The organism is Mycobacterium sp. NGS64 (assembly GCF_059812245.1).
Map to the genome: position 1 here is coordinate 1 of NZ_JCALCI010000016.1, position 54,242 is coordinate 54,242.

At 69.5% G+C, this 54,242-nt stretch carries 46 protein-coding genes and 2 riboswitches; of the genes, 21 read left to right on the forward strand and 25 right to left on the reverse strand.

Annotated elements, in window-relative coordinates; translation table 11 throughout:
* Positions 1-104: 104 nt before the first annotated feature.
* Genes AC5Y4S_RS28225 through AC5Y4S_RS28235 form a run of 3 tightly spaced genes read left to right on the forward strand, consistent with a single transcriptional unit; the run spans position 105 to position 1,849 of the window.
* A complete protein-coding gene (locus AC5Y4S_RS28225; RefSeq protein ID WP_500035842.1) occupies positions 105-437 on the forward strand; it encodes a TfoX/Sxy family protein in 333 nt (110 codons plus the stop codon).
* A 43-nt stretch (positions 438-480) separates the two neighbouring features.
* Positions 481-1,116 carry an endonuclease gene (locus AC5Y4S_RS28230; protein WP_500035843.1) on the forward strand — a complete coding sequence of 212 codons (636 nt, stop codon included), beginning with the start codon at positions 481-483 and terminating at the stop codon, positions 1,114-1,116.
* A 7-nt stretch (positions 1,117-1,123) separates the two neighbouring features.
* Positions 1,124-1,849, forward strand: coding sequence for a DUF72 domain-containing protein (locus AC5Y4S_RS28235; RefSeq protein WP_068177054.1), 726 nt, complete (start codon positions 1,124-1,126; stop codon positions 1,847-1,849).
* Positions 1,850-1,855: 6 nt separating this feature from the next.
* Here AC5Y4S_RS28235 and AC5Y4S_RS28240 read toward each other — a convergent pair whose 3' ends face one another.
* From AC5Y4S_RS28240 to AC5Y4S_RS28250, 3 genes are all read right to left on the reverse strand, one after another.
* On the reverse strand, positions 1,856-3,988 hold the full coding sequence (locus tag AC5Y4S_RS28240) for an NAD-dependent epimerase/dehydratase family protein (protein WP_500035844.1): 2,133 nt from the start codon (positions 3,986-3,988) through the stop codon (positions 1,856-1,858).
* Between the two features lie 110 nt (positions 3,989-4,098).
* On the reverse strand, positions 4,099-5,583 hold the full coding sequence (locus AC5Y4S_RS28245) for an acetyl-CoA acetyltransferase (RefSeq protein ID WP_500035845.1): 1,485 nt from the start codon (positions 5,581-5,583) through the stop codon (positions 4,099-4,101).
* 114 nt (positions 5,584-5,697) lie between these two features.
* Entirely contained in the window at positions 5,698-8,100 is a 2,403-nt protein-coding gene (locus AC5Y4S_RS28250; RefSeq protein ID WP_500035846.1) for a CoA transferase, read from the reverse strand.
* A 153-nt stretch (positions 8,101-8,253) separates the two neighbouring features.
* Between AC5Y4S_RS28250 and AC5Y4S_RS28255 the strand changes: the two genes are divergently transcribed.
* Complete coding sequence (locus AC5Y4S_RS28255) at positions 8,254-9,156, forward strand: undecaprenyl-diphosphate phosphatase (RefSeq protein ID WP_500035847.1); 903 nt, start codon at positions 8,254-8,256, stop codon at positions 9,154-9,156.
* Here the strand turns inward: AC5Y4S_RS28255 and AC5Y4S_RS28260 are convergent.
* Positions 9,153-9,680, reverse strand: coding sequence for a GNAT family N-acetyltransferase (locus tag AC5Y4S_RS28260; RefSeq protein WP_500035848.1), 528 nt, complete (start codon positions 9,678-9,680; stop codon positions 9,153-9,155). The genes AC5Y4S_RS28255 and AC5Y4S_RS28260 overlap by 4 nt on opposite strands.
* Positions 9,681-9,726: 46 nt before the next feature.
* On the opposite strand from AC5Y4S_RS28260, the gene AC5Y4S_RS28265 reads away from it, so the two are divergent.
* A complete protein-coding gene (locus AC5Y4S_RS28265) occupies positions 9,727-10,575 on the forward strand; it encodes an SDR family oxidoreductase (protein WP_500035849.1) in 849 nt (282 codons plus the stop codon).
* A 46-nt stretch (positions 10,576-10,621) separates the two neighbouring features.
* A complete protein-coding gene (locus AC5Y4S_RS28270; protein WP_500035850.1) occupies positions 10,622-13,021 on the forward strand; it encodes a phosphoketolase family protein in 2,400 nt (799 codons plus the stop codon).
* Between the two features lie 299 nt (positions 13,022-13,320).
* Here the strand turns inward: AC5Y4S_RS28270 and AC5Y4S_RS28275 are convergent, their stop codons facing one another.
* Positions 13,321-13,488, reverse strand: a complete 168-nt coding sequence (locus AC5Y4S_RS28275; protein ID WP_500035851.1) for a hypothetical protein — start codon at positions 13,486-13,488, stop codon at positions 13,321-13,323.
* An 83-nt stretch (positions 13,489-13,571) separates the two neighbouring features.
* Here AC5Y4S_RS28275 and AC5Y4S_RS28280 point away from each other — a divergent pair, with 83 nt between their 5' ends.
* A complete protein-coding gene (locus AC5Y4S_RS28280; RefSeq protein ID WP_500035852.1) occupies positions 13,572-14,132 on the forward strand; it encodes a CGNR zinc finger domain-containing protein in 561 nt (186 codons plus the stop codon).
* Positions 14,133-14,175: 43 nt separating this feature from the next.
* Complete coding sequence (locus AC5Y4S_RS28285) at positions 14,176-14,919, forward strand: CPBP family intramembrane glutamic endopeptidase (protein WP_500035853.1); 744 nt, start codon at positions 14,176-14,178, stop codon at positions 14,917-14,919.
* Positions 14,920-14,923: 4 nt separating this feature from the next.
* Here AC5Y4S_RS28285 and AC5Y4S_RS28290 read toward each other — a convergent pair whose 3' ends face one another.
* From AC5Y4S_RS28290 to modA, 6 genes are all read right to left on the reverse strand, one after another.
* Positions 14,924-15,952 carry a zinc-binding alcohol dehydrogenase family protein gene (locus AC5Y4S_RS28290; RefSeq protein WP_500035854.1) on the reverse strand — a complete coding sequence of 343 codons (1,029 nt, stop codon included), beginning with the start codon at positions 15,950-15,952 and terminating at the stop codon, positions 14,924-14,926.
* A gap of 48 nt (positions 15,953-16,000) precedes the next feature.
* On the reverse strand, positions 16,001-16,300 hold the full coding sequence (locus AC5Y4S_RS28295; protein WP_068188741.1) for a GlsB/YeaQ/YmgE family stress response membrane protein: 300 nt from the start codon (positions 16,298-16,300) through the stop codon (positions 16,001-16,003).
* Between the two features lie 184 nt (positions 16,301-16,484).
* Positions 16,485-17,510 (reverse strand): alanine and proline-rich secreted protein Apa, encoded by a 1,026-nt coding sequence (locus tag AC5Y4S_RS28300; RefSeq protein ID WP_500035855.1) that lies wholly within the window; start codon positions 17,508-17,510, stop codon positions 16,485-16,487.
* 97 nt (positions 17,511-17,607) lie between these two features.
* Positions 17,608-18,705, reverse strand: a complete 1,098-nt coding sequence (locus AC5Y4S_RS28305) for a sulfate/molybdate ABC transporter ATP-binding protein (protein ID WP_500035856.1) — start codon at positions 18,703-18,705, stop codon at positions 17,608-17,610.
* Entirely contained in the window at positions 18,702-19,493 is a 792-nt protein-coding gene (locus tag AC5Y4S_RS28310) for an ABC transporter permease (protein WP_500035857.1), read from the reverse strand. The genes AC5Y4S_RS28305 and AC5Y4S_RS28310 overlap by 4 nt, the downstream gene beginning before the upstream one ends.
* 3 nt (positions 19,494-19,496) lie before the next feature.
* Complete coding sequence (gene modA / locus AC5Y4S_RS28315) at positions 19,497-20,282, reverse strand: molybdate ABC transporter substrate-binding protein (protein ID WP_500035858.1); 786 nt, start codon at positions 20,280-20,282, stop codon at positions 19,497-19,499.
* Between the two features lie 212 nt (positions 20,283-20,494).
* Between modA and AC5Y4S_RS28320 the strand changes: the two genes are divergently transcribed.
* From AC5Y4S_RS28320 to AC5Y4S_RS28330, 3 genes are all read left to right on the forward strand, one after another.
* Positions 20,495-21,172, forward strand: coding sequence for an SDR family oxidoreductase (locus AC5Y4S_RS28320; protein ID WP_500035859.1), 678 nt, complete (start codon positions 20,495-20,497; stop codon positions 21,170-21,172).
* A gap of 54 nt (positions 21,173-21,226) precedes the next feature.
* On the forward strand, positions 21,227-22,144 hold the full coding sequence (locus AC5Y4S_RS28325) for an LLM class F420-dependent oxidoreductase (protein WP_500035860.1): 918 nt from the start codon (positions 21,227-21,229) through the stop codon (positions 22,142-22,144).
* A 175-nt stretch (positions 22,145-22,319) separates the two neighbouring features.
* Positions 22,320-23,705, forward strand: a complete 1,386-nt coding sequence (locus tag AC5Y4S_RS28330) for an NAD(P)/FAD-dependent oxidoreductase (RefSeq protein WP_500035861.1) — start codon at positions 22,320-22,322, stop codon at positions 23,703-23,705.
* A 171-nt stretch (positions 23,706-23,876) separates the two neighbouring features.
* Here the strand turns inward: AC5Y4S_RS28330 and AC5Y4S_RS28335 are convergent, their stop codons facing one another.
* A complete protein-coding gene (locus AC5Y4S_RS28335) occupies positions 23,877-24,293 on the reverse strand; it encodes a PaaI family thioesterase (protein WP_500035881.1) in 417 nt (138 codons plus the stop codon).
* Positions 24,294-24,582: 289 nt separating this feature from the next.
* On the opposite strand from AC5Y4S_RS28335, the gene AC5Y4S_RS28340 reads away from it, so the two are divergent.
* The 9 genes from AC5Y4S_RS28340 to AC5Y4S_RS28380 all read left to right on the forward strand — a co-directional run bounded on the left by AC5Y4S_RS28340 (position 24,583) and on the right by AC5Y4S_RS28380 (position 37,180).
* Complete coding sequence (locus tag AC5Y4S_RS28340; RefSeq protein ID WP_500035862.1) at positions 24,583-25,002, forward strand: BlaI/MecI/CopY family transcriptional regulator; 420 nt, start codon at positions 24,583-24,585, stop codon at positions 25,000-25,002.
* A gap of 14 nt (positions 25,003-25,016) precedes the next feature.
* Positions 25,017-25,967, forward strand: coding sequence for a M56 family metallopeptidase (locus AC5Y4S_RS28345; protein ID WP_500035863.1), 951 nt, complete (start codon positions 25,017-25,019; stop codon positions 25,965-25,967).
* 103 nt (positions 25,968-26,070) lie between these two features.
* On the forward strand, positions 26,071-27,528 hold the full coding sequence (gene gnd / locus AC5Y4S_RS28350) for an NADP-dependent phosphogluconate dehydrogenase (protein WP_500035864.1): 1,458 nt from the start codon (positions 26,071-26,073) through the stop codon (positions 27,526-27,528).
* Between the two features lie 43 nt (positions 27,529-27,571).
* Positions 27,572-29,008, forward strand: a complete 1,437-nt coding sequence (locus AC5Y4S_RS28355; RefSeq protein ID WP_500035865.1) for a GuaB1 family IMP dehydrogenase-related protein — start codon at positions 27,572-27,574, stop codon at positions 29,006-29,008.
* A 167-nt stretch (positions 29,009-29,175) separates the two neighbouring features.
* Positions 29,176-30,546, forward strand: a complete 1,371-nt coding sequence (locus tag AC5Y4S_RS28360; RefSeq protein WP_500035866.1) for a hemolysin family protein — start codon at positions 29,176-29,178, stop codon at positions 30,544-30,546.
* Positions 30,543-31,583 (forward strand): hemolysin family protein, encoded by a 1,041-nt coding sequence (locus AC5Y4S_RS28365; RefSeq protein WP_500035867.1) that lies wholly within the window; start codon positions 30,543-30,545, stop codon positions 31,581-31,583. The genes AC5Y4S_RS28360 and AC5Y4S_RS28365 overlap by 4 nt, the downstream gene beginning before the upstream one ends.
* 228 nt (positions 31,584-31,811) lie before the next feature.
* Positions 31,812-34,007 carry a malate synthase G gene (locus AC5Y4S_RS28370; protein WP_500035868.1) on the forward strand — a complete coding sequence of 732 codons (2,196 nt, stop codon included), beginning with the start codon at positions 31,812-31,814 and terminating at the stop codon, positions 34,005-34,007.
* A gap of 101 nt (positions 34,008-34,108) precedes the next feature.
* Positions 34,109-36,157, forward strand: coding sequence for a substrate-binding domain-containing protein (locus AC5Y4S_RS28375; RefSeq protein WP_500035869.1), 2,049 nt, complete (start codon positions 34,109-34,111; stop codon positions 36,155-36,157).
* A 132-nt stretch (positions 36,158-36,289) separates the two neighbouring features.
* Positions 36,290-37,180: a haloalkane dehalogenase gene (locus tag AC5Y4S_RS28380; protein WP_500035870.1), complete on the forward strand. Its 891-nt coding sequence runs from the start codon at positions 36,290-36,292 to the stop codon at positions 37,178-37,180.
* A gap of 78 nt (positions 37,181-37,258) precedes the next feature.
* On the opposite strand, the gene gcvP is transcribed toward AC5Y4S_RS28380, so the two are convergent.
* From gcvP to AC5Y4S_RS28440, 12 genes are all read right to left on the reverse strand, one after another.
* Complete coding sequence (gene gcvP, locus AC5Y4S_RS28385) at positions 37,259-40,084, reverse strand: aminomethyl-transferring glycine dehydrogenase (RefSeq protein WP_500035871.1); 2,826 nt, start codon at positions 40,082-40,084, stop codon at positions 37,259-37,261.
* A 37-nt stretch (positions 40,085-40,121) separates the two neighbouring features.
* A riboswitch (glycine riboswitch) is annotated at positions 40,122-40,235 on the reverse strand.
* A gap of 5 nt (positions 40,236-40,240) precedes the next feature.
* A riboswitch (glycine riboswitch) is annotated at positions 40,241-40,338 on the reverse strand.
* 24 nt (positions 40,339-40,362) lie between these two features.
* Complete coding sequence (locus tag AC5Y4S_RS28390; protein WP_500035872.1) at positions 40,363-40,992, reverse strand: MerR family transcriptional regulator; 630 nt, start codon at positions 40,990-40,992, stop codon at positions 40,363-40,365.
* Positions 40,993-41,252: 260 nt separating this feature from the next.
* A complete protein-coding gene (locus AC5Y4S_RS28395; RefSeq protein WP_066933175.1) occupies positions 41,253-41,747 on the reverse strand; it encodes a bifunctional nuclease family protein in 495 nt (164 codons plus the stop codon).
* A gap of 64 nt (positions 41,748-41,811) precedes the next feature.
* Complete coding sequence (gene ftsR, locus AC5Y4S_RS28400) at positions 41,812-42,579, reverse strand: transcriptional regulator FtsR (protein WP_500035873.1); 768 nt, start codon at positions 42,577-42,579, stop codon at positions 41,812-41,814.
* A 12-nt stretch (positions 42,580-42,591) separates the two neighbouring features.
* A complete protein-coding gene (garA, locus tag AC5Y4S_RS28405; protein ID WP_369830353.1) occupies positions 42,592-43,053 on the reverse strand; it encodes a glycogen accumulation regulator GarA in 462 nt (153 codons plus the stop codon).
* A gap of 275 nt (positions 43,054-43,328) precedes the next feature.
* Complete coding sequence (gene gcvH / locus AC5Y4S_RS28410; RefSeq protein WP_067149344.1) at positions 43,329-43,727, reverse strand: glycine cleavage system protein GcvH; 399 nt, start codon at positions 43,725-43,727, stop codon at positions 43,329-43,331.
* 37 nt (positions 43,728-43,764) lie between these two features.
* Positions 43,765-44,634 (reverse strand): DUF881 domain-containing protein, encoded by an 870-nt coding sequence (locus tag AC5Y4S_RS28415; RefSeq protein ID WP_500035874.1) that lies wholly within the window; start codon positions 44,632-44,634, stop codon positions 43,765-43,767.
* Positions 44,635-44,639: 5 nt separating this feature from the next.
* Positions 44,640-44,972 (reverse strand): small basic family protein, encoded by a 333-nt coding sequence (locus tag AC5Y4S_RS28420; protein ID WP_066933079.1) that lies wholly within the window; start codon positions 44,970-44,972, stop codon positions 44,640-44,642.
* A 25-nt stretch (positions 44,973-44,997) separates the two neighbouring features.
* Positions 44,998-45,924, reverse strand: a complete 927-nt coding sequence (locus tag AC5Y4S_RS28425) for a DUF881 domain-containing protein (RefSeq protein ID WP_500035875.1) — start codon at positions 45,922-45,924, stop codon at positions 44,998-45,000.
* Positions 45,917-46,546, reverse strand: coding sequence for a CDP-alcohol phosphatidyltransferase family protein (locus AC5Y4S_RS28430; RefSeq protein ID WP_500035876.1), 630 nt, complete (start codon positions 46,544-46,546; stop codon positions 45,917-45,919). The genes AC5Y4S_RS28425 and AC5Y4S_RS28430 overlap by 8 nt, the downstream gene beginning before the upstream one ends.
* An 89-nt stretch (positions 46,547-46,635) precedes the next feature.
* Complete coding sequence (gene secA2 / locus AC5Y4S_RS28435) at positions 46,636-48,960, reverse strand: accessory Sec system translocase SecA2 (protein ID WP_500035877.1); 2,325 nt, start codon at positions 48,958-48,960, stop codon at positions 46,636-46,638.
* Positions 48,961-48,994: 34 nt separating this feature from the next.
* On the reverse strand, positions 48,995-50,638 hold the full coding sequence (locus AC5Y4S_RS28440; RefSeq protein WP_500035878.1) for an acetolactate synthase: 1,644 nt from the start codon (positions 50,636-50,638) through the stop codon (positions 48,995-48,997).
* Positions 50,639-50,719: 81 nt separating this feature from the next.
* On the opposite strand from AC5Y4S_RS28440, the gene bacA reads away from it, so the two are divergent.
* Complete coding sequence (gene bacA / locus AC5Y4S_RS28445; protein WP_500035879.1) at positions 50,720-52,639, forward strand: vitamin B12 ABC transporter pemease/ATP-binding protein BacA; 1,920 nt, start codon at positions 50,720-50,722, stop codon at positions 52,637-52,639.
* 97 nt (positions 52,640-52,736) lie between these two features.
* Here bacA and AC5Y4S_RS28450 read toward each other — a convergent pair whose 3' ends face one another.
* Entirely contained in the window at positions 52,737-54,206 is a 1,470-nt protein-coding gene (locus AC5Y4S_RS28450) for an FAD-binding protein (RefSeq protein WP_500035880.1), read from the reverse strand.
* Positions 54,207-54,242 lie beyond the last annotated feature (36 nt).

Sequence of the window (54,242 nt, forward strand, 5' to 3'; positions counted from 1 at the left end):
GTCCCCACGTTCACCGAACCTCTAAATCTGCAGCGAAAGTGCGGGTGAGGGCGTGCAGAATTACAGGTTCGGTGGTTGTCGGACCCCGGGGCTATGGTCGGCCCATGGCCTACGACGAAGACCTGGCCAACCGGATCCGCGAACTGCTCGGCGCCGAGCGCGGTGTCGAGGAAAAGCGAATGTTCGGTGGTCTGGCGTTCCTGATCAACGGCAACATGTCCGTGGCCGCCAGCGGACAGGGCGGACTGCTGGTGCGGGTGCCGCCGGAGGAGACCGACAAACTGCTCAAGCGTGCCCACGTCGGGCCCATGGTGATGGCGGGCCGGGAAGCGCGCGGCTGGTTGCGCGTCGATGCCGGCGGCGTGGGAACGAAACGGCAGCTGCAGGATTGGGTCACCAAGGGCGTCGGCTACGCCCGCAGCCTGCCCCCGAAGTGAGTGCCGCGGTTTGCTCGAGGGTGGTTCGGGTAAGCGGTGCGGTGTGGACAAGCGCGACGAAGGGGTGCGGCGGCTGCTGAAGGTCGCCGGCACGACGTATGCGGCCGAGGCCGGCGTCAAGATCCACGACAAGCCGATGCCGCTGTTCCAGTTGCTGGTGTTGTGCATGCTCGCCAGCAAGCCGATCGACGCCACCGTCGCTATGAGCGCCGGCCGTGAATTGTTCAAGGCGGGCCTGCGCTCCCCCAAGGCGGTACTGGCGTCCGACCGGCGCACCATGATCAGCGCGTTCGGTCGCGCCCACTACGTGCGCTACGACGAGAGTTCGGCCACCCGACTCACCGACATCGCCGAGCGGGTCCGCGACGAGTACCACGGCGATCTGCGGGAAATGGCCGAAAGCTGCCGCCACGACGTCGCCGCGGCGAAACGGATGCTGAAGAGATTCAAGGGAATTGGCGACACCGGCGCCGATATCTACCTGCGCGAAGTGCAAGACGTCTGGCCCTGGGTGCGGCCCTATTTCGACGGCCGTGCCACCGCGGCGGCCAGGCAGTTGGGTCTGCCGGCTCAGCCTGCGAAGCTGGGCGCCCTCGCTCCTCGGGCCAACGCGCGGCTGGCGGCCGCGCTCGTGCGGGCATCACTTGACGACGACGTGCGCCGGCAGGTGGCCGGATGAGCCGGCGTTGACCGTCCGGATCGGCACCTCCGGATGGTCCTACAACCATTGGGCGGATGTGCTCTACCCGACCGGGTTACCCTCGGCGCGACGGTTGGCCCGCTACGTGGAGGTCTTCGACACCGTCGAGCTGAACGCGAGTTTCTATCGCTGGCCGAAGGATTCGACGTTCGCCGGTTGGCGCGATCAGCTGCCCGACGGGTTCAGGATGTCGGTCAAGGCGCATCGCGGGCTGACGCACTATCGCCGGCTGTCGTCCCCCGAGCCGTGGATCGAGCGGTTCGAGCGCTGCTGGCAGCTGCTGGGCGACCGCCGCGGGGTGCTGCTCGTCCAACTGCATCCCGAGCAGCAGCGCGACGACGCGCGGCTGGATGCCTTCCTGGCCAGCGTGCCCGAGCCCATCAGGGTGGCCGTCGAGTTGCGCCACCCGTCCTGGAACGACCCGGCGGTATACGAGTTGCTGGAACGCCGCCGCGCCGCCTACGTGGTGATGAGCGGCGCCGGGCTGGCGTGCGTGCCGCGCGCTACCACCGATCTGGTGTACATCCGCATGCACGGCCCGGACCAGGACGCGATCTACGCGGGCTGCTACTCGCACGAGCAGCTGCGGCGCTGGGCCGACCAGATCACCGAATGGGACCGCGACGGCAGGGACGTGTGGATGTATTTCAACAACGACCTGGGCGGCCACGCGGTACGCAATGCGCTGTTCTTGCGCGGGCTGCTGGGTTGATGTGGTTCAGGCGTCGCCGCCCTGGTCGACGGGCGTCCAGCGCCCGTCGATGACGTCGGGCGGGCGTTGGGCCTGCAATCGCTCCCGTTCGGCCCGGCGGCGCTTGACCCGCAGCCGCGCGTCGGCCGGCATGGTGAACAGTTCGTCGCTGGTGAGGTAGTAGACGTCGTCGGCGGCGTCGAGGATGTCCGCCGCGACGCGCCGGGATCCCAACTCGCGCAACGTCATTCGCAGCTCATGGGTGAACCGCAGGGTGGTGTCGTGGGCCAGCTCGCGCGAGGCGCGGGCGTTTGCGGCCACCCGCCGCACGAGGTTCGCCGCCGGGGCCGGCCCGCCGGGCGCGGCGCCCCCTTCGGGCCCGGCCAGCGCGGCGGCCGCCGTCAGCAACATCGCCGGATCGTCGCTGAACACCCGGCTGGACAGCTCGGCCGCACCCGGCCCGTGGTGCCCGATCCTGGCGACGGCGGCGTCGAGGGCGGCGGCGGTGTCGGGAGACAGGGCGCGGATGCTGCCGACGTTGCCCTCGGCGGCCAGCGCGCACAATGGCGGATCGCTGCGCAACGCCGCCACCAGTTCGGCGGTCTCGGCCGCGATGCGGGCGCTTTCCATGATCATGTCCAGCCCCGACACCCGGGACGCGGCGCGCATGGGCTCCAGCGCTGCAGTGGTCACGCCCGAATCGATCAGCCACAGCGCGGTGAGGATCCAGCCCTGGTGGATGCGATCCCGCAGTAGCGGCACGCGGACCTCGAGCGCGGCGTCCGGCAGCGCCGCCAGCTGCGCGGCATCGGCGTGTTCGGCCTCCGCGGCCCCGCCGTACGCCAGCGTGTCCCGCTTGAGGTGACGCATCACCGTCAGCGAGCGCGCGGTCACGACCGCTTTGGCGAGCGACCCGAGCGCCCCCTCGGCCAGCCTCGGCTCGCCGAACGGCAGGACGTCACCCACCTGGGGTTGATCGGCCAGGGCGTGCCGGGCGACGGCTTGCTGGTCCCATCCGGGCAGCTGGGTGGCGGCGACGACGTTGGCCGACACCCCGACGTAGGCGCGGTGGCCGAAGACCGCGATCGCCCGGCTGCTCCACTCGTCGTCGACCACCCCGCCGAGCGCGAGCACCTGCCCCAGCACCCGGCTGGCCGTGCGCAGCCCGCTCAGCTGGACGTCGAGCGTTATCGGCGTCAGCGGGCCGGGCAGCGCCTCGGCGAGCCGGGCCGCACTGAAGACTGGAAACCGGGGATCGATGCGGTCGTCGAACTCGCCCTCCAGCCCCTCGGGGGCCGCGCTGTGCAACTCGTCGGACGGCCGTGGCCGCGGGAGTACCTCCACCGGCAGCGCCACCTGGCCGCCGTGGCTGAGCGCGCCCTCGGGAAGGAGCCGGCGCCCGGCGAGGCCGCGCGCGGTGTCGGCGACCGCCTCGAGCGCTTGCCAGCCGAATTCGAAGCCCCAATCCTCTTGCGCCGCAGTGATATCCATCTTCGGAACCAGTTTCGACCAGCTGCGAACCCCGTTCAGCCGCGAACGCGGGCCGACGGCGCGCAGCAGCCGCCACGCGGTGACCACGTTGGTGGTGTCCGGGGTGGCGAGGTCCACCACCCCGGTGCGGTCGCTACTCAGCGCGAAAACCAGGAACCGGACCAGGTCGTCGACGTGCAGCACGCGCATCGGTCGGGTGGAACCCGCAGAAATCCTGGTGCGCAGCAGCGTGGCCACGGTGCGGCACACCATCCAGTCGAGCTGGCGGCCGACCGGCGGCGCGATCCGGACGACCAGGCTCGGTGCCCAGCTCGTGGACACCAGCTCCTCGGCGGGTCGATAGAGCTCGGGCCGGCCGGCGGCCTGGGACACGAACAGCAGCCGCGCGCCGGCGCGGGCGGCCGCGTGGGTCACGTAGGCGATCCCGTCGACGTCGGTGCCGCCGGGCGCGCGGGGGTCCGCCGGGGCCAGGTGAATCACCACGTCGGCCTCGTCGGCCATGTCTTGCACGACGGGGTCGCTCAGCGGCGCGCAAACGAGTTCGACGGCGGGGTCCAGGCAGGGATGGGGGTGTTCAGCTATCCCGCTGACCGTGTGCCCGGCAGCGATGAGTTGCCGTGCGACCAGCCGGCCTACGGCGCCGGTGGCGTCGGTAACCAGGACGTGCACCTGGGCTCACCTCCCCCAACGTCCAACCCGACAATAGGCAAGTTGATGTCACTTACGCGACCGTTACCCCGTTTTCGGGACCTTTGGCCCGTGGTGTTGTAACCGGCCGGTTACCGCAGCGACGCGAGGCCGTCCGGGGTGACGGCAACCTTGGCGCCACCGATGTCTTCGCGTACGGTTGCCTCGGCGGCGCCGGGATCGGCGATGACGGCCAGGGTGCGGGCCCCGTCGGGCGTCCGCACCGCCACGAATGCCTTCTCGGGCTGTCCCTCGCGGTCAAACGGTGTGGTCCATGCTTCGACGGTCCCGACGCCGTCCCACTCGACCAGGCCCTCCCGGGTGGGTTCGCGATCCACGTCCGGCTGTGTGTCCTCCCAACGGAACGAGGCCGGCGGCTCGGTGCTGTAGACGCCGAAGCTGTGCTTGGTCAGGTAGCCGCCGTTGCCGGTGATGAGGCCGCGCCGGCCCGGGTTGGCCACCAGCAATTCGGCCATGGTGGCGATGGAGTGCATGACGTAGTTGCTCCACGGGCCGCCCGCGAAGGTCAGCCCGCCGGTGACGGTGAGCGGCCGGGCCGGGTCGTCGGCGCTCAGCCCGAGTTCGGCGGCGGCGACCTGCACGGCGGACGGGAAGCAGGAGTACAGGTCGACGTAGTCGACGTCGTCGATGCCCAGCCCGGCCAGCTGCAGGGCACGTGCGCCCGCGATGCGGATGGCCGCCGAGCGGTGCAGCTCGTCGCGCTCGGCGATGGACGGGGTGTCGTGGGCGTCGGTGCCGGCGTGCGGGTATACCCACCGATCGGCGGGGACCTGCAGGCGTTGCGCCTGCTCGACCGACGCCAGGACCAGCGCGGCGCCCTGGTCGACCATGTTGTTGGAGTTCATCAGCTTGGTGTAGGGCCAGCTGATCATGCGGTTCTGCGGTCCGGCGCGCCGGATTTCCTCGGCGGTCACCGGCTTGCGGATCCACGCGTGCGGGTTGTCGACCGCGACGGCGTTGAACCGCGCCCACAACTCGCTAACGCGCCTGAGGTGGTCGTCGACCGACTCGCCGTTGGCGATGCGAAGCGCCTGTTCGAACAGGGGGTAGACGAATGCCGGCAGGTTCAGCCCGCTCTTGAGCTCCGCGTCGCCGAACATCGGGATGTCCTCGCCGGTGACCGCGCCCAACGGCACGGATTCGTCCTGCACGGTCCACTCGAGCCTGCCGCCCTTGGCCTTCAGCCCCCGCCTGGTGCGCCACGTCTCGGCGCCGGCCAGCAGCACGACACCGGCCCGGCCCGCCTGGATGTCCAGGCAGGCCTGGTTGACCAGCGTCTGCGGGACGTTGCCGCCGACGGGGCTGTAGCGGGTGCTGAATCCTTCCGCGCCCAGCCGCTCGCCCAGCAGCAGCGCGGGGTCGCGGTAGTGGGCCGACAACACGTTCACCACGCGGATGGAGTCCACCGCCTGGATCACCCGGGCCTCCGCGGCCTCCCGGGCCGCGACGGCCATCAGGTCCACCGGTTCGACCGACCGCGTCGCCGGGTCGATTTCGTCGCGGTGGTTGACCTGGCCGTAGCCGATCAACACCGGTGTCCTGGGATCGACGGTCATCCGACGAATTTAGCGTGCCTATGGATCCGGCCGGCGATAGGCATCGAATGTGCGGCCAGCCGCACGCTGGGCATCGAACGTGCGGCCAGCCGCACGCTCGGCCGCAGCCCCTGGCTAGGCAGGCCCCGGCGTCGCGAACAGCACGCCGTCCCGGATCAGCCGCTCGATCTCGTCGGCGCTCATCCCGAGCAGGTTGCGGCAGATGGCGCGGGTGTCCTGGCCCGGCAGCGGCGCCGGGCGTTGCGGGGCCGGCGGGATGTGCTGGAACGGCGCCGGGCCCGTCTCCGCGGGCATCGGGCGCTCGATCAGCGGATGGGTCATGTCGCTGAACAGTTTTCGCTCGATCAACTGGGGGTCCTCGAGGATGTCCGGCGGGCGGTTCATCGGCCCGGCCGCGACACCGGCTGCCTGCAGCAGTTCGGTGTTGCGCAGCGGGGTGCGGGTGCGGGTCCAGGCCGACACCAGCTCGATCAATTCGCGGCGGTTGGCGAGGCGCGCCTCGCCGGTCGCGAACCGTGGGTCGTCGACCCACTGCGGATGGTCGAGAAGCCCTGCGAGGCAGCGCCATTCGTCGTCGGAGCCGATCGAGATGACGCACCATTCGTCGTCGCCCGCGCACGGGTAGACCGCGTGCAGGCTGGTGTCGGCGCGGATGGGGCCGACGCCCGCGGCCAGCGCGGCCTCGGTGACGTACAGCGTGTCGAGCTGGTTGAGCACGACCTCGGCCTGCGAGATGTGGACGTGGCACCCGCCGCCGGTGCGATCGCGATGGATCAGCGCGGCCAGCGCCGCGATCGCGGTGACCCGCCCGACAACGTGATCGGGGAAGATTGTCGTCGCGTCGTAGAAGGCGTGCCGTCCCGTGCCCGCCTGCTCGTCCGCCTCGTCCGAGGTCCACAGCCGGGTGACGCCGGTGGCGGCGCGGACCAACGGACCGTAGCCCATCCGCGTGCGCCAGGGGCCGCTATTGCCGTAGGCGCTGCTGCCGGCGAGCACGATCCGCGGGTTGATAGCGCGCAGCGCCTCGTAGTTAAAGCCAAGGGCGGTAAGGGTTCCCGGCTTGAAGTTGGCGAACACCGCGTCGGCCTCGGCGACCAGCCGGCGGAATATGTCCTTGCCCTCGGCGCTGCGCAGGTCCAGGCCCAGCCCGAGGTGATTGCGGTGGGTCCACGCGAACGACTCGCTCATGGCGTCGCCTTCGCGGGCCTGACGCAGCCCGTCGGGGTACTCGGCGCTTTCCACCTTGATGACCTCGGCGCCCAGGTCGCCGAACAGCCGGCTCAGCTCGCCGCCCGCGACGATGATGCCCAGATCGAGGATCCGCAGCCCGGTGAGCGGATAGTCGCCGACCCTGCCCGACGGTGCCCGCACCAGCACCGGATTCCCGCGCCAATACGGTTGGTCCTGCCCGATGGCCGGGGCCGGCGTGCGGAAACCCGCGCGCTGCCCGTCGACGACGAAATACCCAGTGGGCACGCTGGTCCGCACCCGCGGCAGCAGCTCGGCCTCGGTGATCGCGCCCACCTCTTGGAAATGTTCGGCGCCCAGGACCCACGACGGCGGCAGCACCGCGGCGATCGGCACGCCGTGCGCCTGACCGGCGGCGACCAGGTCCTTCATCGTCTGCTCGGCGAACAACGCCTGGGCCAGCACGCTGATCTCGGGCCACGCTGCCATCCGGGCGCCGATCGCGTCGTATTTGGGGTCCTGAAACTCCTCGGGCTCCCCCAGCCAGCGACGCAACCCCCGCCACTGCCGGGGCGCCATCACGCACAGCCGGACGTAGCCGTCCTTGCAGGGGCAGATCGGGTAGGCGTCCTGGTTCTTCGGGCGCCCCCGCCACCGGCCGCTGTGGCGGATGCCGGCGGCGACCTGCCCGTGCGCGCCGAACGCCGGGTCGAGCGCCATCACCACGGCATCGAACCGGGAAAAATCGATGTAATCGCCTGTGCCGCAGCGCAATCGGTTGTAGTAGGCGACGAGCGCCGCCCACGCCGCCTGCACCGCGGCGGTGGCCGAGGCGATGCCGTCCGGCGGCAACACCGGGGTGCCGGTGGTGGGACCGGACCGCGCCAGCGAGCCGCACATCGCGAACAGCACCGGATCGGTGGCGCGCCACGCGGACCGCGGACCCGTCTCGCCGAAGTCGGTGACTGACAGCACCACCAGGTGCGGGTAGCGGGCCGCCAGCTCCGCGCCCGTCATCCCGAACGCGCCGATGTGCCCGGCCAGGCCGCTGTCCACGACGATGTCGGCCTCGGCGGCCAGGTCCAGGAACCGGCCGCAGTCGCCGTCCTCGAGCGGGTCCAGCACCGCGGCGCGCTTGTTGGCGTTGTGCAGCGCGAACGGGATGCTCGCGCCGGCCAGCGCCGGCAGGTCGTCGCGGCCCAGGCTGCCGCCGGGGAATTCGATCTTGAGGACGTCGGCGCCCAGGTCGGCAAACAGGCGGGTCACCGCGTCGGCGTTGCCGCTGGACAGGTCCAGCACGCGCACGGTGTCGAGCAGCCCCTCCGCCATCCGCTCACCGTACCTGCCTGGTCGTCGGCGGCCCGCGAGCACGTTACCGGTGGCCAAATGCCCAGCCGCCCAAGCCGGTTCGCGCGCGAATTCCGACCGGCTACGCTCGGTAGTTCTTGTCGCCCACGACCCCGGATGGAGGCGCCCCACCCAATGACCGCGCACTTGAGCTATGTCGAGGCCGTGGTAGTCGGCGCGTTCCAGGGCGTCACCGAGCTGTTCCCGGTCTCCAGCCTGGGGCACTCGGTGTTGGTGCCGGCGCTGGTCGGCGGGCAATGGGGCCGGGACCTCAACGTCTCCACGCCCGAATCGCCCTACCTCGCCTTCATCGTCGGCCTGCACGTCGCGACCGCGGCCGCGCTGCTGGTGTTCTTCTGGCGGGACTGGTTGCGGATCGTGGCCGGCTTCTTCTCCTCGCTGCGGTATCGCCGAATTCAGACGCTCGACGAGCGGCTGGCCTGGCTGATCGTCGTCGCCACCATCCCGGTGGGCCTGGCCGGGGTGGCCCTCGAGCACCTGTTCCGGACCACGCTGGGCAAACCCATTCCGGCGGCGGCTTTCCTGTTGCTCAACGGCATCGCGCTGTATGCCGGCGAGGTCCTGCGCCGCCGCGTTTCACCGACCGGCGACGAGGAGCACGAGGACCATCGCGGTGAGGCCATCGACAACCGGCTGGCCCAACTGCCGATGGGTCGTGGGCTGGTGATCGGCTCCTCGCAGATCCTGGCGCTGCTGCCCGGCATCAGCCGCTCCGGCATTGCGATGGTGGCCGGCCTTTGGCGCGGGCTGTCGCACGAGGACGCCGCCCGCTTCTCGTTCCTGCTTGCCACCCCGATCATCCTGGCGGCCGGGGTGTACAAGATCCCGGACCTGTTCGGCCCGCTCGGTGCCGGCATCGGCGGCCAGGTCCTGGCCGGCAGCGTCGCCTCGTTCGTCTGCGCCTACCTGGCCGTGCGGTTTCTGACGCGGTATTTCCAGACGCGCACCCTGACGCCGTTCGCGGTCTACTGCGCCGTCGTGGGCGGCGCCAGCCTGGTGTGGCTGAGCGTGCACTAGACCGGCGCGCAGCGGTAGCGCACCTGTCGCACGGGCGTGTCACCGAAAGTCTCTGTGCGGCAGGCTCCGTCGATTCGCCACCCGTCGCGTTCGTAGAACCGGCGGGCGCCGAGGTTCCCGTCCAACACCCACAGCACGGCCCCCGCCACGCCGAGCCGGCGCAGCCGCTCGCGCGCGGCGGCCATCAGCAGCCGCCCGATGCCGGTTCGCGCGTGCGCGGGGTCGACGTAGATCGCCATCAGCTCACCGAAATTCGACAGCTCCATCTCGCGGCAGAGGCCCGTGGTCGCCAGGCCGCGGATCGCCGAATCGTCGACCGCGACCACGGTTGACGGCAGCTGAAGCCCGACCCGATCGAAGGTGTACCGGCCGGCGAAGAACTCGGGCGTGAGGCCGTCGAGGTAGGCCTGGTCGATCAGCCCGCGATACGCCGACTGCCACGACCGGACCTGCACCCGGGCCACGTCGCGTGCGTCGGCCGGGACGGCCGCCCGCACCTCGATCACGGGTGCAGTATCGGGCATAATCGCCAGAATTGACACCCGTCAACTTTCGGGAAGGACGACGAAGATGGCCGACACGGCTTCAATCGGCGTGAAGGTGCGCGACAAGGTCGTCGTCATCACCGGCGGCGCCCGCGGGATCGGGCTGGCCACCGCGACCGCGCTGCACAACCTGGGCGCCAAGGTCGCGATCGGGGACATCGACGAGGTGCGGGTGAAGGAATCGGGCGCCGCGCTCGGCCTCGACGTCTACGGGAAACTCGACGTCACCGACGCGCATTCGTTCGCGGACTTCCTGGACGAGGTGGAGCGCCAGCTCGGCCCCATCGACGTGCTGATCAACAACGCCGGCATCATGCCCGTCGGGCGGATCATCGACGAGCCGGACGCGGTCACCCGCCGCATCCTCGACATCAACGTCTACGGCGTCATCCTGGGCAGCAAGCTGGCGGCGCAGCGCATGGTCCCCCGCCGATCCGGGCACGTCATCAACGTCGCCTCCCTGGCCGGCGAGCTCTACATCGTCGGGCTGGCCAGCTACTGCGCCAGCAAGCACGCGGTCATCGCGTTCACGGACTCGGCCCGGCTGGAGTACCGCTCGGCCGGCGTGGAGTTCTCCACGGTGTTGCCGACGTTCGTCAACACCGAGCTGGTCGCCGGGACCCCCGGCATGAAGGGATTCCGCAACGCCGAGCCCGCCGAGATCGCCGACGCGATCGTCCGGCTGGTCGCCCATCCGAAGCCGCGGGTGCGGATCACGAAGGCCGCCGGCGCGATGGTGGTGTCGCAGAAATTTTGGCCGCGCCGTATCGCCGAGGGGCTCAACCGCCTGCTCGGCGGCGACCACGTCTTCACCGACGACGTCGATGTCGAGAAGCGCCGGTCCTACGAGGCGCGCGCCCGCGGCGAAGAGTGACTTTCGTTTCTGGCGAGGTTCATCGGCGGCGCGGACAATCGGGCGGGTGAGCCTCGAAACCCGAACGTCCGTGCCCGAAACCCTTTCCGACGACGAACTCGCCCTCATCGACAAGTATTGGCGCGCCGCCAATTACCTCTCTGTCGGTCAGATCTACCTGTTGGACAACCCGCTACTGACCGAACCGCTGTCGGCCGACCACGTCAAGCCCCGCCTGTTGGGGCACTGGGGCACGACGCCCGGCCTCAACCTGATCTACGCGCATCTGAACCGGGTCATCCGCAACCGCGACGCCAACGTCATCTACGTCACCGGGCCCGGTCACGGCGGCCCCGGACTCGTCGCGAACGCCTACCTCGAGGGCACCTACAGCGAGGTTTACACCGGCATCGAGGAAGACGTCGAAGGCTTGCGGAAGTTGTTCCGGCAGTTCTCCTTTCCCGGCGGCATCCCCAGCCACGTCGCGGCCCAGACGCCGGGCTCGATCCACGAGGGCGGCGAGCTGGGCTACGCGCTGGTGCACGCCTACGGCGCCGCCTTCGACAACCCGGACCTGGTGGTGGCCTGCGTCGTCGGCGACGGCGAGGCCGAGACGGGGCCCCTGGCCGCCAGCTGGCACTCCAACAAGTTCCTCAACCCGGTCAGCGACGGCGCGGTGCTGCCGATCCTGCATCTCAACGGCTACAAGATCGCCAACCCGACGGTGCTGGCCCGCATCCCTCACCCCGAGCTGGAATCGCTGCTGCGCGGCTACGGCTACCGGCCCATCACGGTTGCCGGTGACGACCCGGCCAACGTGCACCAGCAGCTGGCCGCCGCGCTCGACGACGCCTTCGACGACATCGCGGCCATCCAGCGCGCCGCCCGCACCGGCGGCCGCGCGGAGCGGCCCGTATGGCCGATGATCGTGCTGCGCACCCCCAAGGGCTGGACCGGGCCGAAGGAGGTCGACGGCAAGAAGGTGGAGGGCACCTGGCGCGCCCACCAGGTGCCGCTGAGCGAAACCCACGACAACCCCAAACACCGCGCGCAGCTGGAGGAATGGTTGCGTAGCTACGGGCCCGAAGAGCTGTTCGACGACGACGGCGCGCTGCGTCGCGAGCTGCGGGCGCTGGCGCCGCGCGGTGACCGGCGGATGAGCGCCAACCCGCACGCCAACGGCGGGCTGCTGCTGCACGACCTGGACCTGCCGGATTTCCGCGACTACGCCGTGCCGGTGGAACGGCCGGCCGCCGAGATGCACGAGGCCACCCGGGTCCTGGGCACCTTCTTGCGCGACGTGATCGCCCGCAACTCCGACCGGTTCCGCCTGATGGGCCCCGACGAGACCGCCTCCAACAGGCTGGACGCGGTGTTCGGGGCGACTTCCAAGGTGTGGCTGTCTGCCATCGGGCCCGACGACGAGAACCTGGCGCCCGACGGCCGCGTGATGGAGGTGCTCTCCGAGCACCTGTGTCAGGGCTGGCTGGAGGGCTATCTGCTGACCGGGCGGCACGGCCTGTTCAACTGCTACGAGGCGTTCGTCCACATCGTCGATTCGATGCTGAACCAGCACGCGAAATGGCTTGCCACCAGCCGAGAACTGCCGTGGCGGCGGCCGATCGCGTCGTTGAACTACCTGCTGACCTCGCACGTGTGGCGCCAGGATCACAACGGAGCGTCGCATCAGGACCCCGGGTTCATCGACCTGGTCGCCAACAAGCGGGCCGAGCTGACGCGTGTGTACCTGCCGCCGGACGCCAATACCTTGCTGTCGGTGGCCGACCACTGCCTGCGCAGCCGCGACTACGTCAACGTCATCGTCGCCGGCAAGCAGCCCGCGCTCGCCTACCTGGACATGGACCAGGCCATCGCCCACTGCACCCGCGGCCTGGGCATCTGGGAATTCGCCAGCACGGCGGGGTCCGCGGTGGCCGAGCCCGATGTGGTGCTGGCCTGTGCCGGCGACATTCCGACTCAGGAAACCCTGGCCGCCGCCGACATCTTGCGTCGCGAACTGCCCGGGCTGGCCGTCCGGGTGGTCAACGTCGTCGACCTGATGCGGCTGCAACCGGAATCCGAGCATCCACATGGCTTGCCGGACAGGGAATTCGACGCGCTGTTCACCCGCGACCGGCCGGTCATCTTCGCCTACCACGGCTACCCGTGGCTGATCCACCGCCTCACCTATAGTCGCGCCAACCACGCGCACATCCACGTGCGCGGCTTCAAGGAACGCGGCACCACGACGACGCCGTTCGACATGGTGATGCTCAACGACCTCGACCGCTTTCACCTGGTCATGGACGTCATCGACCGGGTCGACGGGCTGGCCAGCCAGGCCGCGCTGCTGCGTCAGCGCATGGCCGACGCCCGCCTCGCCGCGAGGATCTACACCCGCGAGCACGGCGAGGACGACCCCGCGATTTCGGGGTGGACCTGGGAGACGATCAAGCCCAACGACTGACGGGCAACCTCCTCGAAAGCCGTTGGGCGGCAACCGACCACCGCGACGCCACCCGACAACAATGTCCCCGCGACGATCTTCTTCACGGTGTGCTTGGTGTGCATGTCGTGTTTCCTTCGTCGTCCGGGCCTACCCCGGCGGCGAGGCTCGCCGCGCCCACGAAGGTGATTATGACTTTCACATTTGATCGCTGTGCTGAATTTCCGTTTAGTACGCGTAAACGCTTATGGGACAGCGCGTCAGCGGCGGAGTGGGTAAGCGCCCCGACCGCGGTGGGACGACCGCCGGATCGGCCCGCGCTACGCGGCGCGGGGATTGCCGGTGACGCCGGAAGGCTCGCCGTAGTCCCTCGGCTTGTCGGCGTCGATATGCCAGATCCAATTGCCGTGCAGGGGCCGGTCAACGGCCAGGGCGCTCAGCGGCGCAATGACCAGGATGGAGAGCAAGGTCCACACGGTCGTAGCCATGAGTTCCTCCCGTCCGCTGGATGTGTAACCGTTTTAGATAGTTACATCTTGCCGCGGACCATGAAACCTGTCAAGGTGGTTACATGAAGTTCGTCTACGTGAGCGGGCGGCGGTGTTTGGACTTCGCGGGCACGCTGAAATATCGGGGCTCGGCGCGTCGCGAGGAATTGTTGACCGACCCGCAGCGGGTGTCGGACTGGGCGGTCGGCGCCGGGCTGGTCGATACGCCGCTCGAGATGACCGACGATGAAGTCGCGTCGGCGATCGCGGTTCGCGAAGCCATCTATCGGGTCGTCGTCGCGGGGCTGGAGGGCGGCCGGCCCGACGCCGCCGATGTTGATCTGCTGAATGCATACGCGTCCCGACCCCAGCTCACGCCGACGTTGCACCCGGACGGATCGGTCAGCCGCAGCGGTACCGTGCAACAGCTGCTCGCGGGCCTGGCCGCCGACCTCCTCGACCTTTATGCCGGACCCGACATCGGCAAAGTCAAAAGGTGCTCCCATCCCGGCTGCACGCGGCTGTACGTCGACGCGTCGCGAGCCCAGAACCGGCATTGGTGCGGGATGAGCACCTGTGGCAACCGAGCGAAGGTCCAGGCCTTCCGCGCCCGCCGGCAAGCCGCCGCGGCTCAGCCCTCCTGAGCGACTGAGCTGGGCGAACGCGATCGGCAGGTAAGCTGGCCCGATGCCCGACGCGACGGTTGCCGACACCGATCTCGTGGCGCCGCACCCGTTCCGGTTCCATCTCGATATCGCCGTCGTGGTCATCGTGCTGGTGCTGACCAACCTGATCGCGCACTTCACCACGCCGTGGGCGAGCATCGCGACCGTGCCCGCCGCCGCCGTCGGGCTCGTCGCCTTGATGCGTTACCGCGGGTTGGGCTGGACCGACCTGGGCCTCGGCCGCGAACACTGGCGGCCCGGGCTGGCGTATGCGCTTGGCGCCGTGGCCGTCGTGGCGTCGGTCATCGCGATCGGCATCCTGCTGCCGATGACCCGGCCGATGTTCCTGAACAACCACTACGCCACGATCTCCGGCGCCCTGATCGCCTCGATGGTCATCATCCCGCTGCAGACCGTGATCCCCGAGGAGCTCGCATTTCGCGGGGTGCTGCACGGCGCGCTGAACCGGGCCTGGGGCTTTCGGGGGGTGGCGCTGGGCGGGTCGCTGCTGTTCGGTCTGTGGCACGTCGCCACGTCGCTGGGGCTGACCAGCAACAACGTCGGCTTCACCCGGCTGTTCGGCGGCGGGCTCGCCGGGATGGTGGCCGGCGTGACGCTGGCGGTCCTGGCCACCGGGGCGGCCGGCTTCGTCTTCAGCTGGCTGCGCCGGCGAAGCGGCAGCCTGATCGCGCCGATCGCCCTGCACTGGTCACTGAACGGACTTGGCGCCCTGGCGGCGGCGCTGGTCTGGCACCTGTCGACCTGAGCGGTTAGACCAGCAGCACCGCGGCGCCGGCGATGCGACCGGCGCTCAGGTCGCTCAGGGCCTCGTCGGCCCGGGCAAGCGGATATTCCGGCGTGGTCACCTCGATGCGGTGTTCGCCCGCGAAGTCGAGGAATGCGCGCGCGTCGGCCCGCGTGTTCGACGTGACCGATCGGACCTGGCGCTCCTGAAACAGGTGACGCTGGTAGTTCAGCGGCGGGATATCGGACAGGTGGATGCCCGCGATCGCCAGGGTGCCACCGCGGTCCAGCGCCTGAAGCGCGGGCAGCACCAGCTCGCCGACCGGCGCGAAAAGGATCGCGGCGTCCAGCGCCACCGGCGGCGGATCGGCCGCGCCCTGGGCCGACGCGGCGCCGAGTTTCAGCGCCAGCTCGCGTGCCTCGGCCCCGCGGGTCATCACATGCACCTCGGCGCCCTGCGCCAACGCGACCTGCGCGGTGATGTGGGCGCTCCCGCCGAAGCCATAGAGGCCCAGCTGACCACCGGGAGGCAGCTCCGCGCGCAGCAGGGACCGGTATCCGATGATGCCCGCGCACAACAACGGCGCCAGCTCGCTGTCGCTGTAGCCGCTCGGCAGGTGGTGCGCGAAAGCGGCTGGGACGGTGGCGAATTCGGCGTATCCCCCGTCGGCGTCCCACCCGGTGTAGCGGGACTCCGGACAGAGGTTCTCGTTGCCGCGGCGGCAGTACTTGCACACGCCGCAGGTGTGGCGCAGCCAGGCGATGCCCACCCGGTCGCCCGTTTTGAACTCGTCACCGGCCTCGGCCCCGACTTCGACGACCTCGCCGACCACCTCGTGCCCCGGCGTCACCCCGGTGCGGTGCACCGGCAGGTCGCCTTCGGTGACGTGCAGGTCGGTGCGGCAGACGCCGCATGCCCGCACGGCGACCAGCAACTCCGACGGTGCGGGACGGGGCACCTCGGCGGTGACTTGCTTGAGTGGGCCGCTCGCCATCGGGCCGGGGCGGCGGACCCGCCACGCGCGCATCGTCGTGGTCGTCACCGCGTCGGCCATCACCCCATCATGCCGGTATCCGGCACGGCCGCAACGGGTTAGGCCGGGTCAGGCCCGGCGGACCATGCCGACGACCCAGAGCAGGAGCACGGCGCCGAGCAGCGCGGTGAAGAAGGTGAAGATGATCCCGCCGCCCGCGGTGTTGACGAAGAAGCTCAGGATGAAGCCGCCGATCAACGCGCCGACGATGCCGATGACGATGTCCATCAGGATGCCGGCCCCGCTGCCCCTGATGATCCTGCTGGCGAGCGCCCCTGCCAGCCCGCCGATGATGATGTAGCCGATCCAGCCGACGCTGGTCGTTGTCGTCGAACGGGCGAGAAAGTCGGTTGCTGCCATGACGTCCATGCGGGTCTCCTTGCAATCGAGGGCAAAGCCAGCTCACTGCTGAACCGGGATTGCGTATACCCGCTTTGCGTAAAGCTACGTGTGTCTAATTAGGCGGTGCCGCCGTTTGGGTGCGAATCGTCGGCGCGGCGCGTGAGGCCCGGGCGGAATCACCGGGATCCGCCCTGGCTGCACACCCTGCAGATCAGGCCGGCAAAGCCCGCTGCGGCGCAGCAATGGGAGTGACTTCGCTGGCCGGCGCTTGGCCGGGAGCAGGCGCCGGAGCAGCCGGTGCCGGAGCGGGCGCCGGTGCGCCGGGAACGGGCGCGGTCGCGGGGGCGCCGGGCGCCGGGGCGGGCGCGGCCGGCGCGACCCACGGTTGGATCGATTCGGCCAGCGCCTTCGCGCCGCCTTGGTCCACCGCGTCGTTCGAGGTCCCAAGCCACACCACGAACCAGCGCTGCGGCGGACCGTTGCCCGCCGAGGGCCCGCTGACCACACCGGTCCAGATCTGACCGTTCGGCTTGGACGGATCGCTGAACTTCACCTCGTAGTACGACGCGCTTCCGGTGATCCCGTTGGCGCCGGTCAGCGGGGTGGCGCTTTGGTTGATCCGGGTGCCGGGATAGGGCATGAAGAACTCACCCATGTCGGAGCCCAGCCGGACGGCGGCCTTGGCGTCGCTGGCTTCGGCACTGGCGTAAAGCTTTTGGTCCAGCCGGCCCATCACGATGCGGGTGTCGTTGGCAACCGGCGGCGCCTGCCCCGGCGCCGGCGGCTGGCCGGTGGTCTTGCTGAGCAGCTCCGAGCCGTAGTCGAGGTGGGTCGCGTCGGACTCCACCCAGCCGGGGGGAAGGACGAAGCTGAAGCCGCCCACGGCGTTGCCGATCCGACCCGCGTTGGGGTCGACGGGCGGCGGCGGGGGCGCGTTCGGGTCGACCGGCGGCGGCGGTGTCGCGTTGGGATCACCCGGTTGAGGCTGCGGCGATCCCGGCGCACCGGGAGGCGGCGTCGTGGGCGTCGGCGACCCGGGCGCCGGGGCCGCCGTCGTCGGCGACGCGGGCGCCGGTGCCGGCGTCGTTGTTGGCGGGACCGGGGTCGGTGTCTCGGGGTCGGCGTTCGAGGTCGCCGGTAACGCGATAGCGACGGCACTGGCACTGGTCACCGCGGCGATCGCCAGCGTCGCCCACAGCCCTTTCCGACGTGTCGAGTTCGAGTCCACCTGATCCATGGCGACGAACCTACCGCGTTACGGCTGTGACGCAAGGGTGCCGTGCGGCGGTTCTTGCGATGTTGCCGATGTGCAATCTTGCGGCCGTCGGTGCAGGTCAGTGCGGCGCCGGATACAGCGTCACCTCGTGGGCCTTGACCGTGAACCACACCCGCTCCCCGGGCGTCAGCCGCAGCTCCGCGGCCGCGTCCGCGGTGATTTCCGCGGCCAGCCCCGGGGCGCCATCCGACTGTTCCCGGCCGCGCACCAGGACGGCCGATCCGTGAGCGTCCAGCTCCGCCACCGTCACCTCGACCGTGTTGCGGGGGCTGCCGTGCGGCCGGTCCCGGTACACGGCCACCGCCGTGGGCGGGAACACCGCGACCGCGTTGACCACCTCGGCGTCCAGCTCCTGGGCCGGGGTCGCGTGCCAGTGGGCACCGGCGCGATCGTGCAGCGAGCCGTCGGGGCCGACGGCGCCGTTGACCAGGTTGATGCCCGCGATGCGGGCGCCGAAATGGCTGCGCGGCGCGGTGAGAACCTTTGCCACGGGCCCGATTTCGGCGATCTTTCCCGACTCGAGCACCAGCACCCGGTCGGCCAGCGTGAACACGTCCAGCAGGTCGTGGGTGATCAGGACGACCGCGCAGCCGGTTCGGGTGACGACGTCGCGCAGCGCCGCGCGGATGCCCGCGGCCGCGGCGACGTCGAGCCCGGCCAGTGGCTCGTCGAGCAGCAATACGTCGGGTTCGGCCGCCAATGCGCGGGCGATCGCAACCCGTTGGGCCTGACCCCCGGACAGCTCTCGGGGTTTTCGGTCGGCGAAGCGCTCGGCGTCCACCTCGCGCAGCCAGCGCAGCGCCGTCGCCTTCTTATCGGCACGGGCGAAACGGAACCGGCCCCGGCGGCTGTGTGGCCCGAACGCGACATTGGCGGCGACGCTCAGGTGCGGGAACAGCAGCGGGTCCTGCAGCAGCAACCCGACCCGGCGATCGTGGGTCACCACGTGCACGCCGGCCGCGGTGTCGGTCAGCACCCGGTCCCCCAGCCGCACGACGCCCTCGTCGGGCCGAATCAGCCCCGCGATGACGTGCAGGGCGGTTGACTTGCCCGCGCCGTTGGGGCCCAGGACCGCGAGCACCTCACCCGGGGACACCGAGAACTCCACATCCAGTCCGCGTTCGGCGACGACGGCGCGCAGCTGCAACTCGCTCATGCGGATACCCCGGTGAGCCGGCGCGCGCCCAGGCCCAGCACCACCACCGCCGCCACTGCCACCAGCAGGATCGACAGCGCCACCGCCGCGTTTTCGTCGCTCACCCGTTGCAGGTAGATCTCCAGCGGCAGGGTTCGGGTGACCCCCTGACGGGACCCGGCGAACGTCAGCGTCGCGCCGAACTCCCCCAGCGAGCGGGCGAACGCCAGCACCGCCCCCGACGTCAACCCGGGCAGCAGCAGCGGCAGGGTCACCCGCCACCAGATCGCGCTCGGTCGGGCGCCCAGCGTCGCCGCCACCACCTCGTAGTCGGCGCCCGCGGTGCGCGCGGCGCCTTCCAGGGAAATCACCAGGAACGGCAGCGAGACGAACGTCTGCGCCAGTACCACCGCCGTTGTGCTGAAGGCGATGCTCGTCCCGGCGGCCTCGAGGTATCGCCCGATCAGTCCCAGCCGGCCGAACGCATAGAGCAACGCGATGCCCCCCACCACCGGCGGCAGCACCAACGGCAGCAGGATCAGCGGCCGCAGCAGCCGGACGACGCGCGCCGTGCTGCGGGCCAGCACCAGCGCCATCGGGACGCCAAGCAGCACACACAGGGCGGTGCTGGCGGCGGCGGTCTTGAGGCTCAGCAGCAGCGCCGTCCGCGACGAGGGGCTGGTGATCAGCGACCAGAAGTTCGGCCAGTCCACCTTGATCGCGATCGCAATCAGCGGCACGACCACGAACGCGGTCCCCGCGGCGGCGGGGATGTACACCCACCGGGGCAGCGCCGTAGGCCGGTGCACGGCTCAGGGTTTGGCGAAGCCCGACTGGGCCAGGATGTTCTGACCGACGTCACCGGTCACCATGGCCACGAACTTTTGCGCCAGCGTCGCCTGGGCGGCGTTCTTCAACACCGCGACCGGATAGACGTTCACGGCGCCGGCGGCCTCGGGAAAGTTCACCGTCGCCACCTTGTTCCCGGCGCTGTGGGCGTCGGTGACATAGACCAGCCCGGCGTCGGCCTGCCCGGTGGTGACCTTGTTGAGGACGTCAGTCACGTTGAGTTCCTCGCTGACCGGGTTGAGGCGCGCGCCGGTGCTGTCCTCGACGCGCTGGGTCGCCGATCCGCACGGCACCGGCTTTTGGCAGATCACCACGCTCAGCCCCGGCTTGGCAAGGTCCGCGAAGGATCCGACCTTCTTCGGGTTGCCCGGCGCCGTCACGATGACCAGTGTGTTCGACGCGAAGTTGGTCGGGCTGCCGGCCAGCAGCCCCGCCTTGGCGACCGTGTCCATCTGCGCGGTGTCCGCCGACGCGAAGACGTCGGCCGTCGCGCCCTGAGTCAGCTGCTTGGCGAGCTCGGACGAACCCGCGAACTCGAAATCCACAGTGCTGCCGGGGTTTTGGGCCTTGAACCGGTCACTGATCTGACCGAACGCCGGCTTCAGCGAGGCCGCGGCGAAGACGACGACCTTGCCGGCGGGCTGGGGCGGCTGAGGGGATGATGACGACGGCGTTTTCGAGCTGCAACCGATCAGGCCCGCCAGCACGATCGTCGAGACCAACCCGGCCAAAAACCCGATCCGCCGCATGGGTGCACCCTAGCCCGCCGACGATGCGGTCGCGCGACCGCCAAATCGTCGCAAACAAGCGGCGACCGAATAGTTATGCAAATTTTCCGCGCGTCGCGGCGCCCGGAGTTTCGCGGACTAGCTACCGTCCAGTAACATCTTCTTAGATTAATGCCATAAACGCGCTGAGGTCCCAGGCAGCTTCTGGGTTCAACGTTGAACACGAGGAGGTCATGGCAGTGGAGGTTCTGGTCACCGGGGGCGACACGGACTTGGGACGCGTAGTGGCCGAGGGCTTCCGCGACGACGGCCACAAGGTGACCCTCGTGGGCGCGCGCCGCAGCGATCTCGAGGTCGCCGCGAAGGAACTGGACGTCGACGCCATCGTCTGCGACACCTGCGACCCGGCCAGCCTCGCCGAAGCGCGCGGGCTGTTCCCCCATCACCTCGACACCATCGTCAACGTGCCGGCGCCGGCCTGGGACCCGGGCGACCCGCGCACCTACTCGCTGGCCGACACGGCCAAAGCTTGGCGCAACGCCCTGGATGCGACCGTGCTGTCGGTGGCGCTAACCGTGCAGGCGGTCGGCGACAACCTGCGGTCGGGCGGTTCGATCATCAGCGTGGTGGCGGAGAACCCGCCCGCCGGAAGCATCGACGCCGCGATCAAGGCGACGCTGTCGAATTGGACCGCGGGACAGGCGGAAGCCTTCGGAACCCGCGGGATCACGGTCAACACCGTCGCCAGCGGGCGCAGCGCCCAGGCGGGCTACGACGGGCTGTCGCGCACCCCGCCGACTGTCGCCGCGGAGGTCGCACGCCTGGCGCGGTTCCTCACCACCCCGGCGGCTCGCCACATCACCGGCCAGACCCTGCACGTGAGCCACGGCGCGCTGGCGAGTTTCGCCTGAGGCTGAATCGCGGACCCTGGTTCTGATACCAGGCCGGTGGCTACGGTGAATGACGTGGCTATCCGACTTGGTTTGCAGATTCCCAACTTTTCCTACGGCACCGGGGTGGACAAGCTCTTCCCCACTGTTATCGCCCAGGCTCAAGAGGCCGAAGCGGCCGGATTCGACTCGGTCTTCGTCATGGACCACTTCTACCAACTGCCGATGCTGGGCGATCCCGACCAGCCGATGCTGGAGGCCTACACGGCGCTGGGTGCCCTGGCCACCGCGACCGAACGGGTGCAGCTGGGCACCCTGGTGACCGGCAACACCTACCGCAACCCGACGCTGCTCGCCAAGATCATCACGACGCTGGACGTGGTGAGCCAGGGCCGGGCGATCCTCGGCATCGGCACCGGCTGGTTCGAGCTTGAGCACGACCAGCTGGGCTTCGAATTCGGCACCTTCACCGACCGGTTCAACCGGCTCGAGGAGGCGCTGCAGATCATCCTCCCGATGATCAAGGGCGAGCGGCCGACCTTCTCCGGCAAGTGGTATCAGGCCAAGGAGGCGGTGGCCAATCCCCGCTTCCGCGACCACATTCCGCTGATGATCGGCGGCAGCGGCGAGAAGAAGACGATCCCGCTCGCCGCGCGCCACTTCGACCACCTCAACGTCATCGCCGGGTTCGACGAGCTGCCCGGCAAGCTCAAGGTCGTGCGGGAGCGGTGCGAAGAGATCGGCCGCGACCCGGCCACGCTGGAGACCAGCACCCTGACCACCGCGGTCGTCGACGAGAACTTCAACACCGACCAGATCCCCGCCGAGATGACCCAGCGCGCGGTGGTCGGCAGCGCCGAGTCGGTCGCCGAGCAACTCAAGACCAAGGTGCTCGACGCCGGGATCGACGGGGTGATTATCAACATGCCGTTCTACACACCCGGCACCATCGCCGCGGTCGGCGAAGCCTTGCGCCCGATCGTGGGGCTGTAACGCAGCCCGCATCGCGCTTCGGGCATGACCAGTATCACGTTCACTCGAGCAGGCCCGATGCGTGATGTGGTTCATTACACATGCTTACGATCTGGGTTTCGGGGTATCGCCTTCACTAGCGTGGTAGCTAACTGGAATCGCGCGTCCAGCGACCCCGATCAGGAGCAACCCGAACATGAGCACGCAGGCAGAAACCACTGCTGCACCCGACCGTCGCCACCAAGTCGTCATCATCGGATCGGGATTCGGCGGGCTCAACGCGGCAAAGAAGCTCAAGCACGCGAACGTTGACATCAAACTGATCGCGCGTACCACTCACCACCTGTTCCAGCCGCTGCTGTATCAGGTGGCCACCGGCATCGTGTCCGAAGGCGACATCGCGCCGCCGACCCGCGTGATCCTGCGCCGGCAGCGCAATGTTCAGGTGCTGCTCGGCGACGTCACCCACATCGACCTGGAGGGGCAGTTCGTCGTCTCGGACCTGCTCGGCCACACCTACGAAACCCCTTACGACACACTGATTGTCGCGGCCGGCGCTGGCCAGTCCTACTTCGGCAACGACCAGTTCGCCGAGTTCGCGCCGGGCATGAAATCGATCGACGACGCGCTGGAGGTGCGGGGGCGGATCCTGAGCGCCTTCGAGCAGGCCGAACGCTCCCGCGACCCCGAGCGACGGGCCAAGCTGTTGACGTTCACCGTCATCGGCGCCGGCCCCACCGGCGTCGAAATGGCCGGGCAGATCGCCGAATTGGCGAACCACACCCTGAAGGGGTCGTTCCGGGGCATTGATTCCACCCGGGCGCGGGTGATCCTGCTCGACGCCGCCCCCGCGGTGCTGCCGCCGTTCGGCGAGAAGCTCGGCGAGCGCGCCGCCGCGCGGCTGGAGAAGATGGGTGTGGAGATCCAGCTGGGGGCGATGGTCACCGACGTCGACCGCAACGGCATCACGGTCAAGGACTCCGACGGCACCACTCGGCGCATCGAATCCGCGTGCAAGGTGTGGTCCGCCGGGGTTCAGGCCAGCGGGCTGGGCAGGGACCTCGCCGAGCAGTCATCGGTCGAAGTCGACCGGGCCGGACGGGTCAAGGTGCTGCCCGACCTGTCCATCCCGGGGCACCCGAACGTGTTCGTCATCGGCGACATGGCCGCCGTCGAGGGCGTGCCGGGGGTGGCGCAGGGAGCCATCCAGGGCGCCAAGTACGTCGCCTCCACGGTGAAGGCGGAACTCAACGGCGCCGATCCGGCCGAGCGCGAACCGTTCCAGTACTTCGACAAGGGCTCGATGGCCACGGTGTCGCGGTTTTCCGCGGTGGCCAAGATCGGCCCGCTGGAGTTCAGCGGCTTCATCGCCTGGCTGATGTGGCTGGTGCTGCACCTGGTGTATCTGGTCGGGTTCAAGACCAAGATCAGCACGCTGCTGTCGTGGACGGTCACGTTCCTGAGCACCCGGCGCGGCCAGCTCACCATCACTGAGCAGCAGGCGTTCGCCCGCACCCGCCTCGAACAGCTTGCGGTGGCGGCTGCCGAGGCCAAGCGCCCGGCGGCGAGGCGGGCCAGCTAACCGTCCGGCCGGTCGGATCGAGGGGCGGCACAGCGGCTTTCGGCCCGAATGGTGTGAATCGTCGGCGTTGCGAGTGCGCCCTGGGCGAGAAAAACGCCGAAACCCCGCCCTTCAGACACATTGAAAACCGCCACCGCACACTGAAAGCCCTGGGCGGGCGTCCGCTGCCCGCTAAGCCTCGAGGTTCTGCAGCCGCACCTGACCCCGGGCCACCACCCGATCGTCGTCGTCGGTGATGGTGACCAGCCAGAGCTGCTGGCGCCGGCCGCGGTGGATCGGCTCGCCGGTGCCGTACACCGTCCCGGAGCTGATCGAACGCAGAAAATCGGTGTTGTTGTTGACGCCGACCACGTTGCCGCCGTCGCCCTTGGCGTTGAGCCAGGTGTAGGCGGCCACGCTGGCCATGCTCTCGATCACCGAGCAGTAGACGCCGCCGTGCACGAGGCCCATGGGCTGCAACAGCTTCGGCGTCACCTCCAGCTGCGCCCGGACGCGGTCCGGCGTCAGTTCTGTGTAGTGCAGCCCCAATTCGCCGTCAAACGGCGCGGTGAAGTTCGCGGGCAACGGCGCATCGGGTGGCGGTGGCACGCTCATGTGTCTACACCATGGGCCATCCGTGCGGTGGACGAGGAAACATCCGCCAAAACGGGCGAGCCCCGCGCTGGGCGCGGGGCTCGCCGATCGAGTAGACCGGGGGTCGCTGCAGCCCTCAGGACTCGCCGCGGTCATGTCGCTCGACCGCCATCAGCATAGGCAAGGCTGCCCTAATTTCGCAAGGTATGGTTTCGCTGTGGACGGGAGGTGTCGTGCCCGGATAGATACGACGGCCAGTAGTAAGCGAGTACGCTGGTTTCGACGCTCAGGAGATGAACGCACTATGGCCAAGCTGACCCGGCTAGGGGATCTGGAACGCGCGGTGATGGATCATCTGTGGTCCACGCCCGAACCCCAGACCGTCCGCCAAGTCCACGAGGCGTTGTCGGCGCGACGCGACCTCGCCTACACCACGATCATGACCGTGCTGCAGAGGCTGGCCAAGAAGAACCTGGTCTCCCAAATCCGCGACGACCGTGCCCACCGGTACGCGCCGGTGCACGGCCGCGACGAGCTCGTCGCCGGGCTGATGGTGGACGCGCTCGCGCAGGCCGAGGACTCCGGGGGCCGGCAGGCCGCCCTGGTGCATTTCGTCGAGCGCGTCGGCGCCGACGAGGCGGAGGCGCTCCGGCGCGCGCTGGCCGAACTGGAAGCCAATCCGCGCAACCACGCCCCGTCGGCTGGCGCGCCAGCGGAGGACTGAGGGAGACTGGCAGCGTGTCCGCGCTGGCCTTCTCCATCCTCGCGGTGCTCTTGGTTGGTCCGGCACCGGCCTTACTGGCACGCGCGACGTGGCCGCTGCGCGCCCCGCGCGCCGCGATGGTGTTGTGGCAAGCCGTGGCCCTCGCCGCGGTGCTCTCGGCGTTCAGCGCCGGCATCGCGATCGCCAGCCGGGTGCTGGTGCCCGGCCCCGACGGGCGGCCGACTGCCAGCGTCATGGGCGCCCCGGACCGGCTGGGCTGGCCACTGTGGGCGGCATACATCGCCGTCTTCGCGCTGACCGTGTCGGTCGGCGTCCGGTTGATGGTCGCGGTCGCGCGGGTGGCCATCGCCAATCGGCGGCGGCGGGCCCACCACCGCATGGTCGTCGACCTGGTCGGGGTCGGCCACGGCGCGGCCCTCGTCCAGCCCTGCGCCAACACCCGCGATCTGCGCGTCCTGGACGTCGCACAACCGCTCGCCTACTGCCTGCCGGGCGTGCGCAGCCGCGTCGTGGTCAGCGAGGGAACGCTGAAGACGCTCGGCGACGCCGAGGTCTCGGCCATCCTCACCCACGAGCGGGCTCACTTGCGCGCCCGCCACGACTTGGTGCTGGAGGCGTTCACCGCGGCGCACGCCGCCTTCCCGCGGTTCGTCCGCAGCGCCAACGCGTTACGCGCGGTGCAACTGCTCGTCGAGCTTCTGGCCGACGACGCCGCGGTGCGCGCCACCGGGCGCACTCCCCTGGCCCGGGCGTTGGTCGCCTGTGCATCGGGTCGGGCGCCGTCGGGCGCGCTGGCGGTGGGCGGTACCAGCACCGTGGTGCGGGTGCGCCGGCTGTCGGGCCGCGGCAACAGCCTGATGCTGGCGGCCACCGCGTACCTGGCCGCGGCCGCGGTATTCGTGGTACCCACCGTGGCGCTGGTGGTGCCGTGGCTCATCGAGCTGCGCCGGCTGTTCAACGTCTAGCGTCGGAGTGGGCCAACACCCTGGGATGCCTCTCGGAGTCGGCTGTGCCACAGTGTGATCCGACAGCTTGTCGGAAGAGTTCTGCGACCTGAGAGGCCAAGCCATGAGTTCGTCGAGTCCCCAGACTGGTACCGCGCAGATCGGCGTCACCGGCCTCGCCGTGATGGGTTCGAACATCGCCCGCAATTTCGCCCACCACGGCTACACGGTGGCGCTGCACAACCGGTCCGTCGCCAAGACCGATGCGCTGCTGGAAGAGCACGGCGACGAGGGCAAGTTCGTGCGCTCGGAGACCATCGAAGAATTCCTCGACGCGCTGGAGAAGCCCCGGCGAGTGCTGATCATGGTCAAGGCCGGCGACCCGACCGACGCCGTCATCAACGAGCTCGCCGACGCCATGGAGGAAGGCGACATCATCATCGACGGCGGCAACGCCCTCTACACCGACACCATCCGCCGGGAGAAGGCGATGCGCGAGCGCGGCCTGCACTTCGTCGGCGCCGGCATCTCCGGCGGCGAGGAGGGGGCGCTCAACGGGCCGTCGATCATGCCGGGCGGCCCGGCCGAGTCCTACACATCGCTGGGCCCGCTGCTCGAGGAGATCTCCGCGCACGTCGACGGCGTCCCGTGCTGCACCCACATCGGCCCCGACGGCGCCGGCCACTTCGTCAAGATGGTGCACAACGGCATCGAGTACTCCGACATGCAGCTGATCGGCGAGGCCTACCAGCTGCTGCGCGATGGGCTCGGCAAGACCGCCGACGAGATCGCCGACGTCTTCGACGAGTGGAACAAGGGCGACCTGGACAGCTTCCTCGTCGAGATCACCGCAAAGGTGCTGCGCCAGAAGGACGCCAAGACCGGCAAGCCGCTCGTCGACGTCATCCTCGACGAGGCCGAGCAGAAGGGCACCGGGCGCTGGACCGTCAAGTCGGCGCTGGACCTCGGCGTGCCCGTCACCGGCATCGCCGAGGCGGTGTTCGCCCGCGCGCTGTCGGGGTCCGTCACCCAGCGCAAGGCCACCACCGGGCTGGCGTCCGGTCAGCTCGGTGAAAAGCCGACCGACGCAACGCAATTCGTCGAGGACGTCCGGCAGGCCCTGTACGCGTCGAAGATCATCGCGTACGCCCAGGGGTTCAACCAGATTCAGGCCGGCAGCGCCGAATACGACTGGGGCATCACGCCGGGCGACCTGGCCACCATCTGGCGCGGCGGCTGCATCATCCGGGCGAAGTTCCTCAACCGCATCAAGGAGGCGTTCGACGAGGACCCCGACCTGCCGACGCTGATCGTCGCGCCGTACTTCCGCGCCGCGATCGAGGCCGCGATCGACGGCTGGCGCCGCGTCGTGGTGACCGCCACCCAGCTGGGGATCCCGATCCCGGGCTTCTCCTCGGCGCTGTCTTACTACGACGCGCTGCGCACCGAGCGCCTGCCGGCGGCGCTCACCCAGGGGCTGCGGGACTTCTTCGGCGCGCACACCTACGGCCGCATCGACGACGACCCGGACAAGCGCTTCCACACTCTGTGGAGCGGGGACCGCAGCGAAGTGCCCGCGTAGCGGTCTGCGTGTAGAAGGGACCAAAGGGGGCAAGCCCAATCACATGAGGTTTCTCGACGGGCATCGACCCGGGTACGACCTGACGTACAACGACGTCTTCATCGTGCCGAACCGCTCCGATGTGGCGTCGCGCTTCGACGTCGATCTGTCCACCACGGACGGCTCGGGCACCACCATCCCGGTCGTCGTCGCCAACATGACCGCGGTGGCCGGTCGGCGCATGGCCGAGACGGTCGCGCGGCGCGGCGGCCTGGTGATCCTGCCCCAGGATCTGCCGATCCCGGCGGTCCAGCAGACGGTGGATTTCGTCAAGAGCCGCGACATGGTCCTCGACACCCCGGTGGTGCTCGAGCCCGACGACTCGGTGTCCGACGCGATCGCGCTGATCCACAAACGTGCCCACGGCGTCGCCGTCGTGGTTTTCGAGGGCCGCCCGATCGGCGTGGTCACCGAGGCGTCGTGCGTCGGCGTCGACCGCTTCACCCGGGTGCGCGACGTGGCCGTGACCGACTTCGTGACGGCCCCGGTGGGCGCCGAGCCGCGCAAGATCTTCGACCTGCTCGAGCACGCCCCCATCGGTGTCGCGGTGGTGACGGCCGCGGACGGCACGCTGGCGGGCGTGCTCACCCGCACCGGCGCGGTCCGCGCCGGGCTGTACACGCCGGCCACCGACGCGCGCGGACGGTTGCGCGTCGGCGCGGCGGTCGGCATCAGCGGCGACGTGGGGGCCCGGGCGCGGTCCCTGGCCGAGGTCGGGGTGGACGTGCTCGTCATCGACACCGCGCACGGGCATCAGGTCAAGACGCTGGAGGCGATCAACGTGGTCGCGTCGTTGGATCTCGGCCTGCCGCTGGCCGCGGGCAACGTGGTGTCGGCGGAGGGCACCCGGGACCTGCTGGGCGCGGGGGCGACCATCGTCAAGGTCGGCGTCGGGCCCGGCGCCATGTGCACCACCCGGATGATGACCGGGGTCGGACGCCCGCAATTCTCCGCCGTCCTCGAATGCGCTTCCGCCGCAAGGAAACTCGGCGGACACGTGTGGGCCGACGGGGGCATCCGGCATCCGCGGGACGTGGCGCTGGCGCTGGCCGCGGGGGCGTCGAACGTCATGATCGGGTCGTGGTTCGCCGGCACCTACGAGTCGCCCGGCGACCTGATGCGCGACCGCGACGACCAGCCCTACAAGGAGAGCTACGGCATGGCCTCCAAGCGGGCCGTCGTCGCCCGCAGCGGTGCCGAGACCGCGTTCGACCGCGCCCGCAAGGCGTTGTTCGAGGAGGGCATTTCGACGGCCCGGATGGGGCTGGACCCCGACCGCGGCGGCGTCGAGGACCTGATCGACCACATCACCTCCGGGGTACGCAGCACCTGCACCTACGTCGGCGCCTCCACCCTGGAGGAGCTGCACGAGCGGGCCGTCGTCGGGGTGCAGTCGGCCGCGGGGTTCGCCGAGGGCCATCCGCTGCCGTTGGGTTGGTGAGTGCGCGCGGTCGTGCTGCCGTCCGCACGCGTTGGCTACCATGTGAATTCATGTGAGTCGCGGCCGGCAGCAAAGCGCTGCGCCGCATCGAGGGAAAGGCATGACGTGCCGCAGGCACGCGTCGGGGCCCGCATATTGATCCGGGCATCGTCCCCGGGGTCTGGGTCATGAACGTCGCCGTCACCCTGATCAGCCTCTTCGCCATCGCGCTGCTGATCTTCGCCAACGGGGTCTTCGTCGCGGCGGAGTTCTCGCTGACCGCTCTGGACCGCAGCGTCGTCGACTCCAACGCGCGCCTCGGGGGCCGGCGCGACCGATTCATCCAGCGCGCCCAGCAGCGGCTGTCGTTTCAGCTCTCCGGCGCCCAACTGGGCATCTCGATCTCCACGCTGGCGACCGGGTATCTGACCGAGCCGTTGATGGCCGACCTGCCGCATCCGGGGCTGAGCGCGATCGGCATACCGAACCGGCTGGCCGATGCGATCCTCGCGTTCCTGGCGCTGGTGATCGTGACGTCGGTGTCGATGGTGTTCGGGGAGCTGGTTCCGAAATATCTCGCCGTCGCGCGCCCGCTGTCGACCGGCCGCGCCGTCGTGGGCGTCCAGTTGCTGTTCTCGCTCATCTTCACCCCGGCCATCCGGTTGACGAACGGCGCCGCCAACTGGATCGTGCGCGAGCTGGGCATCGAGCCGGCTGAGGAGCTGCGCTCGGCCCGCTCGCCGCAGGAGCTGGCGTCCCTGGTGCGCAACTCCGCCCGCAGCGGCACGATGGATGCCGCCACCGCCGCCCTGGTGCGGCGATCCCTGCAGTTCGGCGAGCTGACCGCCGAGGAGCTGATGACGCCGAGGTCGAAGATCGTCGCGCTGGAAACCGACGAGACGGTCGCCGACCTGATCGCCGCGGCCGCCGAGTCCGGCTTCTCCCGCTTCCCCATCGTCGACGGCGACCTGGACGAGACCGTCGGCATCGTGCACGTCAAGCAGGTGTTCGCGGTGCCGGCGGCCGAGCGCGCGACCACCCTGCTGACCACGCTCGCGCAGCATGTGCCGGTGGTCCCGTCGACCCTGGACGGCGACGCGGTGATGGCCGAGATCCGCGCCAACAGCCTGCAAACCGCGATGGTTGTCGACGAGTACGGCGGCACCGCGGGCATGGTGACGGTCGAGGACCTGATCGAGGAGATCGTGGGCGACGTCCGCGACGAGCACGACGACGCCACCCCGGACGTGGTGGCGGCCGGCGCCGGCTGGCGGGTGAACGGGCTGTTGCGCATCGACGAGGTGGCCGCCGCCACCGGATTTAGGGCCCCGGAAGGGCCCTACGAAACGATCGGCGGCCTGGTGCTGCGCGAGCTCGGCCACATCCCGGTGGCCGGGGAAACCGTGGAGCTGACCGCCCTGGACCCCGACGGCCTGCTGGACACCTCGATGCGCTGGCAGGCGACGGTGGTTCGGATGGACGGTCGCCGCATCGACGTGCTCGAGCTGCAGGAGCTGGGCAGCCGTGCCGAAACGCCCGCGGGACGGGGCCCCTCGTGAACGACGCACTGGGAGTCCTGCTGGCGATCCTGCTGATCGGCGTCAACGCGTTTTTCGTCGGCGCGGAATTCTCGCTGATCTCGGCGCGCCGCGATCGCCTCGAGGCGCTGGCCGAGCAGGGCAAGGCGAGGGCCGTGGTGGTGATCCGCGCCGGCGAGCAACTGTCGTCGATGCTGGCCGGGGTGCAGCTGGGGGTGACGGTCGCGTCGCTGCTGCTCGGTCGCATCGGTGAGGCCGCGGTCGCCAGCCTGCTCCGCTCGGCGCTGGGCCTCACCGGCTGGCCCCCAGCGCTGCTGCACACGCTGTCGCTGGCGATCGCGCTGGCGATCGTCGTGACCATGCACGTGCTGCTGGGCGAGATGGTGCCGAAGAACATCGCGCTGGCCGGCCCCGAGCGCGCCGCGATGCTGCTGGTCCCGCCCTACCTGGCGTACGTGCGTGCGGCCCGGCCGTTGATCGCGTTCTACGACAAGTGCGCCAACGTGGTGCTGCGCGCGCTGCGGGTCGAGCCCAAGTCGCAACTCGACGTCGCGGTTTCCACCACGGAGCTGCGGGTGATGATCACCGAATCGGTGTCCGAGGGGCTGTTGGACGCCGAGGAGCACGGCAGGCTGACCCGGGCACTGCAGCTGCGCTACCGCCGCGTCGGCGACGTGGCGCGGCCGCTCGCCGAGATCCGGGCGGTGCCGGTTGCCGCAGCGGGCTCCGGGCCGACCGTGGGCGCGGTCGAAGAGGCCCTGGCCCAGAGCGGTTATTCGCGGTTTCCCGTCGCCGACCCCGACGGGAAGTTCATCGGGTACCTGCACATCAAGGACGTGCTGACGCTCGACGATGACCCGAACACGGTGATCGACCGGTCCTGGGTGCGACCGCTGCCGCAGGTTCCGGCGTCGTTGCCGCTGGCCGACGCCCTGTCGCGGATGCGCCGCAGCAACAGCCATCTGGCTTTGGTGACTGGCGACAGCGGCACGGTGGTGGCGATGGTGGCGATGGAAGATCTGGTCGAAGACCTGGTCGGCACCATGCGCGACGCGTAGTGCCGCTGCCCGCGAACCGGGCCGCAGCCCGTATGATCTCCAAGGCTGCCGGGCCGGATAGCGATCGTCGCGGTTCGCCGCGGCGCCATAGTCGGAGCTCTTAGCGCGCGCCTGACCTGCTGTTGAAGGTCGGGCGGATGACGTCCGGCAAGCCGCCGGTCGGTAGGCTGAAGGCAATGCGTGCTGAGGGTCAGTGAGGTGTTACTCGGCCCACTATGGAGGAGAAAAATGACTGATCGCGTGTCGGTGGGGAACCTGCGCGTCGCCCGAGTGCTCTACGACTTCGTGAACAACGAGGCCCTGCCCGGCACCGACATCGACCCGGACAGCTTCTGGGCCGGCGTCGACAAGGTCGTGGCCGACCTGACCCCGCAGAACCAGGATTTGCTGAACCGCCGCGACGAGCTGCAGGCCCAGATCGACAAGTGGCACCGGCACCGCGTGATCGAGCCGATCGACGCCGAGGCCTACCGCGAGTTCCTCATCGAAATCGGCTACCTGCAGCCCGAACCCGACGACTTCACCATCACCACCTCGGGTGTCGACGACGAGATCACGACGACCGCAGGCCCGCAGCTGGTGGTGCCGGTGCTCAACGCGCGGTTCGCGCTGAACGCGGCGAACGCTCGCTGGGGTTCGCTCTACGACGCCCTGTATGGCACCGACGTCATCCCCGAGAGCGACGGCGCGGAAAAGGGATCGAGCTACAACCGGGTGCGCGGCGACAAGGTGATCGCCTACGCGCGCGGGTTCCTCGACCGGGCCGTCCCCCTGGCGTCGGGCTCCTGGGCGGACGCGACCGGCATCAGCATCGCCGACGGCCAGCTGCAGATCACCCTCGGTTCCGAAGCGGAGCCCGTCGGGCTGGCCCAGCCCGAGAAGTTCGTCGGGTACAGCGGCGAGCTCGGGTCCCCCAGCTGGTCGGTGCTGCTGGTCAACCACGGACTGCACATCGAGATCCTGATCGACCCCGAGTCCCCCGTCGGCGCCACCGACCGGGCCGGCGTCAAGGACGTCGTCCTGGAATCGGCGGTCACCACGATCATGGACTTCGAGGACTCGGTGACCGCCGTCGACGCCGACGACAAGGTGCTGGGCTACCGCAACTGGCTGGGGCTGAACAAGGGCGACCTGGTCGAAGAGGTCAGCAAGGGCGGCGAGACCTTCACCCGCGCGCTCAACGCCGACCGCACCTACAACACGCCCGACGGCGGGGAGCTCACCCTGCCCGGCCGCAGCCTGTTGTTCGTCCGCAACGTGGGGCACCTGATGACCAACGACGCCATCATCGACGCAGATGGCAACGAGGTTTTCGAGGGCATCATGGACGGGCTGTTCACCGGCCTGACCGCGATCCACGGGCTGCGGACCGGTGACGCCAATGGCCCCCTGACCAACAGCCGCACGGGTTCCATCTACATCGTCAAGCCCAAGATGCACGGGCCCGCCGAGGTCGCGTTCACCTGCGAACTGTTCAGCCGCGTCGAGGACGTGCTGGGCCTGCCGCAGGGCACCCTCAAGGTCGGCATCATGGACGAGGAACGCCGCACCACGGTCAACCTCAAGGCGTGCATCAAGGCCGCCGCCGATCGGGTGGTGTTCATCAACACCGGCTTCCTCGACCGCACCGGCGACGAGATCCACACCTCGATGGAGGCCGGCCCGATGATCCGCAAGGGTGCGATGAAGAACAGCACCTGGATCAAGGCCTACGAGGACGCCAACGTCGACATCGGGCTCGCCGCCGGGTTCAAGGGCAAGGCCCAGATCGGCAAGGGCATGTGGGCGATGACCGAGCTGATGGCCGACATGGTCGAGCAGAAGATCGGCCAGCCCAAGGCCGGCGCCACCACCGCGTGGGTGCCGTCGCCCACGGCGGCGACCCTGCACGCGATGCACTACCACTACGTGGACGTGGGCGCCGTGCAGGAGGAGCTCGCGGGCAAGAAGCGCACCACCATCGAGGAGCTGCTGACCATTCCGCTGGCCAAGGAATTGGCTTGGGCGCCAGAGGAAATCCGCGAGGAGCTGGACAACAACTGCCAGTCCATCCTCGGCTACGTGGTGCGCTGGGTGGAGCAGGGCGTCGGCTGCTCGAAGGTGCCCGACATCCACAACACGGCGCTCATGGAGGACCGGGCCACCCTGCGCATCTCCAGCCAGCTGCTGGCCAACTGGCTGCGCCACGGCGTGATCACCAGCGAGGACGTTCGCGCCAGCCTGGAGCGGATGGCACCGCTGGTGGACCGGCAGAACGAAGGGGACCCGGTTTATCGGCCGATGGCGCCCAACTTCGACGACAGCATCGCCTTCTTGGCGGCTCAGGAGCTGATTCTGTCCGGGACGCAGCAGCCCAACGGCTACACCGAGCCGATCCTGCACCGGCGCAGGCGCGAGTTCAAAGCCCGCGCCGCGGGTGCGTGAAAACGGCCCGACATGCGGTAGGTAACGCGGTCCGATGACTAGAATCTGCGCCGAGTTCACAAGTCACGCGACGAGTCGACGGGAAGGCGGCGGGCACCGGTATGGGTAGGCACAGCATGCCCGACCCCGAGGATTCCGTCGACGAGCCAGCTGACGAACACCTCGCCGACGAGGCCTACCCGGCCGACGACACGGGTCAGCACCACCGCGAGGCCGGCCTCCCGGACTATCCGAGCGGGGACGACTACGGCGCGGTGGACTACTCCGGCGAGGACTACTCGCACGAGGACCCGTACGCGACCGACGACACGTTCGCCTCCGGCCCCGACGACGCGTATCCGGAATTCGCCCCCAGCCCGATGAGCGTGCCGCCACCGGCCGCCCCGTCGTCCCGCTTCGGCGGTGGCCACCGCGGGCTCGGCGAGCGGCTCGGCGGCCACCGCAGCGACGGCGGGCGCCGCGGCGTCAGCATCGGGGTGATCGTCGCGCTCGTCGCCGTCGTCGTCGTGGTGGGCACGGTGATCCTGTGGACTTTCTTTGGTGACGCGTTGTCGCACCGCTCGCACACCGCTGCCGCGCGGTGCGTGGGGGGCAAGGAGACGGTCGCCGTCATCGCCGACCCGTCGATCGCCGATCCCGTGCAGCAGCTCGCCGAGAGCTACAACGCCACGTCCGGCCCGGTCGGCGATCACTGCATGGTGGTGAGCGTCAAACAGGCCGGCTCCGACGCCGTCCTGGGCGGGTTCGCCGGCAAGTGGCCGGCCGACCTGGGCGGCCAGCCGGCGTTGTGGATCCCGGGCAGCTCGATCTCCGCCGCGCGGCTCGCCGCGTCGGGTCAAAAGATCACCGAAAGCCATTCCCTGGTCACCTCGCCGGTCATGCTCGCCGTGCGGCCGGAACTCGGCCAGGCCCTGGGCAATCAGGGCTGGGCGGCGCTGCCCGGCCTGCAAACCAACCCCAATTCGCTGGCCGGGCTGAACCTGCCGGCGTGGGGGTCGCTGCGGCTGGCGCTGCCGATGACCGGCAACGCCGACGCGTCATTGCTGGCCGGCGAGGCCGTGGCGGCCGGGGCGGCCCCACCCGGTGCGCCGCCGACCCAGGGCGTCGGCGCCGTGCGCACGCTGTTGGGCGCCCAGCCCAAGCTCGCGGACAACTCCCTGACCGAGGCGCTGAACACGCTGCTCAAGCCCGGTGACGCGGCGACCGCGCCGGTGCACGCCGTGGTCACCACCGAGCAGCAGCTGTACCTGCGGGGCCAGTCGCTGTCCGACGCCAAGAGCACGCTGGCTTCCTGGCTGCCGCCCGGTGCGGCACCGGTCGCCGACTATCCCGCGGTGCTGCTGGGCGGCTCCTGGGTGAACCAGGAGCAGGCCTCCACGGCCAACGGGTTCGCCCGCTTCATGCAGAAGCCCGAGCAACTCGCGAAGCTCGCCAAGGCCGGCTTCCGGGTCAGCGGCGTCAAGCCGCCCAGCAGCCCGGTCACCAGCTTCGCGGCGCTGCCGTCCACCCTGTCGGTGGGTGACGACACGCTGCGCGCCACGCTGGCCGAGGCGATGACCGCCCCGTCCAGCGGGCTGGCCGCGACCATCATGCTCGACCAGTCGATGCCCGCTGACGAAGGTGGAAAGTCGCGGCTGGCCAACGTGATCGGGGCGCTGCAGGAAAAGATCAAGTCGTTGCCGGCCAGCGCCGCCGTGGGGCTGTGGACCTTCGACGGCCACGAGGGGCGCTCGGAGGTGACCAGCGGACCGCTGGGCGACCCGGTCAACGGCCAGCCGCGCTCGGCGGCGCTGACGGCCGCGCTGGACAAGCAGTATTCGTCGGCCGGCGGCGCGGTGTCGTTCACCACGCTGCGCCTGCTCTACCAAGAGGTGCAGGCCAATTACCGCGCCGGCCAACCGAATTCGATACTGGTGATCACGTCTGGTCCACACACCGACCAGACGTTGGACGGGCCCGGGCTGCAGGACTTCATCCGCAAGAGCGCCGACCCGGCCAAGCCGATCGCGGTCAACGTCATCGACTTCGGCGCCGACCCCGACAAGGCCACCTGGGAGGCCGTCGCCCAGCTCAGCGGCGGCGGCTACCAGAACCTCACCACGTCGGCGTCCCCCGATCTGGCCGCGGCCCTGAGCACCTTCTTGAGCTGACGGCACCCGACTCGCCGCGACCGTAACCCGGCTGCGAAAAACCGGGCCGAACTTCGCCGTGCGGTTACGCTCGCGGTCCGGGCGTTGTCACCGCTGCGGCATACGATCGTCGCGTTGCCCGAAGGGAGCGTCATGACGATCGATTTCACCCCGGATCCCCGCCTTTATCCGTTCGAGTCGCGCTGGTTCGACAGCTCGCGCGGGCGGATGCATTACGTCGACGAGGGTCACGGCCCGCCGATCCTGTTCTGCCACGGCAACCCGACGTGGAGCTTCCTGTACCGGAACATCATCGTCGCGCTGCGCCACCAATTCCGTTGCATCGCAGCCGATTATCTCGGCTTCGGGCTGTCCGAGCGACCCGCCGGATTCGGATACAAGATCGACGAGCATGCCCAGGTGGTCGGCGAGTTCGTCGACCACCTGGGCCTCGACGGCTATCTGACGATGGGCCAGGACTGGGGCGGCCCCATCAGCATGGCGGTCGCGGTAGAGCGCGCCGCCCGGGTCCGCGGCGTCGTGCTGGGCAACACCTGGTTCTGGCCGGCGGACACGCTGGCGACGAAGGCGTTCAGCCGCGTGATGGGCAGCCCGCCGATGCAGTGGGCGATCTTGCAGCGCAATTTCTTTGTGGAGCGGCTCATCCCGGCGGGGACCCAGCACCGCCCGAGCGCGGAGGTGATGGAACACTACCGGGCCGTGCAGCCCAGCGCCGAGGCGCGCAAGGGCGTGGCCGAGATGCCCAAGCAGATCCTCGCCGCCCATCCGCTGCTGGGGCGGCTCGCCGAGGAGGTGCCGGCCAGATTGGGCGGCAAGCCCGCGCTGTTCGTCTGGGGGATGAAGGATTTCGCGTTCCCGCCGGGCCCGACGCTCCCGCGGATGCGCGCGAGCTTCCCCGATCATGTCGTCGTCGAGCTGCCCGACGCCAAGCACTTCATCCAGGAGGACGCGCCCGACCGGGTCGCGGCGGCGATTATCGAGCGCTTCGGCAGTGGCGATCGCGAGCGCGGCGAAGCCGGGTGAAGCGGGTCGCCACCGTCGGGCTAGTGGCGATCGCGAGCGCGGCGAAGCCGGGTGAAGCGGGTCGCCACCATCGGGCTACTAGGCGAACGCCTCCACCGGCGGGCATGAGCAGACCAGGTTGCGGTCGCCGTAGGCGCCGTCGATGCGGCGCACCGGCGGCCACACCTTGGGCCGGAACCCCTTGCCCAGCGGGTAGGCCGCCTCCTCCCGCGTGTACGGGTGGTCCCAATCCGAGACGAGCAGGCACTCGGCGGTGTGCGGAGCGCCCCGCAGCGGGTTGTCGTCCACGGACCACTCCCCCGCGCCGACGCGCTCGATCTCGCCGCGGATGGCGATCATGGCCTCGCAGAAGTCGTCGACCTCGGTCAGGCTCTCGCTTTCGGTCGGCTCCACCATCAGCGTGCCGGCGACCGGGAAGCTCATGGTTGGCGCGTGAAAGCCGTAGTCCGCCAACCGCTTTGCGACGTCGTCGACGGTCACTCCGGTGGCCTTGGTGATGCCGCGCAGGTCCAGGATGCACTCGTGCGCGACCATGCCGTTCTCGCCCGCGTACAGCACCGGGAAGTACTCGTCGAGGCGCCGGGCGATGTAGTTGGCCGAGGCGATCGCGGTGAGCGACGCCGCCCGCAGCCCGTCGGCGCCCATCATCCGGATGTAGGCCCACGTGATCGGCAGGATCGACGCCGACCCGTAGGGCGCCGACGACACCGGATGGCCGCCGGGCAGTTCCGGGGCATGCGGGTGGCCAGGCAGGAACGGCGCCAGGTGCGAGCGCACCGCCACCGGCCCGACGCCCGGCCCGCCGCCGCCGTGCGGGATGCAGAACGTCTTGTGCAGGTTCAGGTGACTGACGTCGCCGCCGAACCTGCCCGGGCGGGCCAGCCCGACCAGCGCGTTGAGATTGGCGCCGTCGATGTAGACCTGGCCGCCCGCGTCGTGCACGGCCGCGCAGATCTCGGCGATGTCGTGCTCGTACACGCCGTGGGTGGACGGGTAGGTGATCATCAGCGCGGCCAGCCGGTCCGCGTGCTCGGCCACCTTGGCCCGCAGGTCGTCGAGGTCGACGTCGCCGTTGTCGCGGCACGCGACCACGGCCACCCGCAGCCCGGCGAGCGCGGCCGACGCGGCATTGGTCCCGTGCGCGCTGGACGGGATGAGGCAGATGTCGCGGTGCGGTTCGCCGCGGCTGGCGTGGTAGTCGTGGATGGCCAGCAGGCCGGCGTACTCGCCCTGCGAGCCCGCGTTGGGCTGCAGCGAGACGGCGTCGTAGCCGGTGATCTGCACCAGCCAGGTCTCCAGGTCGGCGATCAGCCGGCGGATCCCCTCGGTGTCGGAGGCCGGCGCGAACGGGTGCAGGCGCGCGAACTCGGGCCAGGTGACCGGTTCCATCTCGGCCGCGGCGTTGAGCTTCATCGTGCACGAGCCGAGCGGAATCATGCTGCGGTCCAAGGCAATATCCTTGTCCGCCAGCGTGCGCAGGTAGCGCATCATCGCCGTCTCGGTGCGGTATTGCGTGAAGGCCGGGTGCGTCAGGAACTCCGAGGTGCGGGTCGCGATGTCCACGGCGACGGGTTCGGCGGCCGGCACTCCGAAGGCGTCGATCACCGCGGCGACGTGCGCGTCGGTGGTGGCCTCGTCGCAGGCCACCGAGACGTGGTCGTCGTCGACGCGCCAGAGGTTGACGCCGTTGGCCTTGGCCGCGGCCAGCACCTCGTCGGCGCGGCCCGGCACCCGGGCCAGCACGGTGTCGAAGTACGTGTCGTGCACCAGCGCCGAGCCCAGCGCGGCGGCGATCGTGTTTGCGTGGGCGTGCACGCGGCGGGCGATCGCGGTCAGACCGTCGGCGCCGTGGTAGCTGGCGTACATCGCGGCCATCACGGCCAGCAGCACCTGCGCGGTGCAGATGTTGCTGGTCGCCTTGTCGCGGCGGATGTGCTGCTCGCGGGTCTGCAGCGCCAAACGAAACGCCGGCGCGCCGTCACTGTCCACGGACACGCCGACCAGCCGCCCCGGCAGCTGGCGGGCGTGCTTGGCGTGCACGGCCAGGTAGCCGGCATGCGGCCCGCCGAATCCCATTGGGACACCGAACCTTTGGGTGGTGCCGAACGCGACGTCGGCGCCGATGTCGCCGGGCGGGGTGATCAGCGTAAGGGCCAGCAGGTCCGCGCCGACGGCGACCAGCGCGCCCCGTTCGTGCGCCGCCGAGACCAGGGCCGTCCAGTCGGTGATCCGGCCGCTGGCGCCCGGCAGCTGGGTGATGATGCCGAAGAAGTCGCCGTCGGGCAGGCCGTCACGCAGGTCGGCGGTGACGATCTCGATGCCCAACGGCCTGGCCCGCGTGGCGAGCACGGCCGCGGTCTGGGCGAAGACGTCGACGTCCACGGCGAGCTTGTTCGCCGTCCCGCGAGCGGCGCGGTGCATGAGTGTCATCGCCTCGGCCGCGGCGGTGCCCTCGTCGAGCATCGACGCGTTGGCGACCTCCAGCCCGGTCAGGTCGGCCACCATCGTCTGGAAGTTCAGCAGCGCCTCCAGCCGGCCTTGGCTGATCTCCGGCTGGTAGGGCGTGTACGCGGTGTACCAGGCCGGGTTCTCCATGATGTTGCGCAGCAACACCGGCGGCGTGAGCGTGTCGTAGTAGCCCTGCCCGATCATCGACACGGCCACGGTGTTGGCGTCGGCCAGGGCGCGCAGCTCGGCCAGCGTCTCGGCCTCGCTGGCGGGGGGCGGCAACTGGTCCAGGCCCGGCGCGGCGCCGCCGTCGGGGCGCGTGTCGAGGATGCCGGCCGGAACCGCCTTCGACGCCAGCTCGTCTAACGAGTCGACCCCGATGACGTCGAGCATGGCGGCGATGGCCTGGCGATCCGGCCCGATGTGCCGCGCTGCGAAGGTTGATTGATCGGCCACGGCGAACTCCTGAGGTCGAGGGACTAACGGCCCTCTCCCTCTGTCTTCACCCGTTCGCCGGGCGCCTGAGAGATTCGGCGCCGGCTGCTGCCGGGGCGCCTTTCCCCATCGGCGGGTGGGACCGCTACCGGTCCGCACCGCTTTCCAGAGGCGTCGTTAACTCGCGCGGTCCGGGTGCCTGAGAGGTTGACGGAGAGGTGTTGCTCCTTCGGCGCCCGTGACTGGCAGCCACGAGACTCTCCCGCCCGAGTGCGACGCGCGGACCAGTTTACCCGGGGTCAGCCGATCTTGCGGTCGCGGTGCTTGCGCCGCGACGCCAGCTCGTCCTCCGGGGCCGCGATCGACTCGCCGCCGTCGGCGCGCTCGCCGTGGAAGTCGGCGATCACGCCGGTCAGCTCGCGCATGGCGCCCGACACCGCGATGCCGAACACGCCCTGCCCGCCCTGCAGCAGGTCGACGACCTCTTCGGCCGAGGTGCACTCGTAGACGGTGGTGCCGTCGGAGAACAGCGTGATGTTGGCCAGGTCCTGGACGCCGCGCTGGCGCAGGTGGTCGACGGCGACGCGGATGTTGTGCAACGAGATGCCGGTGTCGAGCAGTCGCTTGACGATCTTGAGGACCAGGATGTCCTTGAAAGAGTACAGCCGCTGGCTGCCGGAGCCCGCCGCGCTGCGGATCGACGGGACCACCAGCGACGTGCGCGCCCAGTAGTCCAGCTGGCGGTAGGTGATGCCGGCGATCTGGCACGCGCTCGGCCCGCGGTAGCCCACCAGCTCGTCGGGCACGGAATCGTCGGGGAACAGCCCGGGCTGCACCGGTGCGCTCGCTGCGGAGACGGGTTGGTCGCTGCTCGCGGCGTTCGCTTGGTCAGCTAGGTCCAGCTGCTCTTGACGTGGCTGGTCGCTCACGGGGGTTCCTCTCGCCGATCGCGCTGTCATCGTTAGCTGCGTCTGTAGGCTGCACCGCAGCCACGTTTGCTCAGGCCCGAGTGCTAGTGAGCTTACGCTTTTCGATAGCCGCCGCGCCTTAAGTCGTGATCAAAGTATGGCGGCCGGAGGCCCAACTGGCAGCACTATCGGCCAGCGTGTCGAGATCGCGGCGCCAGATGAGATGGATCCGTGATGTCGGCGTCCAGCCTAGTCCCCGCGGGATGGCCCTCGCCGCGCGACTAGGTGGCCTTGAAGTCGTCGGGCGACACGCTGTCGAGGAACTCCTTGAACTTCTCCACCTCGTCCTCGCGTACGGCGGTGTTGGCCTCTTCGTCGCTCTCGTCCGGGATGAGCAGACCGGCCTGGGCGAGCACGGCCTCCTCGACGTAGATGGGGACGCCGACCCGCAGGGCGATCGCCACCGAGTCCGACGGGCGCGCCGAGACAGTGATATTGCGGTCGAAGACCAGGTCGGCGTAGAACGTGCCCTCCTGCAGGTCGACGATCCGCACCTCCTTCAGCGAATGCCCAAGCGCCGCAATGAGATCCCTGATCAGGTCATGCGTCAGCGGTCGGGGTGGTTCGACGCCCTGCTGCTCCAGCGCGATGGCGGCGGCTTCGGACTGACCGATCCAGATTGGCAGGTAGCGGTCACCGTTGGCCTCGCGCAGCAACAGCACCGGCTGGTTCTGCGGTTGCTCGACGCGAATGCCGACAACACGAACTTCACCCATCTGTGTCTGCCCTCCGCAACTCTTCAGCCCGCCGAACACCAAGCTGTCCAACGAAGTCTAATCCTCAGCGATGCAGAACGTCGCGAACGGCAGACTTGATCAGCGAGGTGTGCAATGTGATCGCGAGCGCGGCCACCTCCCGCGCCAGGTCGTCGGCGCGGTCCCGGGCGCCGGCCTTGCCGGCCTTGACGAGCGGCCCCGCGATCTGCGCGATCAGATCGGACTGCCGGTCGGCCGCGGAACGGAACGCGCGCAGGTGCCTCGGTTCGACGCCGTATTCGGCCAGGGCCCGCGCGCATTGGAGGATGACCACGGCGTGTTCGTCGAAGAATCGGCCCGGGCCGGTGGTGATCACCCCCGCCCGGAGCAACGCCGTCAGCAGATCGTCGTCCACCCCGGAACGCTCCAGGAGATCCTCTCGGCTCAGCCGGACCCGCGGCGGGGCCACCGCCGCCGCGTCGGGCTTGGCGCCCGGGGCGGCCGCGGCCACGGCGCCGGATTCCCCGCCGTTCGGAACCGACACCAATCGCGGTACCCCGTAAGGCGATCCGATCGGGGGCAGCTCGCCGTCGGGCAGCGCGTCCAGCTGCGCCCGGATCACCTTCAGCGGCAGGTAGTGGTCGCGCTGCGCGGTGAGGATGAACCGCAGCCGCGCGCAGTCATACGCGGTGAACCTGCGATATCCCGACGCGGCGCGCTGCGGCGTCACCAGTCCCTCGGCCTCCAGGAATCGAATCTTGGAGATCGTGACATCGGGGAAATCCGGCCTCAACAGGTCGAGGACCGCCCCAATCGACATCCCGGCCAGTGCCGGGCTATCGGGTGCGCTCACTACCCTCCTTCACTACCCTCCGGAATCTCCGTCGTCGCCCTGCTTGGGTCCGGTCAAGAACACCAACCGGAACTTGCCGATCTGCACTTCGTCGCCGTTGGCCAGCACCGCCGAATCGACGGGCTCGCGGTTGACGTACGTGCCATTCAGGCTACCGACATCGACTACGTGAAACTCGTTATTTTCCAACCTGAATTCGGCGTGGCGACGGCTGACGGTGACGTCGTCGAGAAAGATGTCGCTGTCGGGATGCCGACCGGCGGACGTGATGGCCTGGTCGAGCAGGAACCGCGACCCGGCGTTAGGTCCGCGTTTGACGACCAGCAACGCCGAGCCGGCCGGGAGTCCTTCGACGCCCGACACCGCGCTCTCGGTCCCCGCCTGGGCGGGCGCGTCGAGTTCGTTGAGAAAGTCGGCACGAAAGACCGAAGTCGTTTCCACCGTGACTTCGTCAGAGGTCTGGTCGTTATCCATGTCCGTCACGCGCTGCTCCTCACTGGCCGCTGTGGCGTTATCCGAACCGGGCCGCTCGCCCGGCTCCCCTCAAGGTTTGTCGAGGTTTCCTGAGTTTCTCTAGCCCCGCACTGCTGATTACTTGACCGTCTCGTGTCTATCAAGTGTCGATCTGTTGACCGTACCGCGCACCGGTTCGCAATGTGCCCCCCACCGGACGATCGGAAGCCCGACCGACGTGAACCGCGTGCGCCGCCCGCAGCACCGAGCGGGGCTGGCAGGCACATTAGCAATCGTCATTCGGTCAGCGTCCCGCGGTAGGCCTCCGGGTCGAGCAGCGCCGAGATCGCCGACTCGAGCTCGGCGGCGTCCGAGACCTGGACGTCGACGAGCCAGCCCGATCCGTAGGGGTCGGAGTTGACCAGCTGCGGACTGCCCTCTAGGTCGGCGTTGACCGCCAAGACCGTGCCCGAGACCGGCGCGAACAGGTCCGACACCGACTTCGTCGATTCCACCTCGCCGAAGGATTCGCCCGCGCTCACCTGGCTGCCCACGTCCGGCAGCTGGACGAAGACGACGTCGCCGAGCGCCGACTGCGCGAAGTCGGTGATACCGACCCGCACGGTGTCCTCACCGCTGCGTCGAACCCACTCATGTTCGGCGGTGTAGTGCAGATCGGACGGGATATCGCTCACGGGTGATCCTGTTCTGGTCGCTGCCAACGAGGCACGTTCACTTGACCGGCTGAGCGTATTGGTGCGGTTTTGGTTGCCGCAAGGTGGTCACGTCGACCCGGTCGGCCTGCTGGACCGACATCCGGGCGCCGACGCGCTTGATGCTGTCCTCGGCTCCGCCGGGGATGTTCATCGCCGCGGCCAGCGTGGGCGGATCGCCAATCGCCAGAATCGAATACGGGGACGACAGGGTCTTGGTGTCAACGGTCAACGAGCCCGGCGTACCCACTATCCAGGTATCGACACCTACCCGGACGGATTGGTGTGCGTCGTTGATCTCGATCGCTTCGGCGCCGGCGGCACGCAGCTCGTTGAGCACGTCGAGCATCGCCTCCGGTGACACCCCCGGGCCCGGGTCATCGATGGTGATGATGACGCCGGGACCGGTGGCGCCCACCGCGCCGACCAAGATGGACAGCGCCGCGAGCCGGGCCTGGGCGCTCTGGATGGCGGCCTGATCGTTGTTGCCGGACGCCTGCAACGCATTCAGCGTGTTTTGCAGCTCGGCGACTTCGGTGTTCAGCGTGGCCTCGCGCTGCCGCAGCGAGTCCAGCAGCACCAACAGGTCGGCGGGGCGGGCGGTGTCCAGCGAGTCGCCCGACTTGGTCTGGCGGACCTGGGTGACGATGGCAATCCCCAGGACGAGGCACAGCACGACCGCCAGCGCCCCGAAGGCCAGCCGCGAGCGTCCGGCCCGCAACATCGCGGACAGTCCCGTGCGGTGCACCGGGCCGATCTCGGGCCGCGGGCGGTGCGGCGGCAGTTCGTGCCGGCCGCGATGCGCTCCCTCGCCCGCGACGGGCTCGGCCGGCGCGTCGCGACTTTCCCCGTCTTCGGGGGCGGGGCGATCGGGCGGGTCCTGGCTCACGGCCGTTATGCCCCGAACAGCCGGCGCCGCAGCGCGGCGGCGTTGCCGAAGATGCGGATGCCCAATACGACGATGATCGCGGTGGACAATTGGGTGCCTACGCCCAGTTGGTCGCCGACGTAGACGATGAGCGCGGCCACAAAGACGTTGAACACGAACGAAATCACGAAGACCTTGGGGTCAAAGATGCGTTCGAGGTAGGCGCGCAGTCCGCCGAACACCGCGTCGAGCGCGGCCACCACCGCGATCGGCAGATAGGGCTGGACCACCTCGGGCACGGCGGGGTGGAAAACCAACCCCAGCACGATGCCGACCGCGAGCGCCGCGATGCCGATCATGCTCGGTTTCCTCTCGGCATGTCTCTCACTTGGGCCCAATCTGTTTGGCGAACTTGACATCCCGCATCGGTCCGGCGGGCAGCGACAGGCCGTCGGCGACGTTCACGGTGACGACGACGCCGTAGGAGGACTCCAGCAGCCGCAGCCGCTGCAGGCCGGGGCTGTTGTCGAAGACGTCGCGCATCGAGTGCGGCGGCCCGACCGCCAGGATCCGGTAGGGGCTGCTGGTGGGGTTGTTGTCGACGAGGATCGCCCCGCCGGCCTGCCGGATGGTGACATTGGGTCCGATCCGGACGCCGCCGACGGAGATGGCTTCGGCGCCGCTGGCCCACAGCGAGTTGACGACCAGCTGCAGGTCGCGGTCCAGGATGATCTGCCTGCTGCCGTTGATGCGCTGCTTGGAAACGTCGGAAAGGTTCGGGCCGGCACCGGGATCGGTCACGGTCACTGCGAGGCCGGGACCGATCACCGCCGTGCTCGCCGCCGCCAGGCCCAGCGCGTCGAGATTGGCCAACAGCCGCTGCCCCTGGGCGTTTTCGGCCAGTGCGTGGCGCTGCACGTCGTCGACTCGGCTCGAGAGCGCGCTGCGCTGTTGGCCCAACCTGGCCGCGGCGGCCTCCGAGGAACGCACGCTTTCCAGCAGCAGCTGCTGCGCGGTGCGCACGCCGGGCGCCACCGAGCGCGCCTGCGCGACCGCGGCGGCGAACACCGTCGCGATCAGCAGCGCGGCCAGGGCCTGCCACAGCCAGCCGAGGGCGCGGGCGCGGCGGCTCGGCGCCGCGCCGTCACTGTCGCGTTTGGCCGCGGCCGCGGCGTAGCCGGGATCCAGGTGCTCCGAGAGCAGGGCGCGCAGCAGCGAGGGCACCGGGATCAGCTGGGGCCGCGCCGCGGCGTGCGCGCTGCGGCCGGCGTTGGGGTCATAGCCGCCGAGCATCCGGTCCGCGTCACTCATGGCCAGCCGCCTTGCGGGTGACCGGCTGACGGTCGGACTGTTTGAGCTTGGGCATCCGGCGCACCACCAACGTCATCTGCACCGCATACAGCACGAACGCCCACAGGTACATGTACAAGCCCCAGCCCAAAAAGCCCCAGCCGCAGGCCCTCAGCACGCGGCTCCACTCCGCGCCGCCGGTGCCCAGCAGGACCAACGGAAACCCGGCCATCAATGCGAAGGTGGCGCCTTTTCCGACGTAGGTCACCGGCAGCGCCGACAGGCCGCGGCTGCGCAGCAGCGGGAGCGTGGCGGCCAGCAGCCCGTCGCGCACCAGCAGGGTGATGACGAACCACCACGGCACGATCCCGTCGATCGCCAGGACGATCGGGACGGTCACCATGTAGAGCCGGTCCACCGCCGGGTCCAGCAGAACGCCCAGCCGCGAGGACTGGTTGAGCGTGCGGGCGATCTTGCCGTCGGCCCAGTCCGAGGCCCCGCTGAACATCAGGATCGCCACCGCCCAGCCGTTGGCGTGGGCGAACAGCAGGACGTAGACGAATACCGGGATGAGCAGCAGGCGGATCGCGCTGAGCGCGTTGGGCACCGTCAGCACCCGATCGGGCGGAAGCGCGGGCTCCATGAGCCGTGACATTAGCCGAATGCCGAGTGCGCGGCTGGCCGCACACTCGAGCTCGAGCGTGCGGCTGGCCGCACGCTCGTCGGCTCAGCTCAGCGGAACACCCCGGGCAGGCTCAGGGTCGACAGCGTGTCGTCGGACAGCGGGTTGTCGTTGACCATGTAGGTCCACGTCGACGTCGGCCGCGCCAGTTTGGACAGGTCCAGCCCGGGCTCCTCGTCGAGCACGTTCGCGGTTTCGAACGTCTGCTGCGCCGCCTCGATGGCGTCGGCGGCCAGCGACGCGAACGCGTCGACCGCCATCCGGTGGAACTCGTCCAGCGGATTCTGCCGGCCCAGCGCGCGCAGGTGGATGCTTTCGCGGATGTCGGCGAGGTAGGCCAGATGGTCGGCCCAGCCCCGGTCGAGGTGATACAGCATGATGAGCCGGCAGATCTTCTCGAGGCGGTCTTCGGAGATCTCCTCGGAGAGTTCCTCGTAGCGGTCCGGCGCCAGCTCGGCGAGCTCCTCGCGCGCGGTCGCGGTGCGCAGCAACGTGTTTCGGCGATCGACGATGATCGCGCGCTGCTGCGCGATCAGCTGGTTGTAACGCCAGGTGTTCGCGTGCACGTCGAGCATCCGGCCCTCGGCGACCCGCTGGGCGTGGTCGAGCATCCCGGCCGCCTTGGGGCTGACGATCCGGCCGTCCTCGTCGGTTTGCATGGGCAGCTTGTTGTGGTCGAGGTTCGCCGCGACGACGTCGTCCTCCCAGCTCGAGAAGAACACCGACGACCCCGGGTCGCCCTGCCGTCCCGCGCGGCCGCGCAGCTGGTTGTCGAGGCGCTCCGTGTGGTGGCGGCCGGTGCCGACGACGTGCAGCCCGCCCAGTTCGGCGACGCGGTCGTGGTCGGCCTCGTCGGACCCGCCGAGGCGGATGTCGGTGCCGCGCCCGGCCATCTGGGTCGACACGGTCACCGTGCCGTACTCGCCGGCCTCGGCGATGACCTTCGCCTCTTCGGCGTCATTCTTCGCGTTGAGCACGACGGCGGGGACGCCACGGCGCAGCAGCCGCTCGTGTAGCTCCTCGGACTCGGCCACGTCGCGGGTGCCGACCAGCACCGGCTGCCCGGTCTCGTGCACCTCGGCGATGTGCGCGACGATCGCGTCGTTCTTAGCTGCCGCGGTGATGTAGACCCGGTCGGCCTCGTCCTCGCGAATGTTGGGCTCGTTCGGCGGGATTGGCGACACGCCGAGCTTGTAGAACTGGCGCAGCTGCTCGCCGGCGGCCAGCGCGGTGCCGGTCATGCCGCAGACGGTGGCGTAGCGGTTGATCAGCGCCTGCACGGTGATGGTGTCGAGCACCTCGCCGGTCTCGGTGGTCTCGATGCCCTCCTTCGCCTCGACGGCGGCCTGCAGGCCGTCGGGCCAGCGCTGCAGTTGCGCGATGCGGCCGCGGGCGGAGTTGATCAGGTGCACCGCTTCGTCGCGCACGATGTAGTGCACGTCGCGCTGCAGCAGCACGTGCGCGTGCAGCGCCACGTTGACCTCGGTCAGGGTGGTGCCGACGTGCTCCTCGGAGTACAGGTCGATGCCGCCGAGCGCCTTCTCGACCTTGCGGGCGCCGACGTCGGTCAAATGCACGTTGCGGCTGTCGGCGTCGGTCTCGTAATCGGTGGCGGGGTCCAGCTTGCCGACCAGCTTGATGATCTCCAGCCGCGGCGTCTCGCGGTGGGTGGTGCCGGCCAGCACCAGCGGCACCAGCGCCTCGTCGACCAGCACCGAGTCGGCCTCGTCGATGAGGGCCACGTCGGGATTTGGTGACACCAGGTCGTCGACGTCGGTCGCCAGCTGGTCGCGCAGGACGTCGAAGCCGATCTCGTTGACCGAGGCGTAGGTGACGTCGCAGCCGTAGGCGGCGCGGCGTTCCTCGCTCGACGAGTCCGCGGTGATCCAGCCGACCGTCAGCCCCAGGGCTTCCAGCAGCGGGCCCATCCACTCCGCGTCGCGGCGGGCCAGGTAGTCGTTGATGGTCACCACGTGCACGTGCCGTCCCGCGAGGGCGTATCCGGCGGCCGCGATCGCCCCTGACAGGGTCTTGCCCTCACCGGTGGCCATCTCGATCACATCGCCGGCGAGCATGCGCAAGGCGCCTAGCAGCTGGACATCGAAGGGGCGAAGCCCGGTGGCCCGCTCGGCCGCCTCCCGCGCGATCGCGAGGAACTGCGGGATGTCGGCGGACTCGGCGAGGTCGTCGAGCTTGAGCAGCCCCGTGGCCTCGCGCAGCTTTTCGTCGCTGAGGCCGGCCGCCTTCTCGTCGTACTCCGACGAGGCGGTGACCTCGGCGAGGGACCGCGTCTGGTTCTTCTCGGTGCTGGCGCCCAGCAGCCGCCAGAATCGGCTACTCAGGCGGCCGGGCTGCGTCCGGGTGGTCTTTGGCACAGGTCAACGGTACGCGGTCGGCCACGGCACCCGGCTAAGCCAGGTTCGAGCGGCGCGGGTAGGCGACCGCCGGGTCGGTGAGCACGTTGACGACGGCGGGCAGCCCGCTGGCGAAGGCGCGCTCCAGCGCGGGACGCAACTCGGCGGGAGCGGCCACCAGCTCACCGTGGGCGCCCAGGGCGCGGGCCACCTCGTCGTAGCGGGTGCCCGGGCGCAACTCGGCCACCACCGAGTAGCCGTACAGCGCCTCCATCGGGTGTTTCTCGAGACCCCAGATTCCGTTGTTGCCGATGATCGACACGACCGGCACGCCGTGGCGGACCAGGGTGTCCCACTCCATCCCGCTGAAGCCGAACGCGCCGTCGCCCTGCAGCAGCACGACCTGGCGGTCGGGCCGGGCCAGCTTGGCGGCCAACGCGTAGCCGGGGCCCGACCCGAGGCAGCCGAACGGGCCGCTGTCCAGCCAGCAACCCGGCAGATAGCTGTCGATCACCCGCCCGGCGTAGGACCCGAAGTCGCCCGCGTCGATGACGACGATGGCGTCGCGGTCCAGCAGCGGTGCCAACTCCGCGTACACCCGCATCGGATGCAGCGGGATCCGGTCGTCGGCCAGCTCGGCCTCCTCCTGGGCGCGTGCCGCGGTCTCGGCGGTTCGTAGCCCTGCGACCCAATCCGGGTGTGCGGTGCCACGCGTGGCGGCGAGGGCCGCAAGGATCGAGCTGAGGTCGCCGTATAGGCCGGCGGCAACGGGCCGGGGATGCTCGCGGACGGGTTCGCCGCGGTCCGCCACGATCAGCTGCGTTTCCGGCCCGAACACCTTGCCGAAGCCCAACCTGAAATCCATTGGCACACCGACGATCAGCGCGACGTCGGCCTCGCCCAGCGCCTTGCCGCGCACCCGCGAGAAGGCCATCGGATGGTCGGCCGGCACCGCGCCGCGGGCCATCCCGTTCATCAGCACCGGAATCTGAAGTTCCTCCGCGAGGTGCAGCAGCGCGGCCTCGCCGTGTCCCCACCAGACGTTGGTGCCCGCCATGATCACCGGCCGCTGGGCCGCCGCCAGCAGGTCGACGGCGCGGTCGAGGGCCTGGGCATCCGGGGCCGGTCCGGGCGGCACCGCGCTCAAGGCGCCGGGCCGGCCGTCATCCTCCGACATCGAAAAGGCGTGGTCCATCGGAAAGTCGACGAACCCCACCCCGGATGGGGCGCCGACGGCCGCGCGCAACGCCTCGTCCACCAGCCGGCCGGCGTCGTCGGCCGACTGCGCGGTGGCGGCGAATCGGGCCAGCGGTGCCACGAACGGCACATGGTCGATCTCCTGCAGCGAGCCCATGCCCCAGCGCCCCGCGGGGGCCCGGCCACCCAGCACCACCAGCGGTGACTGGTTCTGCTGCGCCGCGGCCATCGCGCTCATCCCGTTGGTCACGCCCGGCCCCGCGGTCAATGCGGCCACGCCGGGCAGCCTCGTCACCTTCGACCAGCCCTCGGCGGCGAACGTCGCGGTCTGTTCGTGGCGGGTGTCGATCAGCCGGATCCCCTCGTCGCGGCACCCGTCGTAGATGGAGAACAGGTGACCGCCCGATAGGGTGAACACGGTGTCGATGCCGCTGGCCTTGAGCCGGCGTGCGATGAGTCGGCCGGCATGTACGGTCTGGCTGGACGGAGCGTCGATGCTCATCCAGGCAGCCTATCGGCAATCACTCGGGTACCTTCGCCGAAGGATTTTGTGTCAGGCCTCGACCTTAAGGAGACATCGACCATGGGCCCGAAGCCGTTCACGCCGTCGATCAATTGGTCGGCGGCACCCATGGATTCCCTGCGCTGGATCGCCATAGCCTGGGCGATCGGCGCCGTCTGCCTGCTCGCCGTGCTGGTGGCGTTCCGGTACCTGACCCCGTGGGGCCGGCAGTTCTGGCGGATCACCCGCGGATACTTCGTCGGCGCGTCGAGCGCCAAGGTGTGGGCGATGCTGGGCGTGCTGTTGCTGTCGGTGCTCTGTTCGGTGCGGCTCACCGTGCTGCTGAGCTACCAGGGCAACGACCTGTACACGGCGGTGCAGAAGGCCGTGCAGGGCATCGCGGCCGACGACGCCAACGTCAAAGAATCTGGGATTCACGGCTTTTGGATGTCGATCGGGATCTTTTCCGTGCTGGCGACGCTGTATGTCATCCGGTTCATGATCGACATCTATCTGACCCAGCGATTCATCATCGCCTGGCGCGTCTGGCTGACCGCCCACCTCACCGACGACTGGCTGGAGGGCAAGGCCTACTACCGGGACCTGTTCATCGACAACACCATCGACAACCCGGACCAGCGCATCCAGCAGGACATCGACATTTTCACCGCCAACGCCGGGGGCACCCCGAACATCCCGTCCAACGGGACGGGCAGCACCCTGCTGTTCGGCGCCGTCAACGCGGTGGCCTCGGTGATCTCCTTCGCCGCGATCCTGTGGCAGCTCTCCGGGAACCTGGAACTTTTCGGCTTGGTGTTGCCGCGCGCGATGTTCGTCACCGTGCTGGTCTACGTGCTGGTCGCGACCGTGGTCGCGGTCTGGCTGGGCCATCCGCTGATTTGGCTGAGCTTCAACAACGAAAAGCTCAACGCCGCATTCCGTTACGCGCTGGTGCGGTTGCGCGACGCGGCCGAGGCGGTGGGCTTCTACCGCGGTGAACGAGTCGAGCGGGCGCAACTGTGGCGGCGCTTCACCCCGATCATCGCCAACTACCGCAAGTTCGTGCGCCGGACCATCATCTTCAACGGGTGGAACTGGTCGATGTCGCAGATCATCGTGCCGCTGCCGTGGGTGATCCAGGCGCCGCGGCTGTTCGCCGGGCGGATCGACTTCGGCGACGTCGGCCAGAGCGCGACGGCCTTTGGCAACATCCAGGATTCGCTGTCGTTCTTCCGCAACAACTACGATGCGTTTGCCGCATTCCGCGCGGCGATCATCCGGTTGCACGGGCTGGTCGATGCGAACAGCCAGGGCCGCGCGCTGCCGACGATCCTGGTCAAGCCGAGCGACGAGGCAACCGTCGAGCTTCGCGGTGTCGAGGTGCGCACGCCGGCCGGCGACCAGTTGATCGACCCGCTCGATGTGGCGCTCGACGACGGCGACTCGCTGGTGATCACCGGTCGATCGGGCGCCGGCAAGACCACGCTGCTGCGCAGCCTGGCCGAGTTGTGGCCGTACGCCTCCGGGACCCTGTGCCGCCCCGACGGCGACAACGCGACGATGTTCCTGTCGCAGTTGCCCTACGTGCCGCTCGGCAGCCTGCGCGGCGTGGTCTGCTACCCGAACGAGCCGGCGAACGTCTCGGACGGCGAACTGCAGGACGTGCTGACGAAGGTGGCCCTGGCGCCGCTGATCAGCCGGCTCGACGAGGAGCAGGACTGGGCCAAGGTGCTCTCCCCGGGCGAGCAGCAGCGCGTCGCGTTCGCCCGCATCCTGCTCACCAAACCGAAGGCGGTGTTCCTCGACGAGGCCACCTCGGCGCTCGACGAGGGGCTGGAGTTCGCGCTGTATCAGCTGGTGCGCACCGAGTTGCCGGACACCGTGCTGGTCAGCGTCAGCCACCGGCCCACCGTCGAGCAGCATCACCGCCAACAGCTCCAGTTGCTGGGCGGCGGCCAGTGGCGGCTCGGCCCGGTGGAGAAGGAACCCGCCGGGGTCTAGGCTTTCGCGTTGCGGCCAGGGCGCGGCGAGCCTGCAAATTCGTAGGGGTTTACTCGCACTTTCGCTGCAAAATTACAGCCTCGACGCCGTGCGCCGATTACGACCGCGCGCCCGCGGCCTCCCGGGCCGCGTGCGCCCCGGCGCGGCGCCCGAAGAACGAGCCCTCCCCCAGCTGCGTTCCACTGGCGTAGCCCTTGCCGTCCTGGGCAATGTTGGACGCGCACGCGCCCACCGCGTACAGGCCGGGAACCACGGTGCCGTCCTCGCGTTGCACCTGCCCGTCGACCGACACGGCCAGCCCGCCGACGGTGAATCCGGCGTACATCGCCTTGCCCAACGACATGTCGAACGCGCCCCAGGGCCCTTTGTCTTGCGCCGCAAGGAATTCCGGCTGCTTGTGGAAATCGGGATCCTCGCCGCGGGCGGCGTGGGTGTTGTAGCGGTCCAGGGTTGCGACCAGGTTGCCATGCGGGATGCCCAGCGCGGCTTCCATCTCGGGCACGGTCTCCCAGCCGTCGATCAGCGGCACCAGCGGCATCTTGGGATGCTCCAGGTGCGCCTCGTCGACGATCAGGAACGCGGCGCTGTCCGGCTGATCCATGATAAAGCCCGCCGTGCGGGAGTGGTAGGAGTCTTCGGCGACGAACCGCTGCCCGAGCTTGTTCACGATGATCCCGGTGAGCAGGATCGACGGCGGGTAGGGCGGCGCTGTGATGAAGATCTGATCCATGTGCTGGGTGGCGCCGCCCGCGGAGACGCCCATCCGGATGCCCAGGCCGTCGTCGTAGGTGTTGCCGAGCACGAACGGCTTCTCGCCGAGCTTCGGGGTGTACTTGGCCACCATCTCCGGGTTCATCACGAATCCCCCGGCAGCGATGATCACCGACTTTGCCTTGATCGCACCGGTTTCGGAGAATTGCTTCCACAGCACGCCGGTCACCGCGCCGGCGTCGTCCACGATGAGCTGGCTGGCGCCGGTCTCGTATCGGATTTGCACGCCGAGGCTGGCGGCCCGCTTGAGCAGCAGGTCGATCACCATGCTGGCGCCACCGGTGTCGCCGGGCACCGGCACTTTGTGACCGCGCGGCGCCGGGACCGCCTTTTCCAGGAAGGGCCAAACCTTCTCGTTGCCGGTGAACATCAACCCCTCGGTGTTGGGCTGGATCACGGCCTTGCCCGGGAAGTAGCTGCGCTCGAATTGAAAACCCAAGTCTTCCAACCAATTGAAATGCTCGACGCTGCCCTCGCAGTAGGCGCGAATCTTCGCGTGGTCCGGCTGCCTCGACACCGCGACGAGGTATTTGTACATCTCCTCGGCCGAGTCGGGGTGGCCGGTCGCCTCCTGCACGGCGGTCCCGCCGCCGAGGTAAAAGTGGCCTCCCGCAAGGGAAGTCGTGCCGCCCGCCGCGGCGGCGCGCTCGAGCACCAGTACCTTCGCGCCCGCGGCCGCCGCGCTGACCGCCGCGCACCCGCCGCCGATGCCGAAACCGATCACCACCACGTCGACCTCGTCCGACCATGACGTCACCGTGCCCGCGTTGACGGTTGCCGGAATCTCGGTGCTCATTGGCGCCACTCCTCTTCGTCACTGCGTTCCGCATCG

What these genes read in the sequence shown, in the direction of transcription:
- AC5Y4S_RS28430 (WP_500035876.1), bottom strand. Translation starts at nt 46,546, where the DNA reads ATGGAGCCCGCGCTTCCGCCCGATCGGGTGCTGACGGTGCCCAACGCG.
- gnd (WP_500035864.1), top strand. Translation starts at nt 26,071, where the DNA reads ATGAGTTCGTCGAGTCCCCAGACTGGTACCGCGCAGATCGGCGTCACC.
- AC5Y4S_RS28450 (WP_500035880.1), bottom strand. Translation starts at nt 54,206, where the DNA reads ATGAGCACCGAGATTCCGGCAACCGTCAACGCGGGCACGGTGACGTCA.
- AC5Y4S_RS28275 (WP_500035851.1), bottom strand. Translation starts at nt 13,488, where the DNA reads ATGGCTACGACCGTGTGGACCTTGCTCTCCATCCTGGTCATTGCGCCG.
- AC5Y4S_RS28330 (WP_500035861.1), top strand. Translation starts at nt 22,320, where the DNA reads ATGAGCACGCAGGCAGAAACCACTGCTGCACCCGACCGTCGCCACCAA.
- AC5Y4S_RS28380 (WP_500035870.1), top strand. Translation starts at nt 36,290, where the DNA reads ATGACGATCGATTTCACCCCGGATCCCCGCCTTTATCCGTTCGAGTCG.
- AC5Y4S_RS28300 (WP_500035855.1), bottom strand. Translation starts at nt 17,510, where the DNA reads ATGGATCAGGTGGACTCGAACTCGACACGTCGGAAAGGGCTGTGGGCG.
- garA (WP_369830353.1), bottom strand. Translation starts at nt 43,053, where the DNA reads ATGGATAACGACCAGACCTCTGACGAAGTCACGGTGGAAACGACTTCG.
- AC5Y4S_RS28420 (WP_066933079.1), bottom strand. Translation starts at nt 44,972, where the DNA reads ATGATCGGCATCGCGGCGCTCGCGGTCGGCATCGTGCTGGGGTTGGTT.
- AC5Y4S_RS28440 (WP_500035878.1), bottom strand. Translation starts at nt 50,638, where the DNA reads ATGAGCATCGACGCTCCGTCCAGCCAGACCGTACATGCCGGCCGACTC.
- AC5Y4S_RS28250 (WP_500035846.1), bottom strand. Translation starts at nt 8,100, where the DNA reads ATGGCGGAGGGGCTGCTCGACACCGTGCGCGTGCTGGACCTGTCCAGC.
- AC5Y4S_RS28340 (WP_500035862.1), top strand. Translation starts at nt 24,583, where the DNA reads ATGGCCAAGCTGACCCGGCTAGGGGATCTGGAACGCGCGGTGATGGAT.
- AC5Y4S_RS28320 (WP_500035859.1), top strand. Translation starts at nt 20,495, where the DNA reads ATGGCAGTGGAGGTTCTGGTCACCGGGGGCGACACGGACTTGGGACGC.
- AC5Y4S_RS28395 (WP_066933175.1), bottom strand. Translation starts at nt 41,747, where the DNA reads ATGGGTGAAGTTCGTGTTGTCGGCATTCGCGTCGAGCAACCGCAGAAC.
- AC5Y4S_RS28290 (WP_500035854.1), bottom strand. Translation starts at nt 15,952, where the DNA reads ATGGCCGACGCGGTGACGACCACGACGATGCGCGCGTGGCGGGTCCGC.
- AC5Y4S_RS28225 (WP_500035842.1), top strand. Translation starts at nt 105, where the DNA reads ATGGCCTACGACGAAGACCTGGCCAACCGGATCCGCGAACTGCTCGGC.
- AC5Y4S_RS28360 (WP_500035866.1), top strand. Translation starts at nt 29,176, where the DNA reads ATGAACGTCGCCGTCACCCTGATCAGCCTCTTCGCCATCGCGCTGCTG.
- AC5Y4S_RS28305 (WP_500035856.1), bottom strand. Translation starts at nt 18,705, where the DNA reads ATGAGCGAGTTGCAGCTGCGCGCCGTCGTCGCCGAACGCGGACTGGAT.
- AC5Y4S_RS28245 (WP_500035845.1), bottom strand. Translation starts at nt 5,583, where the DNA reads ATGACCGTCGATCCCAGGACACCGGTGTTGATCGGCTACGGCCAGGTC.
- AC5Y4S_RS28425 (WP_500035875.1), bottom strand. Translation starts at nt 45,924, where the DNA reads ATGAGTGACGCGGACCGGATGCTCGGCGGCTATGACCCCAACGCCGGC.
- AC5Y4S_RS28265 (WP_500035849.1), top strand. Translation starts at nt 9,727, where the DNA reads ATGGCCGACACGGCTTCAATCGGCGTGAAGGTGCGCGACAAGGTCGTC.
- AC5Y4S_RS28295 (WP_068188741.1), bottom strand. Translation starts at nt 16,300, where the DNA reads ATGGACGTCATGGCAGCAACCGACTTTCTCGCCCGTTCGACGACAACG.
- AC5Y4S_RS28375 (WP_500035869.1), top strand. Translation starts at nt 34,109, where the DNA reads ATGGGTAGGCACAGCATGCCCGACCCCGAGGATTCCGTCGACGAGCCA.
- modA (WP_500035858.1), bottom strand. Translation starts at nt 20,282, where the DNA reads ATGCGGCGGATCGGGTTTTTGGCCGGGTTGGTCTCGACGATCGTGCTG.
- AC5Y4S_RS28280 (WP_500035852.1), top strand. Translation starts at nt 13,572, where the DNA reads ATGAAGTTCGTCTACGTGAGCGGGCGGCGGTGTTTGGACTTCGCGGGC.
- AC5Y4S_RS28255 (WP_500035847.1), top strand. Translation starts at nt 8,254, where the DNA reads ATGACCGCGCACTTGAGCTATGTCGAGGCCGTGGTAGTCGGCGCGTTC.
- AC5Y4S_RS28260 (WP_500035848.1), bottom strand. Translation starts at nt 9,680, where the DNA reads ATGCCCGATACTGCACCCGTGATCGAGGTGCGGGCGGCCGTCCCGGCC.
- AC5Y4S_RS28355 (WP_500035865.1), top strand. Translation starts at nt 27,572, where the DNA reads ATGAGGTTTCTCGACGGGCATCGACCCGGGTACGACCTGACGTACAAC.
- bacA (WP_500035879.1), top strand. Translation starts at nt 50,720, where the DNA reads ATGGGCCCGAAGCCGTTCACGCCGTCGATCAATTGGTCGGCGGCACCC.
- AC5Y4S_RS28285 (WP_500035853.1), top strand. Translation starts at nt 14,176, where the DNA reads ATGCCCGACGCGACGGTTGCCGACACCGATCTCGTGGCGCCGCACCCG.
- AC5Y4S_RS28370 (WP_500035868.1), top strand. Translation starts at nt 31,812, where the DNA reads ATGACTGATCGCGTGTCGGTGGGGAACCTGCGCGTCGCCCGAGTGCTC.